Origin of the sequence: Psychrosphaera ytuae, from assembly GCF_017638545.1 — a bacterium.
Taxonomy (GTDB): domain Bacteria; phylum Pseudomonadota; class Gammaproteobacteria; order Enterobacterales; family Alteromonadaceae; genus Psychrosphaera; species Psychrosphaera ytuae.
This window is the reverse complement of record NZ_CP072110.1, coordinates 2536429-2594099: the sequence shown is the minus strand read 5'-3', so window position 1 is coordinate 2594099 and position 57671 is coordinate 2536429. Positions and strand designations below refer to the sequence as shown.

The 57671-nt window shown below is 39.9% G+C and carries 44 protein-coding genes (2 of these 44 only partly in view); 28 read left to right on the top strand and 16 right to left on the bottom strand.

What is annotated here, in order from left to right; translation table 11 throughout:
- From J1N51_RS11535 to J1N51_RS11515, 5 genes are all read left to right on the top strand, one after another.
- A protein-coding gene (locus tag J1N51_RS11535; RefSeq protein WP_208831415.1) for a tyrosine-type recombinase/integrase crosses the window boundary here: on the top strand, window positions 1-764 show its 3' portion. The gene continues 457 nt to the left of window position 1, outside the view; 764 of the gene's 1221 nt are visible here — the last part of the coding sequence; its start codon lies beyond the left edge, outside the window; the stop codon is at window positions 762-764.
- Window positions 765-998: 234 nt separating this feature from the next.
- Window positions 999-2504 (top strand): GIY-YIG nuclease family protein, encoded by a 1506-nt coding sequence (locus tag J1N51_RS11530; protein WP_208831414.1) that lies wholly within the window; start codon window positions 999-1001, stop codon window positions 2502-2504.
- Window positions 2505-2854: 350 nt separating this feature from the next.
- Window positions 2855-3352 carry a superinfection exclusion B family protein gene (locus tag J1N51_RS11525; protein WP_208831413.1) on the top strand — a complete coding sequence of 166 codons (498 nt, stop codon included), beginning with the start codon at window positions 2855-2857 and terminating at the stop codon, window positions 3350-3352.
- Between the two features lie 32 nt (window positions 3353-3384).
- Entirely contained in the window at window positions 3385-4188 is an 804-nt protein-coding gene (locus tag J1N51_RS11520; RefSeq protein WP_208831412.1) for a hypothetical protein, read from the top strand.
- Between the two features lie 87 nt (window positions 4189-4275).
- A complete protein-coding gene (locus J1N51_RS11515; protein WP_208831411.1) occupies window positions 4276-5088 on the top strand; it encodes a hypothetical protein in 813 nt (270 codons plus the stop codon).
- Between the two features lie 272 nt (window positions 5089-5360).
- On the opposite strand, the gene J1N51_RS11510 is transcribed toward J1N51_RS11515, so the two are convergent.
- Complete coding sequence (locus tag J1N51_RS11510) at window positions 5361-5834, bottom strand: hypothetical protein (RefSeq protein WP_208831410.1); 474 nt, start codon at window positions 5832-5834, stop codon at window positions 5361-5363.
- Between the two features lie 378 nt (window positions 5835-6212).
- On the opposite strand from J1N51_RS11510, the gene J1N51_RS11505 reads away from it, so the two are divergent.
- The 16 genes from J1N51_RS11505 (at window position 6213) to J1N51_RS11430 (ending at window position 23960) form a co-directional block, all read left to right on the top strand.
- Window positions 6213-7028, top strand: a complete 816-nt coding sequence (locus J1N51_RS11505; RefSeq protein ID WP_208831409.1) for a hypothetical protein — start codon at window positions 6213-6215, stop codon at window positions 7026-7028.
- Between the two features lie 89 nt (window positions 7029-7117).
- Window positions 7118-7351, top strand: a complete 234-nt coding sequence (locus J1N51_RS11500) for a helix-turn-helix transcriptional regulator (RefSeq protein ID WP_208831408.1) — start codon at window positions 7118-7120, stop codon at window positions 7349-7351.
- Window positions 7344-7556 carry a helix-turn-helix transcriptional regulator gene (locus tag J1N51_RS14875; RefSeq protein WP_208831407.1) on the top strand — a complete coding sequence of 71 codons (213 nt, stop codon included), beginning with the start codon at window positions 7344-7346 and terminating at the stop codon, window positions 7554-7556. Before J1N51_RS11500 ends, J1N51_RS14875 begins: the two co-directional genes overlap by 8 nt.
- A gap of 80 nt (window positions 7557-7636) precedes the next feature.
- On the top strand, window positions 7637-8458 hold the full coding sequence (locus J1N51_RS11490; RefSeq protein ID WP_208831406.1) for a YagK/YfjJ domain-containing protein: 822 nt from the start codon (window positions 7637-7639) through the stop codon (window positions 8456-8458).
- Window positions 8455-9153 carry a hypothetical protein gene (locus J1N51_RS11485; protein ID WP_208831405.1) on the top strand — a complete coding sequence of 233 codons (699 nt, stop codon included), beginning with the start codon at window positions 8455-8457 and terminating at the stop codon, window positions 9151-9153. The genes J1N51_RS11490 and J1N51_RS11485 overlap by 4 nt, the downstream gene beginning before the upstream one ends.
- Before the next feature lie 22 nt (window positions 9154-9175).
- Entirely contained in the window at window positions 9176-10657 is a 1482-nt protein-coding gene (locus J1N51_RS11480) for a terminase (RefSeq protein ID WP_208831404.1), read from the top strand.
- Between the two features lie 50 nt (window positions 10658-10707).
- The gene (locus tag J1N51_RS11475; protein ID WP_208831403.1) at window positions 10708-11127 is read left to right on the top strand and encodes a hypothetical protein; all 420 of its coding nucleotides are present in this window, start codon (window positions 10708-10710) and stop codon (window positions 11125-11127) included.
- 161 nt (window positions 11128-11288) lie between these two features.
- On the top strand, window positions 11289-11762 hold the full coding sequence (locus J1N51_RS11470; RefSeq protein WP_208831402.1) for a hypothetical protein: 474 nt from the start codon (window positions 11289-11291) through the stop codon (window positions 11760-11762).
- Window positions 11763-11780: 18 nt separating this feature from the next.
- Window positions 11781-12080 carry a hypothetical protein gene (locus tag J1N51_RS11465; protein WP_208831401.1) on the top strand — a complete coding sequence of 100 codons (300 nt, stop codon included), beginning with the start codon at window positions 11781-11783 and terminating at the stop codon, window positions 12078-12080.
- 323 nt (window positions 12081-12403) lie between these two features.
- Complete coding sequence (locus J1N51_RS11460) at window positions 12404-13882, top strand: type I restriction-modification system subunit M (RefSeq protein WP_208831400.1); 1479 nt, start codon at window positions 12404-12406, stop codon at window positions 13880-13882.
- Window positions 13883-15670 (top strand): GmrSD restriction endonuclease domain-containing protein, encoded by a 1788-nt coding sequence (locus J1N51_RS11455; RefSeq protein ID WP_208831399.1) that lies wholly within the window; start codon window positions 13883-13885, stop codon window positions 15668-15670. It begins immediately after the preceding gene.
- Window positions 15667-17133, top strand: a complete 1467-nt coding sequence (locus J1N51_RS11450; protein WP_208831398.1) for a type I restriction-modification system subunit M — start codon at window positions 15667-15669, stop codon at window positions 17131-17133. Before J1N51_RS11455 ends, J1N51_RS11450 begins: the two co-directional genes overlap by 4 nt.
- Entirely contained in the window at window positions 17133-18299 is a 1167-nt protein-coding gene (locus J1N51_RS11445) for a restriction endonuclease subunit S (RefSeq protein ID WP_208831397.1), read from the top strand. Before J1N51_RS11450 ends, J1N51_RS11445 begins: the two co-directional genes overlap by 1 nt.
- Window positions 18300-18301: 2 nt before the next feature.
- A complete protein-coding gene (locus J1N51_RS11440; RefSeq protein WP_208831396.1) occupies window positions 18302-21268 on the top strand; it encodes a type I restriction endonuclease subunit R in 2967 nt (988 codons plus the stop codon).
- A gap of 3 nt (window positions 21269-21271) precedes the next feature.
- Window positions 21272-22222: a hypothetical protein gene (locus J1N51_RS11435; RefSeq protein WP_208831395.1), complete on the top strand. Its 951-nt coding sequence runs from the start codon at window positions 21272-21274 to the stop codon at window positions 22220-22222.
- Window positions 22223-22226: 4 nt separating this feature from the next.
- A complete protein-coding gene (locus J1N51_RS11430) occupies window positions 22227-23960 on the top strand; it encodes an RNA-directed DNA polymerase (protein ID WP_208831394.1) in 1734 nt (577 codons plus the stop codon).
- A gap of 615 nt (window positions 23961-24575) precedes the next feature.
- On the opposite strand, the gene J1N51_RS11425 is transcribed toward J1N51_RS11430, so the two are convergent.
- The 4 genes from J1N51_RS11425 to J1N51_RS11410 all read right to left on the bottom strand — a co-directional run bounded on the left by J1N51_RS11425 (window position 24576) and on the right by J1N51_RS11410 (window position 28418).
- Entirely contained in the window at window positions 24576-25427 is an 852-nt protein-coding gene (locus J1N51_RS11425; RefSeq protein ID WP_208831393.1) for a hypothetical protein, read from the bottom strand.
- Between the two features lie 126 nt (window positions 25428-25553).
- Window positions 25554-26102: a hypothetical protein gene (locus J1N51_RS11420; RefSeq protein ID WP_208831392.1), complete on the bottom strand. Its 549-nt coding sequence runs from the start codon at window positions 26100-26102 to the stop codon at window positions 25554-25556.
- Entirely contained in the window at window positions 26089-28068 is a 1980-nt protein-coding gene (locus J1N51_RS11415) for a DUF2779 domain-containing protein (protein ID WP_208831391.1), read from the bottom strand. Before J1N51_RS11415 ends, J1N51_RS11420 begins: the two co-directional genes overlap by 14 nt.
- A 116-nt stretch (window positions 28069-28184) precedes the next feature.
- Window positions 28185-28418, bottom strand: a complete 234-nt coding sequence (locus J1N51_RS11410; protein WP_208831390.1) for a hypothetical protein — start codon at window positions 28416-28418, stop codon at window positions 28185-28187.
- Between the two features lie 101 nt (window positions 28419-28519).
- Here J1N51_RS11410 and J1N51_RS11405 point away from each other — a divergent pair, with 101 nt between their 5' ends.
- Together J1N51_RS11405 and J1N51_RS11400 are read left to right on the top strand one after the other, a co-directional pair.
- Window positions 28520-28876 (top strand): hypothetical protein, encoded by a 357-nt coding sequence (locus J1N51_RS11405; protein WP_208831389.1) that lies wholly within the window; start codon window positions 28520-28522, stop codon window positions 28874-28876.
- Window positions 28869-29306, top strand: coding sequence for a hypothetical protein (locus J1N51_RS11400; RefSeq protein ID WP_208831388.1), 438 nt, complete (start codon window positions 28869-28871; stop codon window positions 29304-29306). Before J1N51_RS11405 ends, J1N51_RS11400 begins: the two co-directional genes overlap by 8 nt.
- Here the strand turns inward: J1N51_RS11400 and J1N51_RS11395 are convergent.
- Together J1N51_RS11395 and J1N51_RS11390 are read right to left on the bottom strand one after the other, a co-directional pair.
- On the bottom strand, window positions 29301-29534 hold the full coding sequence (locus J1N51_RS11395; RefSeq protein ID WP_208831387.1) for a hypothetical protein: 234 nt from the start codon (window positions 29532-29534) through the stop codon (window positions 29301-29303). The genes J1N51_RS11400 and J1N51_RS11395 overlap by 6 nt on opposite strands.
- A gap of 50 nt (window positions 29535-29584) precedes the next feature.
- Window positions 29585-30004: a hypothetical protein gene (locus J1N51_RS11390; RefSeq protein ID WP_208831386.1), complete on the bottom strand. Its 420-nt coding sequence runs from the start codon at window positions 30002-30004 to the stop codon at window positions 29585-29587.
- Between the two features lie 517 nt (window positions 30005-30521).
- On the opposite strand from J1N51_RS11390, the gene J1N51_RS11385 reads away from it, so the two are divergent.
- Entirely contained in the window at window positions 30522-31595 is a 1074-nt protein-coding gene (locus tag J1N51_RS11385) for a WYL domain-containing protein (protein WP_208831385.1), read from the top strand.
- A 136-nt stretch (window positions 31596-31731) separates the two neighbouring features.
- Here the strand turns inward: J1N51_RS11385 and J1N51_RS11380 are convergent, their stop codons facing one another.
- The 4 genes from J1N51_RS11380 to J1N51_RS11365 all read right to left on the bottom strand — a co-directional run bounded on the left by J1N51_RS11380 (window position 31732) and on the right by J1N51_RS11365 (window position 35983).
- Window positions 31732-32010 carry a helix-turn-helix transcriptional regulator gene (locus J1N51_RS11380; RefSeq protein WP_208831384.1) on the bottom strand — a complete coding sequence of 93 codons (279 nt, stop codon included), beginning with the start codon at window positions 32008-32010 and terminating at the stop codon, window positions 31732-31734.
- A gap of 118 nt (window positions 32011-32128) precedes the next feature.
- A complete protein-coding gene (locus J1N51_RS11375) occupies window positions 32129-32347 on the bottom strand; it encodes a hypothetical protein (RefSeq protein WP_208833465.1) in 219 nt (72 codons plus the stop codon).
- Between the two features lie 380 nt (window positions 32348-32727).
- Entirely contained in the window at window positions 32728-34011 is a 1284-nt protein-coding gene (locus J1N51_RS11370; protein WP_208831383.1) for an O-acetylhomoserine aminocarboxypropyltransferase/cysteine synthase family protein, read from the bottom strand.
- 103 nt (window positions 34012-34114) lie between these two features.
- Window positions 34115-35983: a CocE/NonD family hydrolase gene (locus tag J1N51_RS11365; protein ID WP_208831382.1), complete on the bottom strand. Its 1869-nt coding sequence runs from the start codon at window positions 35981-35983 to the stop codon at window positions 34115-34117.
- Window positions 35984-36215: 232 nt separating this feature from the next.
- On the opposite strand from J1N51_RS11365, the gene J1N51_RS11360 reads away from it, so the two are divergent.
- Together J1N51_RS11360 and J1N51_RS11355 are read left to right on the top strand one after the other, a co-directional pair.
- Complete coding sequence (locus tag J1N51_RS11360; protein ID WP_208831381.1) at window positions 36216-37388, top strand: iron-containing alcohol dehydrogenase; 1173 nt, start codon at window positions 36216-36218, stop codon at window positions 37386-37388.
- A gap of 123 nt (window positions 37389-37511) precedes the next feature.
- The gene (locus J1N51_RS11355; RefSeq protein ID WP_232842795.1) at window positions 37512-38303 is read left to right on the top strand and encodes a hypothetical protein; all 792 of its coding nucleotides are present in this window, start codon (window positions 37512-37514) and stop codon (window positions 38301-38303) included.
- 69 nt (window positions 38304-38372) lie between these two features.
- Here the strand turns inward: J1N51_RS11355 and J1N51_RS11350 are convergent, their stop codons facing one another.
- From J1N51_RS11350 to J1N51_RS11330, 5 genes are all read right to left on the bottom strand, one after another.
- Window positions 38373-41291: a TonB-dependent receptor gene (locus J1N51_RS11350; protein ID WP_208831380.1), complete on the bottom strand. Its 2919-nt coding sequence runs from the start codon at window positions 41289-41291 to the stop codon at window positions 38373-38375.
- A gap of 459 nt (window positions 41292-41750) precedes the next feature.
- Window positions 41751-47333 (bottom strand): cadherin-like domain-containing protein, encoded by a 5583-nt coding sequence (locus J1N51_RS11345; protein WP_208831379.1) that lies wholly within the window; start codon window positions 47331-47333, stop codon window positions 41751-41753.
- Between the two features lie 398 nt (window positions 47334-47731).
- Window positions 47732-50095: an MHYT domain-containing protein gene (locus tag J1N51_RS11340; RefSeq protein ID WP_208831378.1), complete on the bottom strand. Its 2364-nt coding sequence runs from the start codon at window positions 50093-50095 to the stop codon at window positions 47732-47734.
- A gap of 138 nt (window positions 50096-50233) precedes the next feature.
- Window positions 50234-51133, bottom strand: coding sequence for a cytidine deaminase (gene cdd / locus J1N51_RS11335; RefSeq protein ID WP_208831377.1), 900 nt, complete (start codon window positions 51131-51133; stop codon window positions 50234-50236).
- Window positions 51134-51204: 71 nt separating this feature from the next.
- Window positions 51205-53601, bottom strand: coding sequence for a winged helix-turn-helix domain-containing protein (locus J1N51_RS11330; protein WP_208831376.1), 2397 nt, complete (start codon window positions 53599-53601; stop codon window positions 51205-51207).
- A 97-nt stretch (window positions 53602-53698) separates the two neighbouring features.
- On the opposite strand from J1N51_RS11330, the gene J1N51_RS11325 reads away from it, so the two are divergent.
- On the top strand, window positions 53699-54856 hold the full coding sequence (locus J1N51_RS11325) for an NHL repeat-containing protein (protein WP_208831375.1): 1158 nt from the start codon (window positions 53699-53701) through the stop codon (window positions 54854-54856).
- A 110-nt stretch (window positions 54857-54966) separates the two neighbouring features.
- Window positions 54967-57671: the 5' portion of a S41 family peptidase gene (locus J1N51_RS11320; RefSeq protein ID WP_208831374.1), read on the top strand. The gene runs 763 nt beyond the window's last position; only the first 2705 of its 3468 coding nucleotides appear in the window; its start codon is at window positions 54967-54969; the stop codon falls past the right edge of the window.

The following is a 57671-nucleotide window of genomic DNA, read 5'->3' as shown; positions in this document are numbered from 1 at the left end:
ATCGACCGTCAATAGCAAATAAAACTCTTCGTTTATTAAAGAAGTTATTTAATCACGCAATTAAGCTTGATTTAAAAGGTGGTAACCCCGCTGCAGCTTTCGAATTATCAGACGCTGGTGGTACTGAAAAAAGTAGGACGAGAGCCCTATCATTAGATGAGCTTAAAGTGACATTTGAAGTATTCCGTCAACAATCACAGATATTTACCCGCGATAATTATATTGCTATGGCTCTCTTACTTTGTCTGGGCGTCAGAAAAACAGAGCTTACAGCAGCAAAATGGGAAGAATTTGATCTTGAGAATAAAGTTTGGAGTTTGGATGAGAACAGAAATAAAACAAGTTCAGCAATTCAAATTCCACTTTCAGACTTAGCAATCAAATTTTTGATTGAATTGAAAGTGAGAGCTGCCGGTTCCGATTACTTACTTCCAGCACGAAGAGCTAGCAAACGAAGAGCATACATTTCTGATGACACCTTAAACCATGCATTGTCTAAATTATTTGGAGAGAAAGTAGATAGTAAAAAACAACCTTATCCCAACTACTTAATACGGGCTGGCATTGAAAAGTTTACCATTCACGATATTAGGCGAACATTTAGAAGTCTACTTTCTGAACTAGGCACGCCTAGCGATATTGCAGAACGGTGTCTCAACCACAAAATCACGGGTGTTGAAGGTGTTTATAACAGACACGACTATTTTGATGACAGAAAAAAAGCGTTACAAAAACTATCTGAAGTCATAGAGCCTTTTCTTTAAATTGGTCTTACAGTCCCCTTAGATTATTGGCATCAATTCAATAGATAAGCTAAAAAGCGCGTTACAAATTGAATTAATGCCAATTCAAATTTATTTAAAACAAATAGCCGAGATCAACGGTCCATAAAGCTAAGATTAATAGTTTGGCTTTTATTTGCTAAAAGATTAATTAAAATGATGTTTTTTTGTTAGGATCGTCAATTTGCTTCCAATGGGGGAGTATGTTTAGCATGAATGGAGTTCAACCTGCCTAAATCATTCTTAATTAACGGCACGACATGGTGTAAACAGGTCCAGGATCTTACAGAGTCAGAGTTTAATAATTTATATACTAAAAAAACTCGTTGCTATATCACCCCTAACAATAAAAATCAGAAGAAAGCTAACGTGTATGTTTGGGGTAGTAGAACACTACTCGGTTTCATAGACGAAGCAGAGTACGAACTATATCAAGAGTATATTGATCAGTTTGATTCCATCTATTGTGAAATTGAGCCAAAAACGTCACTAACCTACGTGGTAGGAAAGGCGTTTATTAATGTTTTTGAATATCTGGGAACAGAAGAGTCTCAGCCACCTTTGAAACCAACCAAATCCCCCAACAAAACTACCAACAAAAAAAAGCCTATCTCTGCACCATTATCACCGAGAGCGAAACACCCTATTACTAATAAATCTTTCGCCCCAAAGCGAAACCTCGAGTCCTTCTGCAATAAATTAAATGGCAAAATTGGCATTTATTGCATTTACGGCAAAGATTTTAAAACGTATATAGGACAATCGAAAAATGTTGGAAAGCGTTTAAAAGCACATATAAGGGACCTTAAAAAAGGAATTCATCATAATCCAGCAATGCAAACATTATGGCTGTCAAAACAACCATACTCTAACAACCTAACATTTGAGCTGGTTGAAGAGACGACTATTGATTTATTAGATTCAAAAGAGCTTGAATACATAGACACATTTGAAACCTACAAATATGGATTCAATCAAACCAAAGATGGCCAGGGTGACTCAAACAAAAACGGATACAACCCCGAGCGAAATTGGCTCAACAAATTCACCTTAACGAATGAAAAAAAACTGACAAATAAAACTGTAGACATAGGGGTTATAGACTCGGACTTAATCGATGCTAAAAGCCAACAAGAAGTTTCTAGTAGTCCCGAGCCAAATATTAATGAAGTAAATGCTTTGATTGCAGAAATTCAGCTACAGAATGAGGAAGAATTAGCACTATACAGACAACACGAATTGACTTTACTGTCAGGAGAATCTTTACAAACATCTCCATCAACTTCAACAGAAACCACTGAAACTAACATTGTTCTACAAAGATTGTCTAAAAGAGCCAAAAGTGAAGTGCTTTCCCAAGAAGAAACAAAAACTGAAATTAAAAAATCAAATGATTTAATTGAGCCCCCGACAAAAACTAAAAGCAATAAAATTAACTCGTTTACACAACTATCACCTATTCGCACTAAATCAGATAAAGCCGCAAAAAAAAGTTTCAACGACGCTCTCAATAAAACTGAGTTAATTTCAAAGTCACTTGGGTTTCAAATAAGCAAATCAGCTTTTAAGTTCGGTAAGCTGAAAAGTAAATCCTTTATAGAGTTTGAAAGCGCTATAGCAAAACTGACAGAAAGGTTAGACCGTTCAGGAAGTCAATTCAAAGATGAAGATATTAATATGTACAAGTCAAAGATCGCAGAGCTACGAAAATTAATACAATAAATGTATTAGTATAATTTTGACGTAATATTTTCAATTACCCGGATGTGTGAAATTAGGCAGCTACAGCGAGCATTTCACTTAATTTTTTCGATAGAGTCGTTAGCTTTTAGTTTGTGGAATACATATGTGTATGGTTTATGCAAAGATAATGCTGATTAGATTAATGAAAACGGTGTGAGGTTCTTTATAAGGAAGTCTCTGTTTCTTCACCGACAAAGGTTTTAACTAATAGAATTAATTCAGCTAAAGTGTTAAAACATCTTATATTTTTTATGAATGGGCAAAGTTTTTTTAACGTACGACTTAAAATGAGTCCCGGTTAATACAATGTCATGCATTAAGGAGAGATCATGATGGACGTTAAGCAAATATTCGAATGGTTAAAGTTGTCTGGAAAACAAGCTTTCATCCTTTGTGTTATTACCTCAACAATACTCTTTTCAGGGGATGAATTCCTTTATAAATTAGCTTTAATTGAAGCGAAAAATAGTCTTCAAATATGGATTTCTCTAATTTGGCTGATTTCAATATCAGTACTTTTGTCTGAGAGCATTTTCCCAGCTTTTAAATGGATTTCACAAAAAATAAAATGGCACTTCAAATTAAAAAGTTATCAACAACGCTTGCATGCTCTTACGGTAGAAGAAAAAAAACTATTATCTGAATATATAGACAGGAACACGCGAACAACCTCAATCAAATACTCTAATGGTGTAGCAAAAGAGTTAGAGGCAGCAATGGTTATTCGAAGAGCTTCAAACCTGGCTCATTACCACGATGTGTTTCCATACAACATTCAGCCATGGGCATGGGATTATTTAAATAAGAACCCTGAACTGATTAAGTAAAAGCAAAACAACCTGTTTAAATTGGGCAAAATATGACTATATCTTTAGCATGGATAAGAAAAGTAGAATCGATCGAAGAGCTTATTGTCGCTACCGATAGCCGCCTGAGCTTTGGCTGTCGTTGGGACTGTTGCCCTAAAATCAGAATCCTCCCGAGAAATGACGTGGTAGTTTGTTTTGCAGGCGATACAATGTATGCCTACCCAATAATGCTCCAAATGCAATCAGCTGTAGCACAACATCCTAAATTACTGAACCGAGCAATGGATATTACAGATCTTAAAGGTCACCTACTGCGCATACTAAATAACATGGTTACACTCGTTCACGATTTGCCAGTAGGACTTAAGAACGAACCGGACACGACTTTTTTAGTAGCTGGTTGGTCTTGGAAATTAGGAGCTTTCCGGTCATGGTTATTACATTACGACGCAAGTATTAAACGATTCACCTTCAGGCCCTCTCGAAGCTGGACCGGGCCAAATCAAGATAAACTTCTCGCCATTACAGGCGATTACGAAGACGCGTTTAAGGAAAACCTGGTTAGGTTGCTGAAAGAAAGAGGCAAAATAAAGGAGGGTGGATTTGATATGGAGCCATTAGAGGTGCTTCGAGATATGTTGCGCGAGAATACCTACGATAAAATTGGTGGGGCACCACAGGTAACCAAAATATATAAGTACTCCAATGCCAAGCCTTTTGCAATTTTCTGGCCCAATAAAGATTTTGGAAATATAAATCTTAGTGGCAGGCCGCTGCTTGACTACGAACAGTCTGAATACGGTGTTTTAGATCCAGACACCATGAAAATAGTCAAACACACCAATATTTCCTAACAAGTGACTCAAACTGTCCGGTGTACAGACTGGAACGGGCTTAAGCCCCCTTTTAACCAAACATTATTGAGGTTAAGCATGGAGCCAATGAATACTATCGACATCGATTTTGATAAAAAACTAGAAGTTAAGATTAATAATGAAAGGCCAGTTAATTTGACTGATTTAACTGTTTCATTGTTGGACCTTAGTTCTCAATTTCAACGGTTTGTTGAGCATGAGTCTTCAGAAGACTGTGACATATCAAGTGAGCTTCTAATTAAAGAAGTGCGATCTGGGTCAATAGTAGTAGAATTGGTCACTAAAGCTGCGCCTCTTGTTCCTCTTCTTTGGCAAGGAGGTTCACTTTATCAATGGGTTGCAACTGCTTCTAATATTATTGATTGGTTTCTAGGTAAGGCTAAAAACCCACCTCAGGATTTAACTAAGAAAGATCTTTTGCAATGGAAAAATATTATTGAGCCGGTTGCAAAAGACGCAGGTTCTCAATTAGTTATTTCCGCTAGTGACAACGCCACCGTTATTAATCAATTGATCTTAAGTTCTGAACAAGCAAATGCAGCTCAAAACTTTATTAATCGAAAAATTGCCAACATAGACGAGCCAGCCGATCACATTCATAAAAAGAAAGTTCTTGTATGGTATCAAACGAAGTTTGATTCCAACTCAGAAACAGGTGACAAAGCAATTGTTGAAGCTATTAGAAAGAATCCTACTAAAGTAATTTTTGAAAATAATGCAGTAAAAGAAGCAATGTTACATGGACATAACAGTTTTAATAAGCAATGGCATGAATTAGCCTACGTAGTAGATATTGAAGTTCAGACTATAAGCGGGGTTCCCAAGCTTTATAAAATCTTAAGGTATTATGAAGATTACACATTTGATCCCGGGGAGTAATTCCCTAACAAACGCATTAAGCACGGGACTTATTAAAGTTCGCTCCGCTTCACCTTACATTTTAGTAAACAATTATAAGCCGCTGATAGCTTAGTTCTGAGGTAGAGCATGATCAATGACAAAAAGCTATGTCTCAAATAGCTAAAAATGGCACAAGTAAGCCTTACAATAATATGTGCTAACTCAGACTTGTTCTACCTGTCAGTTTAAGCCTAGGCTCGCGGCCCGAATATCAGTTCAGGTTCGAGCCAGTACACTTTAACTTTATATAACTACCGTAATTTGCACCAAGCTCGTTTCGTTGTCACGTTTGAAATAACTCCACCTGTTTGATTAAATGACGTTAAATTGAATAGAGCTCGTTTTGATTCAGGTGAAATATCAACCTGCGTACTAACAAATCGTGTGCCGTGGCCATTCTCCCACTTGTCAAAAGATGGATTAGATTTAAAAGTGAAATAAATCCTGGGATAGGAATCCATGTTCTCCTGACGAACAAAAATATCATTGTAGTTACCGTTTAACTCGCCATGAAATTCATTTAACTCTTCACTTTTGATAGATAAAGACTTCTTTTTTTTATCCCATTTAATGTAAGAGCTAGAAACTCGTGACTCATCAAATGACCTACCAATCACGTCTATCTTGTCACAAATTAACTCAAAACTGTCTGGGGTCGCCGACGCCAATGCAACAGGCGACCAAAAACCAGCTATTAACAAGATGTTCATCAAAAATTTATTCACTACTAATAATCCTTACGTCAGTTTAAAAAGCTAAACGGTCTCAAAATTCCTAAGTCCATTTCATTGAGTTTTCAAATTGATAACAGAAATAGCATGCGCCCCCCACTGACAAAGCATTGCTACTTATCAAAACTGTCGACTTTAAAGCAACAGAGCAGCTTTATAAAAGCGCAACTTCAAACAGCTTTAGGAACTTAAATGTTCTGTATATCAATGCCACTCTATCACTTAATTTCATTAGAAAGTATTAAGGCTGTAATAGATAAGCTCGTAAATACTTTCTTAAACGGAAGAAACTTTAATTCCCCTAGAGAATCCCTAGAACAAAATTAGCACCTCTTTTAATGTGACACACTTTGAACCACTAAAGGAACAAACATGATCACAGCAAAAGAAAAACAGGCCCAACTATTAGAACTGGAACAAATGCTATTCGTTGAGTTATACACCAACAAGTTGGAGGCCCTTGGACAAACCCACATAGCAGATCAAAGCCAACTCTCAAAAATGCTAGATTCACCGTACCCAGCTGACGCGTTGCTTATGTTGCTGGCTGCTCGAGCTAGAAACGCAGTCAAAAAAGGAGCAAAACTAGAAGAGTCTATAGGTAATGTGACAATAGACACGTCATTAAAATATGTGTTTCAAAACCTAAACGAGTATACGAAATTAAAAAATAGCCTGGAGTTACAAGGACTTTGTGGCGAGCAAAATACGAAGAATTTAAACAGGGTAATTGCCAAAGCTTTAATGCTAGGGTACTCAGCAGGGGCACATGATACAGAAGTTTGTATGGGCCGTCATTGTTTGACAGGCTACAAAGTAAAGGTTTCGAAGCCTATTAAAAATGGCCGTTTCAGCGCAAAAAAATTTGAAACGGTCAAAAATCTGGTTAATGAAATGTCCGATTTTTTTTATGATGGAACTCGATTTACTTCAAAACTAATTATTGCAGAGGCCATTTTTAAGATCATTAATAATTTCAGCTTATTGCAAGGAAACAGCAACTTGGATGCGCTTAAAGGCTACCCACAACGCTGCCCTTCAATACGCAAAATTGAACAATATATTTCTACTGCACCTCCAAGAACTCGGCCTTCCGGGCATCCAAAGTTAAGCGTTGAAGACGTTATCCCTCTAATCAAGGGGGCTTTTCCTGACCGTCTAATCCATAAAAAGCTATCTGTGAAATAATTATTTTATACACACCACACTGTGGTGTGGGTGTTTTTAAGGCTAGAACTTGTCAGTATTCTCGCAAACACAAAGTAACGAGAGAAAACATGAAAGAACAAGTTATGACATTCCAATTTGATCGATTAGTAAAAGAGCCGGAGCGTAAAAGTATAACTTCAATATCCCGCGTACAGGCATGGAAACTAGAGCAGAAAGGGCTATTTCCCAAACGGAGAAAGTTAACTCCCTCAGGTTCAAGTGTAGCATGGCTTTTATCAGAGCTTGTCGAGTGGGTGCAATCACGTGAAGTAATTAATAACTATGAGGTGAGCAATGGATAAGGTTTTAAATCACCTAGAGCTTTACATCGAAGATGAAAGACTAATGCGCAAGCCTGATATACAGAAACTGCTTAATATTAGCCGGTCAACACTGGGACGATGGGTGAAAACCGGTAAATTTCCGCAGCCTACTTTTATCCAAAATCAACGCTCTTATTGGCAGTTCAAGCATGTCAACGCTTGGCTTCAATCCAAAAATTTTTAGCACTCCAAATAATTTTTTAGCCCGATTGGCGGTATTTAAAATATATAAGCCGCCTCGTTTATTAAAAAGTAGTACTTACGATGACATTCAAAATTACAAAAAAGAATTCAACATTTTATGTCTATAAAGATCACTCTTATCAGATTTATAAGCCGCGCTCGCTAGATATAAACGAAGGCGCTCTCAAGAACGCATTTTTGTTATGTGAGTCAATGCTACTTCGCTATTCCCGTGTTTCTATGCTTCGCATAGATCTTCACCCTTACAGTTACAACACTAACAACAATTTAATTCGCTCATTCTTGGCTGAGCTCTGTACTAAATTAAAGCAGGAGTATAAATGTACTGTTAAATACTTTTGTACGCGTGAGCAAAACAAATCAAACAAAGAGCATTACCACTTAGCTGTATTTCTTAGCGGGCACAAAGTAAATCACCCTAGTTCCCTACAAAAGCATATAAATAAACTATGGATTTCTAGATCCAAAGGCTCAACAAAATATGTAAAACATCCACTTTACACAATCAAAAGAGGGATGAAGAACACTATCAACGAGGCAATCTATCGCCTCAGTTACCTGGCTAAGAGGTTTAGTAAGCAACTCAATGGTAACAACCGCAGCTTTATTATTTCGAAACACACAATAGAAGAAAAGCGCCAAATATTAAGCAATGCTCTGCTGCTGGTGGATCCAGAGTGTACTGTGCGTAGAAAGGTACAGAACAGTGACTTGAGCGCTTATTGTTCCCTGTATTCTAAACAAGATAAATTATCCTTAACTCCTTTGCTCAATGAAAGGATAGCCCTCCATAAAAAAGCTGAGATGAAGTTCCATTTAAACAGTGCCGAACTACGTAAAGCAAAACCACAATGTTCACTGTGCTCAGGGGCTAATGTATGACTCAAAGAAGAAAAACTAAAACAAATAAAGGCACGGAAGATTACTCAATCGACCCAATTACAAGACGTGCTCGATTTCTCAAAAACAACAAAGCTGCTTTAGTTCATGGTGGCTACTCACAAAATGTTGATGAATCATTATTAAACTCGGCATTGGAAAACGATCTAGCTTTTGAAACTGGTATATTGAAAGGGCAACTGTTCAACATAACAACAATAGGAACAACAGCAGTTCACCAATTAATGGAAAGCGGTGACGAAGTCAGTGCGCTTCACTTAGCCCTTGCATGCGCTGACCGAGTAGCCAAGCTCGCTCCTCAAGTTCAAAAACTCCTAGAATCAGAGTTATCTCACCACCAGCTACCTAATTTAAAAAAAGAACAAACTAAAAAGAGAATCTTAAAAAAGTTTCAAAGCCAGCAAATTACTGCGTCAGAAGTAGCATTTAATTATGAACTACATGAGTTAGGGTCAGTTCCACAATTCATAATGTATGCACTGATAGCTGAATTAAAGAATCAAACTACGGACGTAGAAGATGAAATTTTTACACGAGAAGAATTAGAACAAAAAGCTAAAAGTTATTGGGAAGACGTCGCAAAAGAAGAAGATCAGAAAATAGCTAGAGAGGAGTCCATAGCGATAGCGAAACGAAGACTCCGAAACAATAAAAACTTAATTAGCTCAGAAAATTAGTTTAAAAGGCTACAGACTGTTTATGGCACGTTTGAAAACAATCTTAAGTGAACCAAGGTATTTGGATTTAGTGCTCAAATATCAATCTGACTGGACCACTTTTGCAGCGGTTTTGATAGACAAAAAGCCTACTTGGCAACAACGACAAATCATTGCAGAAACGCAACAGCGTGGAGCTAGGGTTTCTGTTTCTAGTGGTCACGGGACAGGAAAGAGTGACATGACAAGTATCATGATCCTCGCTTTTATTATTCTAAACCCCGAAAGTCGTGTAGTGGTAGTTGCCAACAATGCTGCACAAGTTCGGAACGTTATTTGGAAATATATTAAAACTAACTTTAAAACGTTATGTAGAAACCTGCCGTGGATAGAAAGCTACTTCGCACTAAATGAACGAGAGTTTTATGCGGTCGGGTACAAAGGCGTATGGAGTTGTATAGCGAAATCAGCTCGAAGAGGTAACGAAGAAGCATTAGCAGGTGAGCACTGTCATACTTATCTAGTTGTTGTTGATGAAGCTAGTGGAATACCTGATAAAGCGCTACAGGTCTTAAGCTCGGCACTTACAGAGTCCAATAACAATATGTGTATGCTTAGCCAGCCAACTCGTAACTCAGGCTTTTTCTATGATAGTCATCACCGCTTAGCAAAAACTCATAAAAACCCTAACGGTATTTGGACCGCTATTAGACTTAACTCTGAAGAATCACCACTTGTTTCTCCCTCGTTCATATCAGAAAAGCTAGTTTCATATGGGGGAGAAGATTCACCAGAATACCAAATAAAGGTAATGGGTTGTTTTCCGTCTAGTTTGGAGGGGTATCTACTTTCCCGAAAAGACTGTGAACTGGCCGCAAACTCAAAACCTAATTTGGATAAACACGAATGGGGATGGGTGGCGGCTTGTGACGTTGGAAATGGAAGAGATAAGTCCGTCATCAATATTTGCAAAGTTTCTTTAGGACCTGCTGAGCAACGAGTTGTAATCAATGTGGATATCATCGAAATGAAAAGTAACATCGATCCAATCGACTTTGGACATGAAATAAAAAAACATGTCGAACCTTACATATTACAAAACATAACGGTCTTGATTGATGGAGATGGAGTTGGCTTTGCAACTGTGAAAGTAACAAAAGAATTAGGGCTAAACGTTCAGGAAGTTCGATGGGGCAAGCCCCTATTTAACAATAAGCTCAGAAGCCGTTTTATAAACCAACGAGCATATGCTCACATAATGATGAGGGATGCAATTAAGACAGGTCGCTTAAAAATAGATCAAGACGAAAATACAAAGTCACAAATAAGCAAAATACCAGTCCAACTGAATGAGTCAGGTAAGTGGGTTATTTGTAGTAAAAAAGAAATGAGAGAAGTCCACAACCTTAAATCGCCAGACAGGTCAGACACTTACTGTTTCATGTTTTTGGCGAATCCAAGTAATGCAGAATGCATAGATTTAAACAACGTAGTCGAAGAAGAATTCTTAGACTTTTTAAATTAATTAAACTCCGCGCGTAATTGAAGTGCGGATATTTTTCAACAGGAGTCTTTATGACAATACAAGATACACAATACGTAGGTTTTTCAAACGTGATGATCGAATTTTCTAAGGAGTACCCTCTTCATTATACAAATAAGAGGCTTCATGCAAGTGCCAGTGACTGTGCATTAATTTGCCAGAACGTGTGCCAGAGAGTATTTGATTTAATTGAGCCTCAGCTTCCTAATGGAAGAACTTTAGCAAAAGAGGCATTAATAAATGCCGTAGGCGTATTTATTAATAATAAAGCCAACAAAATAAAAGAACATTACGTAGATTTCACTAATCTACAAACTGAAATGATCATAAAAAGCATTAAAATTGTTGGGGAACAATTCGAAAGTCCAAACAAGAAACAAAGAGAGCACCTTATAGAAACACTCTGTTCCAGAGTTCGCGAGCTCAAAATTGAATTTGGCCCAGGTGCTTAGATTAAAATTGCTCTTATGAGCCAATCACTGGCGCGTTAGTTTTATGCTCGCGCCAGTCCTCATTTTAAATAAACTCAATTAAATTTAAATTCAAAATTTACTATTGAGTTGACAGGTTTTCTGGTTGAATGGTTAAAAAATAGCAATATATCAAGGCCATCATGTATCAACTAGAAGTGAAATTTCATTTGGTAAACAACTTGTTTTCACCAAAACAAGGTTGGCAAGTTGTGGTAGATATTGACTCAATGGAGAGAGCAAAGGGTCCACAGCATAAGCCTGACAAAAAAGAAAAAGTACTTAAGGCAGAAAGACTACTCGATGGGCTAGGAGTAACTTTTGGAGCACATAAAGAATATGGAAGAGTCGATATATGTGCAACTCATCCCAAATATGGCACTTACCTAATTGAAGTAGAAGGGCAATCTAGTAAACAGAAAGAACAAGCTATGTATTCCGCATTAGGCCAAGCAATCATATTGATGAATAGATCCTGTAAAAGCATAAAATATGCTATCGCAGTGCCGGACCTACCTGAATGGAATCGCCAAATTACTAAAATCCCTGAACGAGTAAAAGAAAAGTTAAACCTGCAATGTTTTTTAGTATCTTCCAATTATGTAAGACAAGCATAGAAATATAAGGAAACAGAAATGGCCTATAGAAACAACTCAGCTTGGAACGAACTAAATGAGATTAGGTGCTTATTGATTTTTAAAATACTGCGTGCTGAAAACTTCCCAAAACAAAAACAAAACAAACTTTGTCAAGAAATGGCATCAATTACTGACCTTAAAGCTACAAGTATTAACGCTAAAGTTTCAAACTATAAATCAGTAGCTGGTATTAATAATCCTTCAAACGCATCATCAAACACAATAGAGATATATAAAAAATACAGTAACCTATCTATTGCTGAACTTGAGTTATTAATCAAACAACGAGAGCGCTGAGTACTAGGCCTAAAATGACTTATGCAAGGTAATGCGCTACCTAATTTATTTATCCATTCATGGCTAAAAGATTTGGTTACTAATCCGGTTACCAATTAACAATTCCATAATTTTCAATTTGTTGTACCTACTATTAATATTGACTTAGTTTGTAGTACTCTATGAGCTAGCATAGAACATTGACTAATCAAAAACGTACAGCCTTAGAACAGCCGAATTTATTGGTCCGCACTATATACAAAAGCCATTGAGGACAGTTATCAGACAATGAGAAGATAGCCACCTACTTTAAATTTACGGCTTAATTAAAAAGTAAAAAATTAATGACGACAAAAATAACCCTTTCCCAACTAGAGCAATACTTATCGAAAGCTGCCTGGATATTAAAAGGTCCAGTTGATGCCTCTGACTTCAAAGTATACATATTCCCATTACTTTTCTTTAAGCGTATTTCCGATGTATACGATGAAGAGTTTCGTATTGCTCTAGAAGAATCAGATGGTGATGAAGAGTACGCAGCATTACCAGAATTTCACCGCTTTGAAATACCTGACGGTTGCCATTGGAAAGATGTACGTGAGATCACAACCAATGTAGGTTCTGCAATTGAAAATGCTCTGCGAGGTATAGAACAAGCTAACCAAGAATTTTTATACGGAATTTTTGGTGATGCACAGTGGAGCAACAAAAATAAGCTATCGGATGAATTGCTGATAAACCTAATTGAACACTTTTCTCAGTACACCCTAGGAAATCAAAATGTTGACCCAGACATGTTGGGTAACGCCTACGAATACTTGATTAAACACTTCGCTGACTTAACCAATAAAAAAGCTGGGGAGTTCTACACGCCTCGCTCTGTGGTACATCTTCTTGGCTTAATCCTAGATCCGCACGAAGGTGAAACTATCTACGATCCGGCGTGTGGTACAGGCGGTATGTTGCTTGAGTGTGTTGATCACCTTAAAGACAATAAAGAAGATTATCGAACGCTAAAACTCTTTGGGCAAGAAAAGAACCTAACTTCAAGTTCAATTGCTCGTATGAATATGTTCTTACATGGCATAGAAGACTTTGAAATATTGCGTGGCGATACATTGCGTCATCCGGGGTTCTTTGAGGCGGATGGCCTTAAAACCTTTGACTGTGTCATTGCCAACCCACCATTCTCGTTAAAAGATTGGGGCGCTGATACTTGGGCTAATGATCCTTATGGGCGTAACATTGCTGGGGTACCACCAAAAGGCAATGGTGATATGGCGTGGGTGCAACACATGGTTAAGTCAATGAACAGCACCGGCCGTATGACTGTTGTATTACCGCACGGTGCGTTATTTAGAAAAGCTGCCGAAGGGAAAATCCGAAAACAACTGCTAGAAAGCGATTTATTAGAAGCGGTAATCGGTTTAGGACCAAATGTATTCTACGGAACTCAACTCGCCGCTTGTGTCATGGTTTTTAAAAAAAATAAACCGGCTGATAAGAAAGGTAAAGTGTTGTTTATTGATGCCTCTGATCAAATTCGAGTTGGCCGAGCTCAAAACTTCTTAGAGCCAAATCACGTTCAACAAATTTACGATTGGTATCACGACTATCAAGATGTCGAGAACTACGTGAAAGTCGCTTCAATGGAAGAGTTAAAAGAAAACGACTTTAACCTTAATATTCCACTTTATGTAGAAAAGATCATTGAAGACAACTTACCGTCTGTTGAAGAAGCTATGGCTGATTTAAAACAAGCATGGCAAGCAAGCCTTGAAGCTGAAGAAAAATTTAAGCAAGTTTTAAAAGGATTTTTATAAATGGCGTATCAGATACCAATTACCATAAAAGACGCAATAAACAATATCAGAAAACGTCATTATGTTTTGCCGGCAATACAGCGAGAGTTTGTCTGGGATACGGGTCAAATAGAGACGTTGTTTGATTCTTTAATGCGAGACTATCCAATTAGTACCTTTTTGTTCTGGAAAGTTGATAAGAATAAAGTAAAGGATTTTCAGTTCTATGAATTTCTAAAGAACTACCATGAAAAAGATAGTCGCCATAATTTAAAAGCTGATCTGTCTGATGAAGAAGACATAATTGCTTTACTTGATGGTCAACAACGTATGACTTCAATGTATGTGGCGCTAACAGGCTCTTATTCTAAAAAGATGCCTTATTACAGAAAAAGTAGTTCACATGCTTACCCTAAGAAAAAGTTGTACTTAAACCTGCTTAAAAGTTCTGATGACATTGAAGTTGAATATGATTTTAAGTTTCTTACAGAGAGTGATGCCAAGCCAAAAGAGGGCTATTACTGGTTTGAATGTGGAAAAATTTTAGAGTTTAGTGATGTTAGTAAAGTCATGGAATACATGATGTTAGAGGGCTTAACTGATACATCTAAATATTCTCAAGAAAGTACTACATTTGCGTTGCGCACATTAAATGAGTTTTTTAACGTAGTGCACCAAAAAGGCACGATAAGCTATTACGAAGAAAAAGGTGAAGAGCTTGATAAAGTGCTACAGATATTTATACGAATAAACAGTGGCGGAACAAAGTTAAGTTATTCTGATTTATTGCTTTCAATTGCGACAGCTCAATGGCAAGAAAAAGATGCTAGAGAAGTTATTCATGATTTTGTTGATGATATCAACCAGATAGGTGATGGCTTCTCGTTCAATAAAGACCTGGTGCTAAAGGCCTGCTTAGTTTTAGCCGATTTTAAAGATGTTAAATTTAAAGTTGATAACTTCAACAAAGCTAACATGGCTAAAATTGAGGAAAACTGGGATGAAGCGTCAGGTGCATTAAAGCTAGCGATAGAGCTAGTGTCAAAAATTGGATACAGCAGAGATAATTTACTTGCTACGAACACCATAATCCCCATTGCTTATTTCATTTACAAAAATCGTTTAGATAGCAAAATATTGCATAGTGCTGAACGAGAAAAAGATAGAAAGGCTATTAGGGAGTGGTTAGCACGAGTGCTTCTTAAGGGGACATTTGGTGGGCAACCGGATAATATTTATCCAGCAATGAGAGAACTTATCAACGATAATTTAGGAAAATTCCCTCTCGCAGAAACAATTGCTTACTACCGTGGACGACGAAAAACTATCAGCTTCACTGAAGACGATATAGAAAGTTTATTAGACCTCCAATACGGCAAAGCTAAAACATATTGCGCACTCACTTTGCTATACCCAGGGCTGAATTACACTTTCAAATATCACCAAGATCATATACATCCAAAATCTCTGTTCAAAAAACGTAATATGAGAAAACTTGGTTTCAGTGAAGATCAAATTGAAAGATACAACGACAGTGTTAATGAATTAGCAAATTTGCAGCTATTGCATGCCACTACAAATATAGAAAAGAGCAACAAACCATTTAAAGAATGGCTAAAAGCCGAGTATGAAAGTGAATCTGATCAGCAAAGCTTTTTAAGACAGCATTATATAGATTCGGAAGAATCATTAGAGTTTGAAGACTATTTAATATTTAACGAAAACAGACGAAAGAAATTGAAATCAACGTTAATAAAAATGCTAGATGTTACTGTCCATCATGACGCTGAAGAGGTAGCTGAGGCATGATGACTCAACAAGAATTAGAAAAATACCTTTGGGGTGCTGCAACTACTTTACGTGGCACTATCGATGCGGGTGATTACAAGCAGTACATATTCCCGTTAATGTTCTTTAAACGCATCTCAGATGTATATGATGAAGAGTTTGACAACGCCTTAGCGGAAAGTGATGGTGATTTAGAATATGCTGCTTTTGCAGAAAACCACCATTTCCAAATCCCGGTTGGTGCTCACTGGCAAGATGTTCGTGAGGTGACAACCAACGTAGGCTTAGCACTGCAAAATGCTATGCGTGCTATTGAAAAAGCTAACCCGGATACCTTAGATGGTATTTTTGGTGATGCCAGTTGGACCAATAAAGACCGACTTTCTGATGCCATGCTCACTAACCTTATTGAGCATTACTCGCAGCATAAACTGAATCTTAAAAATGTGCCTGACGATAAATTAGGTAACGCTTACGAGTACTTAATTAAAGAGTTTGCTGATGACAGCGGCCATACCGCAGCGGAGTTTTATACCAACCGTACAGTAGTTAAGCTGATGACTATGATTATGGACCCACAACCAGGTGAGTCGGTATATGACCCAACCTGTGGTTCTGGTGGTTTATTGCTTAACTGCGCCTTGCATTTAAAAGACGAAGGCAAAGAATACCGAACACTGAAGTTATATGGTCAAGAAATTAACCTGTTAACTTCCGCTATTGCTCGTATGAACATGTTTATGCATGGCATCGAGGAGTTCGATATTGTGCGAGGCAATACTTTGTCTAATCCAGGCTTGCTAGAGAACGATGAGCTTAAAAAGTTTAACGTCATCCTAGCTAACCCGCCATACTCAATTAAATCATGGGATCGTGGCGCATTCGAAAATGATCCGTATGGGCGTAATTTGTGGGGCACACCACCGCAAGGTTGTGCCGATTATGCATTCCAGCAACATATTCAAAAAAGCTTAGATTTAGGCAATGGCCGCTCAATATCACTTTGGCCACACGGCATTTTGTTCCGCGATGCTGAAACAGAAATGCGCAAGAAAATGATTGAGCAAGACTTAGTTGAGTGTGTAATCGGCTTGGGGCCAAACCTCTTTTATAACTCGCCAATGGAAGCATGTTTGTTGATTACTAAAACAAACAAGGAAGATCATAAGAAGGGAAAAATCTTGTTTATAAATGCGGTAAAAGAAGTTAGACAGGATAAAAACATTGGCTACCTAGACCAAGTGCATATAGACAAAATATTTAATGCGTATAGCAATTTTGAAAGTGAAGAGAACTTTGCTTTGTTAGTCGATAAACAAGAGGTTCTAGATAGAAAAGCTAATATGGCGATTAACCTTTATGTTCGACCAGACTCTTTAGTTAGCAGCGAGGAAGCCTGTTTTACGGCAGCTTATCAAGAATGGCAACAGTCATCAGATAACCTAAAACAATCAATGGAAAAGTTATTTAAGGAGCTAGTGTAATGTTCGACATGGAAGCTATTAAAAACTTTTCTATCGATAAATCAGACTGGAAAAAAGTAAAGTTTGGCGATGTGGTGTTTGAGCCAAAAGAGTCAGTTAAAGACCCAGTTACTGAAGGTATAGAGCATGTTGTAGGTTTAGAGCATATTGATAGTGGCGATATGAATTTACGCCGATCTGCTAGTATTGAAGGTAGTACAACGTTTACCAAAAAGTTTTGTAAAGGTGACGTTTTATTTGGTCGCCGCCGAGCTTATTTGAAGAAGGCTGCCAAAGCCGGGTTTGAAGGTATTTGTTCGGGCGATATCACGGTTATGCGAGCTAGAGAAGCATTGCTTCTTCCTGAACTATTACCTTTCGTTGTAAACAATGAAAAGTTTTTTGATCATGCAGTGACTCATTCAGCAGGAGGTCTGTCTCCGAGAGTGAAGTTTAAAGATTTATCGAATTTTGAGTTTCTACTTCCAAACATAGAGAAACAACAATACTTGTTAAAATTGCTTAGAGAAGTAAGTCAGTTACTTGAAGTTGAACGCAATTTACTTTCGAACTTACAAATCCTTTTTAATAGTTCTGAGAAAGAGCTATTTAATGGTAAGGGGTTTAATAAGGAAGGAATTTTGGAAGTCGCCTCAGTTCAAAGAGGAAAATTTGCACACCGCCCTAGGAATGCTCCTCAATTTTATGGAGGGAAAATTCCATTCATTCAAACAAGTGAAGTAGTTAATTCTGATAAATATATAACGTCTTATTCGCAAACATTGAATGAGCTTGGCTTATCTATTAGTAAAATGTTTCCGAAAGGAACAATTGTTATGACAATAGCTGCCAATATCGGGTATGTGGGGTTATTGAGTTTTGATAGTGCCTTTACTGATAGCTTAGTCGGTATACAAGCTAAGCCAGAAAAAATAAGCCAAGAATACTTATATTATTATCTGAATTACAAACAAAAAATAGTAGATGGCTTGGCAACAGAAAGCGCTCAGAAAAATCTTAGCATTGATACGTTTAAAGCTTTTAAGGTTCGATACCCTGAGTCTAAAGAGAAGCAATTAGCTACTGTGAATCAACTAGACAAAATAAAGAAAAATATTAATGCGCAAAAAACAAAAATAGAGTCTGTTTTCAAATTACAATCTATATTGATTAGCAAGGTGTTTTAGGTATGGGATTTACCGAATTAAATAGTGTGGAACACTACATCATCCATCAACTAAGTGGCATTAATTTAAATGCCAATCAAGTATCAGAGCCACAACCAACTTTGGGTGTTAAGTGGCAATTCCAACCGCCAGAAAAGCTAGGGCGTGGTGTAAATGAAGTATTAGTTGAATCGCAGCTGATTAAGGCGTTAATTCGTCTTAACCCTGAGATTGAGGCTAACCCAAACTTGGCGGATGAAGTAATACATAAACTCCGAGCTATTTTAATTTCGGTAAATCAGGTTGGACTGGTTAAAGCCAACGAAGAATTTTTCGCTTGGATGACTGGCGAAAAAACCATGCCGTTTGGTGAAAACAATCGTCATGTATCCGTTAAGCTAATTGATTTTGAAGACTTAACTCGAAACGATTATATATTAACTAACCAGTTTCGTATTCACCACAGAGAAACCAAAATACCTGATGTGGTATTAATGATTAACGGTATACCTGTGGTGGTTGGTGAAGCCAAAACACCGATTAGACCCTCAGTAAGTTGGTTAGATGGTGCCCATGACATCCATCAAATTTACGAAAATGCCGTACCGCAATTGTTTGTGCCAAACATTTTGTCTTTTGCCACAGAAGGCAAAGAGCTGTTTTATGGTGCGATTCGCTGTCCGTTAGAGTTTTGGGCTCCATGGCGTATAGAAGAAAATGACAGTCAAATATCTAAAGCACTAGGTTTAGCTGAAATTGGTAAAGAGCTCACAGACTTGCTTAGCCCGGCTCGATTACTCGATATTATGCGTAACTTCTCTTTGTTTACCACTAACAAGAAAAAACAACGCATTAAGGTGATTCCTCGCTTTCAGCAGTATGAAGGGGCGAATAAAATCGTCCAGCGTGTTATTGAAGGCAAAATTAAGAAAGGCCTGATATGGCACTTCCAAGGCTCAGGTAAATCATTACTCATGGTGTTTGCTGCACAAAAGCTAAGACGAGCACCAGAGCTTAAAAGCCCAACCGTAATTGTTCTTGTTGATAGAACCGACCTTGATACACAAATAAGCGGAACCTTTAATGCGGCAGATGTGGCCAATGTTGAAAGCACAGAAAGCATTAAAGAACTTCAACAAATGTTGGAGCGTGATACTCGTAAGATCATTATTTCAATGATCCATAAATTCAGAGACGCTAAACCTAATATGAATGATAGAGAAAACATCATTCTATTGGTGGATGAGGCTCACCGAACTCAAGAAGGTGATTTAGGACGACAAATGCGAGCGGCATTACCCAATGCATTTTTGTTTGGTTTAACCGGTACGCCAGTTAACAAGGCAGATAAAAATACCTTTTGGGCGTTTGGCTCAGAGGAAGATAGAGGTGGCTATATGTCACGTTATACCTTCCATGATTCAATTCGAGATGAAGCAACACTACCTCTGCACTTTGAACCACGACTGGTTGACGTCCATGTTGATAAAGACGCATTAGATAAAGCGTTTGAAGAGTTTAAAGAAAGTGCTGCGCTAACTGACGAAGAAGCCGATGAGCTAAACAAGAAGTCAGCAAAAATGTCAGCGTTTTTGAAATCACCTGAACGTGTTGAAAAAATCGTAAAAGACATCGCTGAACACTTTAATGCAAAAGTAGCGCCTCATGGTTTTAAAGGCATGATAGTCACACCAGATCGTCATGCTTGTGTGCAATACAAAGAAGAATTAGATAAGTACTTCCCAGAAGAGGCCAGTAAAGTTGTAATCTCGACTACTGCCAACGATGATTTTGAGTTTAAGCAAAAGTGGGCGGTAGATAAAAGCCAGCAAGAAAAGATTGTTGATGAGTACAATGACGCAACATCAGAGCTTAAATTCATCATTGTGACAGCAAAGCTGTTAACCGGTTTTGATGCCCCGATTTGTCAAACCATGTACTTAGACAAGTCATTAAAAGACCATACGTTACTACAGGCAATTTGTCGCACAAACCGTTTATATCCGCAAAAAACATTTGGTTGTATTGTTGATTACTTTGGTGTGTTTGATGATGCCGCTAAAGCGCTAGAGTTTGACGAGCAAAGTGTTAAACAGGTTATTACTAATCTTGGCGATTTACGTTCTCGACTGCCACAAGCAATGGCTGATGCGTTAAGACACTTTGAAGGGGTAGATAGAACTCTTGATGGGTTTGAAGGCTTAGAAGCGGCACAGAACGCTATTAATACCGATGAAAAGAAAGATGCCTTTGCCAAAGACTTTAAGTACCTTGCTAAGTTATGGGAGTCTTTATCACCTGATAATATCTTGGATGTTTATAACCAAGACTACAAATGGCTTGCTCAGGTATTTGAATCGGTAAAACCGGCATCGGATAACGTAGGTAAAATACTGTGGTTGGCACTGGGTGCGCAAACCACACAATTAATCCACGAGAACATTCATGTAGGTGAAGTGCATACGCTAGAAGAGTTTGTTTTAGATGCAGATGTTATCGAAAACATCTTTAACAACCCTGATCCCAAGAAAATTAAACAGCTCGAAAAAGACCTAATTAAACGCTTTGTTAAGCACGGCGGAAACGCCAATTTTAAAAAGTTAAGTGAGCGTTTAGAAGAGCTACGTGACAAAGCGGAGAAAGGCTTAATCACTTCAATTGAATTCGTAAAAGAGCTCTGCGCTATAGCCAAAGACACGGTTAAAGCTGAAAAAGAGTTAGAACAAGAACTTCAAGAGAAATCACCAAAAGCTGCACTTACAGAACTGTTCCTTGAACTTAAAACTGATGAAACCCCTACGGTTGTAGAACGCATAGTTACTGACATTGATGCAATCGTAAGGGTAGTCAACTTCCCAGGCTGGCAAAACACGGTAGGTGGTGAACGAGAAGTACAAAAATCACTACGCAAAGCTTTGCTTAAATACAAATTACATAAAGACCAAGTGCTGTTTGATAGAGCATATGGTTACATCAAGGAATATTATTAATAAATGGAACGGTTTATTAAAAAGGAAGATTTACCTAACTCCTTATGGTGTAAAGATAGGAAAATAATAAAGCTACCGAACTTGCTAGTTGAGAAATGGAAGCTGTTGCTTGAAGATAATAACTTATCAGAATTAGCTACAAAAAAGGCAGATAAAGGCTTTATTGGTGGCATAAGCAAGGAAGAAACTGATAAGCACTTAGCTTGGAGGTATAATGGTTCTTGTGGGAGAGTAATTCTCTCATTACTCGATCCCAAAAACCAATTGTCAAAAGTTTCTGACGCTTATGCTGAGATTTTTGCAGGTCAAAGAGTCTTTTTAGCTGATTTGCCTAGTGGCTCTGGTGCCGCTGTCATTAGTATCTTAACGACATTAGCTGAATTGAGAACTCAAAGTGTATTACCTCGTATTCCTCTAGATATATCAATTGTCGCAGGGGAAATATCTGAATCAGCTAGAAGCTATCTTAAGAAACAACTTGATGAATTAATAGAGCCGTTAAAAGAACAAGCAATAAGTTTCGAATATACAATTTTACATTGGGATGTATTGGATCGAATAAACAATGCAGATTTAATTCGTCAAATTACAATAAGAAGCCAAAATTGCGACTCAAGGCTTCTTGTCGTAAGTAATTTTTCAGGGCTTTTGGAAGGTAACAGTAAATGGAAAGAAGCTGAAAAACAGATTTCTGAAATATTCATTCACAGTAGAGATCAGCTGAGCGCTGCTATCTGGATCGAACCGCAAAAAAATAACGTCCTGGATCACTTTTTTCCAAGAATGAGTACTTGGTTTAAGCAACTATTTAAACCTATTTTAACTTTTGTAGGCGGTGAGAGCGAAGAAAATGAACCATATGGGTTAGCGGATATCAAGTGTGAACAACCTATTAAAGATGGAACATTTCCTATTCGTTTAACTATTGCTCGTTTTGATTTACCTTTGGATTAATAATATGCCAAACTCCTCATTATTAGCAGTAAAAACTCTTAATCAATATCGTAAACGAGACGTTCTATCTTATTTAGGTCTCAGGTATTACCTCAAAAACGTCTCGGCTAAAAAATGTCGGTGGATTCGTGATGTATCTACACGATTGTCAAGTTGTCAAGGTGAAGCTTCTTATCTAAAAACGTTCCATTTTAAGGAATTATCAGAAAGCGGTGCTATTACCCATAGAGAAATATACTTGCCTGCTCCTAATGAGGCTTTATCTGAGACCGCCTTGTTAGTGGAGCTTTCTAAACATTCTATATTTCATCCGAAACCATATGTTTATAGCTATCGATTTACAGAGGAATCAGATAAATCAGGCGTTTTTAACCCTTATTTTATCGGGTACAAAGAGCGGCAAGCTGATATTGCCAACGCCTGTTGGTCTGTAGAAAATGGTATGGTGCTTATTACAGATATTAAGAAATTTTACCCCAGTATACATACTGATTTGGCTATCCAAGTCTGGCAAAAATTTTGCCAGAAGTCGGATTTGGAAAGTAAGTTTGAATTATTAGGACATAATTTACTTAATAGACAACAGCACTCAAACGCTTCTCTTAAGTGTGAACCTAGTTTACTGACAGGGCCGGCATTTAGTCATGTAATTGCTAATTTATTGCTAGACTCTTTGGATGAGAAGATGCATAACATAACAGAAGGCAAGTACTTTAGGTATGTTGATGATATAGCATTTGTTGGTAATCCACATGAATGCAAAAAGTGGCGGGAAATATTAGTTGAAGAGCTAAGTGAATTTAACTTAGAGCTGCACATTGGTGACAAGGATTTTGAAGTAACATGTGAAGAGTGGCTTGAGGGAGAAAATGACTTTGAGTCTAGTCTCGGGCTTTCATGGGTGGCGTTTATCGCAGATGTTAAACGTTATTTAATCGCAAAGCCTCACCGACAAAAGCTATTGTCTAAAGAGTTTTTAAAACAGAATATTAGGCTCCCTATTTTAGATTATTCAAACGTTGTTAATGAATCTAATAATTTAGAGAGGTTCCAAGATTGGCTGAATAAATATAATTGGTCTTTCAGGGCCGTAAATAAAATTGACGTAGACCATTTATTAAAACAAGCCAAGCTTTGTGAAACAGCTTTATTGGAGCAGTTTAATACACTTCTAGAACAGTCAGATGACCTAACTATTTACCAGAGAAAACGACTTATTCCTAAATTGAGATATGTTAGCGGAAGGGTATTGATTTTTGCTGATGATAATTTGCTGTTAGAGCTTGCAAAAAAATTGCAAAAGTTTCCTGAGTTGCAGTTAATTACGGCAACAATGAAAGCGATATCAACTAAGGACGTTACAGAAATCATCGCAATGGGTGTAAATGCCACGCAAGCTGTATCACAAATATTAAGAGCAAAGGATGAAGAAGTGACTTTCAATATTGATAAAATAAGGGCGTTAGATAATAAACTTATCGAGCAATGTTTAGCGATACTAACTTTAAATGAAATAAGGTTTCCTAATTATGACGTTGATTCTGAGATAATTACTCTGGCTAAAGGTCCTGTGAATATAGATATTATGAATAGTTCAGACTTGTTCATTAAAGAGGTGGCGTCATTGCATGGGGTAGGTGATTCTCTCAATAGCTATTTGATGAATACGGCTTTTGATCGAGATGAAGATTTTGCGCTAGATATTATCAATCAATTACAACAATCAAGTCATGCTTAACAATTTAACCATAAAACTAGAAACGTAATTATGGGTATCTACGCTTAAAAAGCAAAAAGTTGTTAGAAGCAATCAAAGGAAAGCGCCTAGTAGGCTAGCTAAGTGAACAAGTATAAAAATACTGAAACAGGTTGGTAACATGGTTACTAAACCGGTTACTAAAAACAAAAAAATCACAATTAAATAAACTAAAACATTGTTTTAAATAGATTTTAAAGACAAACACAATATTCAGATCCAGAATATTGAATAGAGATACTATCTGCGCAATTTGGAAGGGAATTTAGCCAAATACCATGTAATTTAAGGCGTTAGAGCAGAAATATTTAAGAAAACTTTTAAAACTTTATGTTTTATATAGCGCTTTTTAGGCCAATGTGGTGATTCAACTGGTGCTTTGTCACCCTCATTCACCTCATTCACCTCATTTACTCCACTTTAAAAACGAGTAAATGAGGTATTCCATGTCTGTAATAAAAAAAACAATCGAGTGGCCGAATTGGTTGAACAAGGTCAGCCTGCATTCGAAAGTATTTATCAAGATCTTTATATCGACGTTAAATCCAGAGACACAGCTAGTTGGGTATTTCAATATCAGCTTTTTGGCTGATACATTTAGCCTATTGACTCAATAGTTGTAATGTCATATCCAATCATGAAAAGTGCGGCCTCTAAAATTCTCATCCTTTCGGAGATAGACGAACTATCGAGATTAGTGGAGCTGTTAAAAGCGACCATAAACTCTTCTGACTGCGCCAATTCTCCTAGAATCCAATTGGTCTTTAAGTTAGATAGCGCGTGCAACTCTCCTGACTTTTTATTTCTAAATTTGTAAATTTTGTCAGAGGGGTTTCTTTTTCCACTTCCTCTCATAAAATTTAGAGTCTCCGGAACTTTATGGGCATTGGATTTCGAGAGAAAAGCTCGCGCTATTGCTGCCATTGCAGCTCCTACACGATCATCATAGATTACAGATCTGTTGCTAATTAATGAGAATAACTTGGTCGTGGCTGAATCTGATCTAAGTTCAATATTTCCGTCAAATAACTCGAAGCCTTCGTCACTATCTGAGTCCAACAGTGATCGGCACTGAATAAGCTTTCTACACAACAGTTTATTTTCATGGGCATTAACCAGCCAACGAACAGGGTGCCTGACAACAACACCTCCCCAATCTAATACTCTGAGGCTATTGATTAAGGCTTCTGTCTGATTATTTGAATCTATCGCCTCTCTAAGTTTTTTGGCTAGTTCATTGAGAGTATTTTGACTATGGATGTAATCCTTACCTTCCCAAAAGTAGTTTTCAAAAGCTTCTTTGAAACTAAGGATATTAAAGGGTTTTGATTTGTTTTTTTCTGGGACATAATTTTGGATAAAACTTCCCTGTTGACCGCTTAGTAACTGCTTAAAAAAGAAGATGAATTCAGTAATCTCTGGTGCCGCTAAATATTGTTGTTTATTCATTATTACTTCCTGCCAACTTCCGTTGGCTAATCAATCTATTTGCCTGCATAGTACATAATTAATAGGACATTTTATGTCCTATACTTCACACCTCTGAATCGATTCTGGCTTGTTGAAAGCACCTTCTTAAAGCAAATCGTCACTTGTTTGCGGCCGCAACCAAAACTTTATGCGCTGATAAGTCCTAATCCACAACCAATAAAGCTTTAAGAATACAGGTGAATTTAGAACTATTTGGTTATCAAAATGTATTTCGATACCTCGGCTAGACAACTCCCGAAGAGCGGCTAAATCAGTATCCAACGTAACCGATTTATTTAAGCCACCATTGTTGTCGACATCAAATTCTGAAATACAAACCGGAAAACGGGAAGAAACTGTAATATAGGAGTAATGTGCCCAATTGAATTCCAAATCTTGCTCTACTAAAAATTCAGAAGCTTTTTGAATGCACCAGTCGACTTCTGAGATTGGGGCATAATTAGGCTCATTGATGTCATTAAAAACATCCAATACTAGAATTTCACCGTATTTCATGTTGCTACCCGAAGGAGGCATTATACAAGTATGGGTATTTGAGAGCTTTTTTATAATGCCTTCGAGTTTTTTAACAGCATCTTTGTCTTTGCCATACACAGCAACAAAAAGCTTAATGCTAACTCTATTTGCTTTCATTAATCATATCCCTCCAAGCTTCTTGGATCATCACCATTGCTAATGTATCTAGCTCACAGTACATCAATAGTCCGCGCTCTAGCTCTTTCCTTTCATAGTCCGACATCTCGGTGAACTGAAGTCGAGCATAGCCAGTCAAGGCGAGACCACCATTATTCAGTTCATCGGATTCTGATAGCAGTTCAATGTCATGCTCAGATGCTTCTGTGAACATTTTTGGCAATGACTTATAAGGGTCTTTTACTTTTCCATTGTCATCAAATTCAATCCAAGCTTTGTTCTTAAAATTTAAGCTAGGTAATTCCTTAGTCCCATAAATAGGTTGTTCGTATTTTTCTTGTAAAAATTGAGAGCTATTTAATATGGCAGGTAGCACTGCCTTAATAGAGTTTGAGCCACCTGTGGCAGGGTCGTAATAATACTTTTTAACTAGCTCCCATTGGTCAACCATATTTCTATCACCGAGCCAATTGTCTTTGCTGTTGTTGGAAGACTTAGTTATTGACTTTATAAAGCCACAAAGCTCGCCTTTATCCACCTCACCCGACAGTTTCAATTGCTGATAAACCATATTGAGATAAGAGTTCTCATGGTTGGAATATCTGAAAATAGTACCGTTGTCTTTTTCTAATTGTGCTTTTAATTCCCTTACGAAATTAAAGTTGGGGAACTCACCAACCTGTGAGCTAAGAAACTCACCTGCATGCTCCACACGCCCATCTTCGTGCAACATATGATGTGAAAATTGGAAGGCTATGCCTTCGTATGGCGACATTCCTTTATAAAATGGTATCGCCACTGCACAGGTTTCAAAGTCGATAAAATGAAGAGGGTAAGTCCAAGATGCCATTTCGTTTCGCATGCTATCAACATCAAAATACACACTTGAATCGCTATCTTTTACTTTCTCTACTTGAAGCCACTGCCTTTCTTTTAATGTAAGTGCTGGCGTTGAAGATTCTTCATAATTGATATCCTCTGGCGAGAGGTCTTTTAGCTTTACTTTGCCATTTTCGATGCAGCGATTTGAACCTCTAAAGTTAGAGATGCTTAATACTGTTGGCTCATTAAAATCTTCGTCCTTCCAATGAAGTTGTTCTTTCCAGCATTCCTTAAAGCCACTTTTAAAACCATTCGCCTCATCTTCTTCCGAGCATTTGAACTCACAACTTTTGCACTTTGAGCCAATGACAGGTATCACCTTTTCATCATTAGCATATTGCTCTGCGAGCACTTCGATATTGGGGATGAAGCCTTCTACTGGCATACCCGTTTGCAATTCGGTTTCATAAGCAATTTGAACCGCTTTGTCGGTATTTATCTTTTTGAGAATTTTTACTGATAAGTCTGATGCAGATAACGAATTAGAAACAGACACTCCTCGTCTATTCCTGTCATCACGAGTTAATTTAAACTTCTGATTTAAGCCATCTACCGGGCAAGGTGTATCTTTATCAACCACCATCAAATAGCTGCTGACAATCGCACTGGGTATGATTTGTTTTAATACGTATTTTTGAAACGCCACATCAAAAATATATGGCTTCCACTTTGAGTCTAACTTTCCAGACTTGTTTAAAAAGTCTTTATCATTTTTAGCCGAATATGACTTGGCTTTAACTTCAATGAGCTGATATTCATTGCCTTGTTTAACTAAAATATCAACACGAACAAATAAGTTGCCAAAGCGAATGGCAGGCTCAAAAATAACGACGTTGTCCTGCTTTAACAATTCATTGGTTTTCTGAACTGATTCTTCATAATCTAAAGAAGTAATGTCATGACCTTCAGGATAATAGCACTTCGCTAATTCACCCACCTGGAAACCGCCATCAGCTAATGAGGCAAGAAACGGGTCATCAAGCTTGTTATCCAAGTATTCTTTTTTACCCGTATAAAACAATTTTGTTGGGCACTCAGTGGCTAACTTAAATCGTGATTTAGTCAAATAGCGTGGATGGCTCACTTCAATACTTCCTGTAATCTAGTCTTTCCATAACTCTACTTTTAACTTGGGACATGAAACGTCCCAATAAATTTATATTCAATCATTAAAAGCAAAACTGCAATTGATTCATCAAATTATGAGCAATTACATAACCACGTATTTGTATAAACTTCATCTACTTTTGAAGGCAAGTTATTTTTGATTTCATATGCTTCACAAGCCGCAGTCCAAAACATAAAGCCATATTCACTATCTGCTGGCTTATTTAAAAGAGAACGTCTGATTTGCTCCAAATGAAATTCGTATTCAACTTTACTGTGAATAACATGATCTCCTGCCCAAATTAAACAAAATTCTAAATTAGTCATAGCAACCTCCCAAACAAAAGATTAACTTTTTGTTGGGACAAAAAACGTCCTAACTTTTTCGTAGGCTTACTTAAATAGATAAATTATAAATTGGTGAATCAATGAATCGCGAAACAGTTAATGAAGAGCACTTTTTAATTAGCATAGAGCCGAGCACGGTTGCTTCAGCTTATCTCTTAATAGCCCAAACGGGAGTCTTATTCTCTGAAGATTTAAGTTATAGATTAACTATTTCAAGTATTCAAATTGATAAGATTCAAAGTCAAAAGTCCTATCTTTTCTTAGAAGCACAGGCAGAAATACATGACATTACAGGAAACGAAACAAACTTCGTTGAATCAATAGCTGCTGTTGGTAGTTTTTCTCAAATTTATCACCATTTAGTTGCTCAGTTTGAACAGTTTTTGATTCAGAAAGGGTTAAACATATTAGTATTTCAGGAGGAAAAGGATGCATAAACGCCTCAATGTAATACTTGCTCTAAACCTTTCTGGCTGTGCAATTATCAACGCTAATTGCGGCTTACCCACCGATTTATATAGCAAGGTTAAACAATATAACAGAGGCCCAATAAATGGCGCCATTGATGACAATAACGATGGCAAAATAGACCAATATGAAGCTTTTGGGCATTGGGATTTTGAACAACTCTCAAGAGTTTTCCAGTCAGGCGAACCAAACCAAGAATATATTTGGACGAACATAGACACTTGCTACGTATTTAACGTGAATGTAGAAGATTACTTTGAAGATTATAAACGAGGTATTTTATACCAAACATGCAGAAAATTTACTTATTCAGTGACTAACCCAACTGGCCAAAAACTAGGTTCGGGAGCAGGCCAAGCCTGCCGAAATTTTGCTACCCAAAAGTGGGAAATCTTATGATTTTAATTTAGGTGAACCTGTATGTTCAAGCTTCACAAAGACTTCACCTATAGACTTACCTGTAATTTCAGCCTCATAACCGTAATGTGCAGGTCCAATATCAATTTCTAGCTTAACACCAGATGGCTCCATATCCATTTCAACTTCGGTTTCAGATTTTCGACTTACTAGTCTTAAGTAATTTTCAGTTGCTTCTTCACTAAACTCAATAATTAATCGATTCGCCATAATTTACCCTATCGTTATTTGAATATTTTCTCAGCTAAAGAGAAATGCTACTAGCCTATAGTTCCCCAAGCATTTAGAAGCCACCAACAAAAGCCTGATAAAGCCATGTGAGGAGTAAAGAAAAGCAAATAGCTCCACCATACTCTCGATGCCCTATTCGTTATAGCTGTGATGGCTTGTTGTTTTTTGTATTTAGGCGCAGTTTCGTCACTTAATCTTTCGATATAGTTAATATCGATACACTTGATTCTAAGCTCTCGATCCAGCCATTTATCATACCAGCGCTTAGCTCTCAGCAGTGTAACGGTTCCGATAAAAGCACTAACCCAAAATAGAATATCTCCTCTCATCACTACAATAGAAAACATAACGCCAAGTTTACCCGCACCTATTAAGAAAAAGCCGTTTTGAACACATTCATAAACAGGGTTAAAACCCCCGATATAGACTTCTTTTGGTTGATACTGCATAAAAGCACTCCTAAATATCTAAATGTTGATCATTGTCAATCTGGGTGTGTCCACATCGTTTAATGTGAAATACTCTAATAAGATCTTGATTGGAGGTTTTCATTAGTGCATCACCCTTTCTTCAGAGAGTAATGTTGATTGAAATTGTTTAAGTTCATCGATCAGTTTCGTCAGTTCAGACATGACCACCGAGTCACTAGTTCTTTGTATACTTGATTCAAAGGATTCTTGTACCGAGTGAATAAGACATGAAACAACATACTTTTCTCTATTTGTGTTTAACTGTCCTAATGAGAGTTGATTAATCACGTTTATAATTTCTGTACTCGTTGAAAAGTCTTTATAAAGCGATGGCTCACAAAACATTTTCATGACATTCAATAGTTGTTCAGACAGCATAAAAGTTACTCCTCAATTGACATAAATGGCATTTTAAAAGAGTATCGAGACAACACTTGTCCTATAAAGTTTGCTCAATTGTATGAAGTCATCAAATTCAGAATTTAGAAACGCGATCGTGCGAAGCATTGATGTCGGTGAAGATAAAGCGATTAAAATAAAAGATTTAATTGAAAACCGACTGTCTAGCTTCAGAAAAGAAAGCCAAGACTCATTTGATTCTTTCAAGAAAAACGCATCTCGAATTATCACTTCTATGCTAGATGATGAAGGAGAAGGACTCTGTAGAGTAAAAAAGGGAAATGCATATTGGTATTACTGGACCTCACAAAAAGACAAAGATGATGCTGTTGAACAGTTTCAAATGTCAGAAGAAAGAGCCTTTGCATTTGCGTTTATTAAAGAATATCTACCTGAACTAATTCCTCCTCATATTTTTTTAGCGTTACAAACTGAATTTAAAAAAGCTGAAAAAGTATTAGATTACTCAGAGCTAACAAAATATTTGTCTAAAATAGATTTCAATCCGATGGGTTATGATATGCATAGCGCGTTAGATCACGAATCAGCCACAATTGAAGAACGAAAAGCTTGGCAGTTTGTTTTTGACTGTACCTTCAATGAAGAATGCTTTTCAGCAAAGTACCGTTCGATTCACGATAATTATGACTATACTCCGTTAATTTTATCGCCACAAAGAGTCGTACTTTTAAATCAGCAATTAAAAGTATTAGCGTATGAGCATAAAACTAAAACTACTAGGTACTTTGAAATAAGAAAATTATGCGAAGTAAAAAAATCGAATGAGTTATTTGTTGCGGTGAAAAAAGTCGAGTATGAATCAAGAGAAAAATTTTCTGCCATTTGTCATACATGGGTAAAAAGCCACTTTGAGTCAACGTCCTTAAATGAAAAAGCGACTTTTACGAAGTTAGAGACTGATAACTGTTGGCTCGTTGAAATGGAATTAAGCTTTCCAATTCACTTTAATAGAAAAGAGCCGGATCCTTTTTTTATTGCGAATTATTTAAGTGGATTTTCAGATTCAATCGTTGTGTTGGAACCCAAGTTTTTAAAAAATGAAATGCTACGTAGAACGATAAATTTAGCAAATGCTTATAATGAAAAGTGTGATGTCGAAGCGTTAGTAAACGAAAGCCCACATTTAATGGCTAGAAGTAAAGAGAATTAGTTCAGACTAAAACTGACATTTCTACTTGCACTCGGCTTGACTACTGAGTTAGTACTTACTAGAAATGTAAAAACACTTCCATTATTCACTGAATAGTTTCAAAATTCAGAGTAAGCTCCCTTCGACCTAAGCTAATTTATATATCGCGGCGAACCGACCTAACGGATAGTTGAAAGCCACCAGGCGCTAAAACTTTATTTAGGACCGAGACGCGAGGATCAGTATTCCCTTTCTCGATATCGCGCAGTGTTTTATCAGATATCTTTATAAATTTCGCGTACTGTGTTTGGGTCATACCATAAAGTTGGGTACGAACCTGCTTAACTAGATCGCCGATGCCGATAACATTGTTCGCAAGATCATTTTCAAGCTGCGCTAAGATTTCTTTTCGTTGTTCGCCAGACAATCTAACCATCACAGACTCCCATTGCCACTAACTTAGTTTTAATGTTACTAAAACCAATCGCCGGAAAATTTAATATCTCGTTTGGGCAATGTAATCTTTTCAATCGCTCAGGCAAGTCGATTAATTTTTATGCCAGTTGCCGCAAAAATAAAATCATTTCATTAGGCTCACAAAAATCTGAAAGCTCCTCTGCAATGGTTGCAAAATTAACGTGCCTACCTACTTCGCAATTTCGTCCCCACTTAAATAAACGGGTTATCCCTTCTTCATCGGCTTTCATAGGGGCAAAATCATAGATGGGGGCAAAACAAATATCGCCGTCAAATTTTAATAATGAAATATTCACCCAGTAGTTTGTTACCGTTTAGATTTCAATATTTGCAATATTTCGGTAGAAATCTACCGTTCAATTACAAAACAACCATCATTTACGGTAACAAGCTACCGAATTATACGAAAGTGCGGCGCATTACAATACGCATCGTTACGATAACGATATCCATACACGACAGCCATTATCAACAAAATCTAAAAAGTGTTTACCCAATGATGGTGAAGACTGGAACCACGGTTTGCCAAAAGTACGTCTTGATAAAGACGCGGTTATTACTGTCCTTTAAAAAAGCACTAAAATCAAAAGGCCAAAATTAGAAGACTCGAATTAAAAGACCGACGCAGTGGATGAAATGTACTGGCGTCGGTCTTTTTATTTTTTAAGATTTTTTATTACGCTTGGCTCGCCACCAACGCCTGATCTATGTCTGCCAAGATGTCATCAATGTGTTCGATACCGACAGAGATCCTAACCATATCTTCGCTAACACCAGCTGCTGCCAGCTCTTCTGGGTTAAGTTGTCGGTGTGTCGTACTAGCCGGGTGACACGCTAATGATTTAGCATCGCCAATATTCACCAATCGCAAAACAAGTTGCAACGCATCAATAAACTTGCCACCCGCTTCTCTTGAGTTTTCCGCTTTCAAACCAAAACTGATGATACCAGAGGCTTTACCGCCAGTGATTTTTTGGCAAGTTTCATAATATTGATTGTCTGGCAGCGCCGCATAATTAACCCAAGATACCGCTGGATGAGCCTGCAAGTGCGCGGCAACTTTTTCAGCATTTTCGCAGTGACGTTCGATACGAAGCGCTAAGGTTTCGAGGCCTTGTAACAGGTTAAATGCACTTTGTGCGGATAATGCGGCACCGGTATTTCGAAGTGGTACCACTCGGCAGCGTCCGATAAACGCAGCAGGTCCCAAGGCTTCGGTATAGACTACTCCGTGATAGCTAGGATCTGGAGTGGTTAACATAGGAAAACGTTCGGCGTTGCCAGCCCAATCAAACTTACCTGAGTCGACAATGATCCCGCCTACGGTTGTGCCATGACCACCAATGTATTTGGTTAACGAGTGAATGGCTATATCCGCACCGTGGTCAAAGACTTTACACAAAATTGGTGTAGCGACTGTGTTATCCACAATCAAAGGCACCCCTGCGGCGTGCGCAATGTCGGCCCACTTTTGAATATCAACCACATTACCCGCTGGATTGCCTATCGACTCACAAAATACCGCTTTAGTATTCGCATCGATAGCATTGGCTAAACCTTCATAGTCTGTAGCTTGGACAAATTTGGTTTGGATCCCTTGGCGTGGAAACGTATGCGCAAATAAGTTGTAGGTACCACCATAAACTTGACCAACACTAACGATATTACTGCCAACATCAGCAATTGCCTCAATCGCGTAACGAATGGCCGCCATCCCTGAAGCCACGGCTAACGCTCCAACACCACCTTCTAACTCGGTCAATCGCTGCTCTAGCACCGCATTGGTCGGATTCATAATTCGGCTGTAGATATTACCTGCGACTTTAAGATCAAACAGATCAGCGCCGTGCTGAGTGTCATCAAAGGTAAAAGACGTGGTCTGATAAATTGGAGTGGTAGCTGCTTTGGTCGTGGCTTCACTTTCATAGCCGCTGTGTAATGCGATAGTTTCTGGTTTCATACTTGCCTCAAATCGAATTGGATGTTTAGCCGTCTAAACATCCAATTTAGTCAATTTTAAAAATGAGTCAAGTAAATGTGCTCAAATAATCACAACTCCATGCTTAGTCAATTGTTTTGAATTTAATTGAACTTGGGTGTTTTTGGCTGTGATGTATTTTGTGGAAAGCCTTAACAAAGTCCTCTTCTTTGGCTTCAAAAATATTCTCCACATACTTTTGTGGATTGATATCTATGAATGGGAACATGCTGCTCTGAACCTGAATTTGCAGTCTGTGACCGCGTTTAAAGGTATGAAGCACATCGTACAGTTCAAATTTAACCTGGTCTGGTGTATTTGGTTTAAACGGTTTTGGCTCGCTCATGCTGTCACGAAAACGACCACGAATGACACTCCAACGCACCAACTCATGACGGTTACCTGTTTTACTGTCGACTTTATCGTTGTTTACGTCTTTTCCTGGAAATACGTCGACCAGTTTAACGACGATGTCGGCGGCACTTTGTGTCGTCGAAAACCATAAGTCCAAATCAATCGGGCCAGCAATGGTTAAGTCTTCTTCTAAAGGTTCGGTCTCAAACACCAAAACGTCTGGACGACGAGCAGCAAAGCGCTGATCTTCGACCATATAAGGACGATCCCAACCACGACTTACCTTGGCAGAGTGTGGTACTGGTTTGTTCGGATCGCTGATGTATTCGCTTGCGCCACTGTTGACCTTTTTGACACTAAGAGACTCATTTTCGGCCAAATATAAAGTTTGTGACTTGGCCTTTTTAGGTGGCCACACATCAAACTTACGCCAGCGATTTGCGCCAGTTTCAAAAATTGTTGCCGTCGCTAATTTAGCGTCTCCGCCGTCTTTTAAGTGTTGCTTAAAGAAAGGTAGTTGAACTTCTTCTTGAAACCACTTACTAGTATCAAAACCAAAGTGGGCTTCACCTAGCTTAGTGCCACCACCTGAACTATTCCATTGGCCGTGATACCAAGGACCCATAACCAGTTTGACGTGGTCCTTTTTATTCTTGTTCGACATTGTTTGATAGGTATACAAAGGACCGTACAAATCTTCGGTATCATACCAACCGCCCACAACTAACGTCGCTGGTTTGGTATTTCCTAGATGCTGCAGTACATCTCGCGCTTGCCAATACTCATCATAATTTGGGTGAGCAATCACTTCATTCCAAAACGGTCGAGTACCTTTAAAATAGTTTTTGTTAACGTTAGTTAAAGGGCCAAGTTCTTTAAAAAATTGATAACCATCCGGAGTTACCGAATCCATACCCTTTGGCCAAGCCGCATGCGTATCATCTCGTTGTTTGTCGAAGGTATCAAAAAAGATAAACGCCATTGGGATCACAAATGCGCCATTGCGATGAAAATCATCAAAAAACCAGTCAGCAATAGGCGCTTGTGGTGAAATCGCCTTCAGTGCAGGGTGAGCATTGATAGAGCCGACCGACGTGTAATAACCAGGATATGAAGTGCCCCACATACCCACTTTACCATTGTTGTTTGGAATATTTTTTACTAACCAATCAATAGTGTCGTAGGTATCCGTCGCGTCATCGGTTGCCTTTTTGCCTCGTTTGTACGCATCCTGTGGACGCATATTTACAAACTCACCTTCCGACATAAACTTGCCGCGGACATCCTGAAAAACAAAAATAAAACCATCTTTTTCAAATGACTCACTTGGCCCTAAAGCTCGTTTGTAGTTGCTCGCACCATAAGGTGCAACACGGTATGGCGTACGCTGAAACATCATTGGATACGACTTAGAGTCGTCATTTGGAATATAAACCGAGGTAAATAGCTTAACGCCATCTCGCATTGGAATTTGGTATTCGTATTTAGTGTAATTAGCACGGATGTAATCCGCTCTTGGATTAGCTTTTTCTGTTGCATTGGCCAACGTACTGACCACCAGCAAAATAACCAGCATGGTATTCGAAAACAAGGTTCGCATTGTTCGCTCCCTGAAAGGCTGTACAAAAATTTAACATAGGTTGTGTGATTTAAAATCAATCAGAATTTAGACATTTTTTGTACAACCGTTCAACAGCGATAAGATGAATCAACTTACCAGCGCGCTCATTCATCGACGAATATCGATCGCATCATTGAAATTAAACTCTGTGTCCCCATTGATTTAGCTCATTCGAGATTTCTACTCTCCACAACAAACACAAGGCGACGTTATGCTCAATTTCACATTCAAAAATCAAACCGAAATTCTTTTTGGTAAAGGTCAAATCAAGAAGGTCTCTGACAGGCTGCCGGACGATGCTAGAGTTTTGTTGTTGTACGGTGGTGGTTCAATCAAAAAAAATGGCATTTACGATCAAGTTTTAACCGCTCTTAATGGTAATGAAGTTACTGAATTTAGTGGTGTAGAGCCTAACCCCTCTTACGAAACACTGATCGAAGCCGTCGAGTTGGCAAGAGAAAAAAGCGTTAATTTTATTCTGGCAGTAGGCGGCGGAAGTGTTATTGATGGTGCAAAGTTTGTCGCAGCCGCGGTCAATTTCGATGGCGAGCCGTGGGATATTCTGGCCAAGGGTGCGTCATTTTATGATCCTTTGCCAATTGGTGCTGTGTTAACACTGCCAGCGACGGGCTCGGAAAGTAATGGTAATTCGGTTGTCACCAAAAAAGCGACTTCTCAAAAGTTAGGCTTCTCATCTGAGACTGTCCAGCCTCAGTTTGCGGTCTTAGATCCTGAATATACTTTTTCATTACCGAAAAAACAGATCAGCAACGGCGTTGTTGATGCCTTTGTACATGTCATCGAGCAATATTTAACTTACCCTGTGAATGCTCCGATACAGGACCGTTTTGCTGAAGGTATTTTACAGACTTTAATCGAAGAGGGTCCTAAAGGCTTAGCCAACCCAGAAGATTACGACGTCCGTGCTAACATCATGTGGTCTGCGACGATGGCGCTTAATGGTCTAATCGGTCGTGGTGTACCACAAGACTGGGCAACCCATATGATTGGTCACGAACTTACTGCACTTTATAACCTAGATCACGCTCAGACCTTAGCCATTGTTTTACCGGCGTTAATGCAAGTTCAACAAGAACAGAAAAAAGAAAAAATCCTCCAACTAGGTCGCCGCGTGTTTGGCTTAACTTTCACCGGAGCCACTGAGCAGCAAGCGATACGTGAAACGATTTTCGCTGTAACTCAGTTTTTTGAAGGTATGGGGGTTAAAACTAAGATGTCTGATTACGATTTACAGGGCGATACGCTTGACCAAGCGATCGACCGTATTATTGATAATTTAGACAAAAATGGCATGACGAAACTTGGTGAGCATGGCGACATCGATCTGGCCAAAACCAGAGATATTTTATCGCTTGCTAAGTAATTGATAGCTAGTGTTTAAAAGACAGCGCAATCGTAATTGAACCATTGCGCTGTTTTGTATTTTTTCAAATTTATCAATCCCCTGCTAAGCTTTACTCACTTAAATTGTTTGGATAAAGCTCCTATGAAACCTGCCTATATCAAAAGCGCAGCAGCGCTTGTAGTTATGTTCGCCACTCTTATATCAATGTCTAGTCACGCTGCAAATTGGAGCACCACTGAGCTTCATGTCCAGTACGGCAAACTAGATCAGCCATTCGATTCGGTGCCGAATTCAAGTGCAGATACCACGATTTTGACTTTTCAACATTCAAGTGGCTGGGACTTCGGCACTAATTTCTTTTTCGTCGACTACAGTAGTGTTAATAATAGTGATTCATTGTATTTAGAGTGGTATCCAACCCTCAGTACCAAGCAGGTATTCGACGTCAGCTACAATGGTTTATTGTCCGATATTCGATTGGTTATGGGTATAAACGCGGCACCAGAGTCTGACATTCTCAAATACCTGCCTGGAGTCCAGCTTGGCCTTAATGTTGAAGGGTTTAACTTTTTAAACGTTTTAATAGCCGGCTACATAGATGACAACGAAGGTATTGCAAACGGTGGCGCGCCAAAAGAAGAAAACTCTTGGATAGTCGATGTGTCGTGGAGCTATCCAGTTGCCATTCAGCAACAACAATTTTATATAGATGGCCACGCCGAATACATCAACCGTCGAAAAACAGAAATCACCAACCGCGAAACCAAAAGCTGGGTTTTAGCTCAAGTTCAAGTTCGTTGGGATGTGGGTAAGGCTCTATCTCAAGCCCCCAATCGCCTTTTTGCGGGCATAGAATACCAATACTGGAACAATAAACTCGGTACTGATGTTGACGAGAACGCTGTGCAATTATTGGGCGTTTGGCGGTTTTAATTGTTCTGTTGAGTAAAAAAAAAGCGGCCATTACGGCCGCCTTACTTTCAGGGAGAATCGCTTTTTTGATTAGAACAGGACCTTCGCGCCTAGGTATAGACGACGTGGTGCAACCCAATCTTTTGCTTCGCCAAACTCGTAAGTACCGCTACCTGCAACCAATTGCTCTTCTTCAACAACCGCTTGGTCATCTAAGACGTTAAATACGTCTAGGAAGAATTCAGCTTGGTAGCCACCAAAGTCATGCTTGTACTTAACTCGAATGTCTAATGTACCGTATGCTGGTGTTTCTTGACTCGCAGTATTGCCAGGTGCAATCCAACGACCTTCAAACCCACCAAAGTCATAAGTAGACTCTTCACGTAATGGCAACAAACGGCCATACACGTTAGTCGCACGGTTATAAGCTGTACCTGAGTTCCAGTTGTACACCGCACCTAATTCAAAACCATTGTCGAAGTAATATGTACCTAAGATTTTGAATTGGTGATCAACGTTACCCGGTTGCTTCGCGTACATGTTTGGTGCACGAGGATCTAGGTAATAGAAGTCACCTTGAAGGTCAGCATTACCGTCAGAGTTGGTGTTACCTTCTGCATCATTGTAGGTATAAGATGCCAACATATTCCAGTTGTCTGTACGTAGTTTCTTAAAGGTAACTTCTACGCCTTGGTAATCACGTTTACCACCTTCTAACGTCGCAAGTACGTAGTTAGAACCAGGGTTTTCTGTATAACCAAAGTAAGATAATGGTAACGCTAAAGACGAACCGTCTAATTGACCACCCTCTGCATATACACCTAAATCGTAATCTTCAAGAATGTCACGCGTTTTACGGTTGGTATAAGTTACAGAGATGTTGGTGTCATCGGTTAAGTTTTGCGAGTAACCAACAAGGAACTCATCTGTGTATGGCGTTTTTGTTGTTGGTGCAAAGAACGCATCCTGTGTAGCAACACCACCACGAGTACGGAACGTATTCCATTGACCGTTGTAGAAGATTTGCTCTTCACGTACAGAGCCCGTCAAGTTACCCGCAAACGAGGTCATGTCAGTACGAATCGGATCGTAGTAACGGCCGTGGAATACCCAAACCTTCGAATCACCATCACCATTTACGTCGTATACCGCACTTAAGCGATGAGCGATATCCCAGTCAAAGGTAAAGATCTTTTCGCCCGTAGAAGCAAAGTGCTCCCACTGTTCAGCACGAAGACCTAGGTTTAACGTCAAATCATCAAGGTTGATACTGTCTTGAATATAAATCGACTTACCTTTAGTTTCTAACTTAGATTCCGCTTGTTGTGTTTGGATAATACGATAAACGTTTACGTCGCCCGTTGGGTTACCTGTCGAGCTGTCAAACACTATGTTAGACACGTCTTCTGGAGCAATGCCGATAGCACTTGCGATACGATCTTTGTCATCATCAGAAAAGTCAATGTTACCTACCCAAGTGCCGTTTGCGTACATATCAAATGTCGCGCCAGCATCTGCTGCACCAATTGAGGTGTATTGAGCAGAATCACCGTTGTAAATAGAGTTGGTGATGTTCTCATTTGTTTCGCCCGAGAAACCCACTTCAATTGTGTGATAACCAAAGTCTTGAGTATCTAGGTAATATTCAGCGTTGATGTAGTAGCTGCTCTTGTTACGGTTACGCAATGTATCTGCACCAAAACCACCCTTGTCTGTATCTGATTGTGTTACAGAACCAGCATTCGTTTGGTAAGCCACGTCATTACGCGTTGATTTGTCTTTTGACAAAGTTGATAACTCAGACTCGTGGCTCATGTAACCTACATTGATGACTAGGTCGTCAAATGAGTGAGAGTAATCAATTTTGTAGTTGTCACCACCTTGTTTCGTACTACGGTCACGGTTAGAAACCGTCGCAAGGTTAGCACTACCTGAAATCTCAGTCGGATCGTTAAAGAAGGTCAAAACCAAACGATCATTATCCGTAGCCTGCCATGTTAGCTTACCAAAACCTAAGTCACTCTCGCGCTCAACGACACGTGATACTTGACCCGTTTCTGGATCAACTACATCGTCTTCACGGTTTTTAAGTTGGTAAGAAGCAAAGAACCAAAGTTCATCTTTGATAATTGGACCGCCTAATGTCACCGCAGTATCGAAGGTAGAAAACGCACTGTTTTCTTTCTTTTCACTCTCGTAATCACTAACAAGGCTGTCATTTTGTAGGTAATAGTTCACAGAGCCATGAAACTCGTTACCACCAGATTTAGTTACAACACGTGAAACAAGGCCAGAACCACCAGCGTATTTAGCAGGAATTGCACCCGTGATAACTTGCTGTTCTTGGATGATTTCTGAGTTGATGTTACCACCAAATGTACCGGTTACGTTGTCCGTTACGTTAACGCCATCGATGTAATACACATTATCCGTTGACGAACCTACTGAGCCGCCTGCATCCGAATAGTTAACACCTGATTTTGAAGAAGGGTTACCACTTGTACTTGGTTTAACACCCGGAGTTAATTGTAAATAACTCTGGTATGAACGACCTGTCGGTAGTGACTCAGTCATATCAAGTGTAATGTCCATACCTGTTGTTGCAGAGGTAGTATCAATTGCAGAAATTGAACTACCAGAAACAACGATACGCTCCATGTCACTTGCCGCACGGCTAATTGAATAAGAAAGGTTTAAGCTTTTACCGGTAATAACACGAACGTCCGTAGCTTCGAACGACTGCAAATTATCACCAGAAATGCTGACTGTATATTGGTTTGATGCGTCAAGACCACGTAAAGTAACATAACCATCGGCATCAGAAACCGCAGTTTTGCTGCCCAATGTGTCAGGCGCGTCGACCATTACAGCAGCCCCTGCAACAGGGTTACCGCTTTTATCTAATACACGGATTTTTAAACCACCCGTTTCAGCAGCCATAGCTGCGCTTGAAATACCTAAAGCAGCTGCAACCGCCAGGGCTGCAATGCTATTTTTAAAGTTTGTCATTTCAACTTCCCTAGAAAGTGTTTGTTTTTATATCCTGAATTGACTGCTGAGCTAGCCAATACAATTACCGCTTTTCATCGGCTCATAGATAAAACGGCTTGGATATCAATTCGCAATCCTTCAACTACACCGTATTTACCTATCAATATACGAACACACGACTTTTACCTTGAGTACTCCAGTTTTTACTGGAGGTTAAATTAGGAAAGCTGTTCCACAATTCTGGAAAAAGAATGACTATTTTTTCGTCAAACCCTCTAGTGGAATAAAAATTAATGCTCAAATTCACAAAGGTTCGCGCTGGCCGGTTTTGTTACAGGAGGAAGAATTGTTCTATTGAAGAGGGAGTCTGGAGGAAATTACGCCACGGTTAGTGGGTGACTTTTATACATGTAAACAGATGAGACAATAAAAAAGGCCATATCAAAGACATGGCCTTTTAGTAAGTATATTAATCCGTTACTTACGAGTAAGTCGACGAACTGCCGCTGCAAACAACCCTAATAAAACCAACGCTGGCGTTGAACTACCGCCACCAGAGTCATTATTTTCAGTTGGTTGCTGTGGTGGTGTTACCGGCTCAGGTTTGTTTTTGATAGAAACACTGATGTCTTTGGACACCGATAGTTCATTATCTGCCACCGTTACTGTAAAGGTCACCGTTTGATCAGAATCAACTGATGGAGCTGTAAATGATAGTCCTGTTGACGATGAGGTAACATCACTCACAGTTGGACCACTTGTTTGCTGCCAAGAAACAGTAAGCTCAGTATCATCGATATCCTCTGCCACTGACGTGATTGATACAGCGTCACCTTCTTCAACCTCAGCTGGACCAGACACAGTCACAGTAGGAGAAGCATTATCATTCAAGATAACTACAGTTAATTCAGACGTAGACACAAGTTCACCATCAGAAACACTAAGCTCAAAGGTCAAGGTTGATTCAGACTCTACATATGGCGCCGTGAATTCTAGATCTTCAGCATTTTCATCTGTGATTTCGACTGCAACGCCTGAGGTTTGCACCCAAGTCATTGACAACTCTGTGTTATCAACATCAGAAACACTAGATTCGACTTTCAGTGCATCGCCTTCAGACACCTGTGCGTCAGCCATATCAACAATGATTGGGGCATCATTAACTGGCGTCAGCTCAATATCAACCATGACTTCTTCTGAGGTTAATTCACCATCCGACAAGGTATAGGTAAACTCGTCTGTTCCGTAATAATGTAAATCTGGCGTATAGCGAAGTAATCCTTCCTCAATGGTAACTTTACCAAATCGAGGCTGTGTCACAGACTCAATAGATATCTCATCACCATTTCTGTCCTTGTCATTGGCCATTACATCAATGTCTACAACAACGTCTTCAGGTGATAATACCGTATCGCTTTCACCTTCAGGTGCGACATTTTTAGCATAAGGGTTAACAACGACAGCACCATTATTAGTTAACGACGCATCTGGTAGCTGGATATCGACCAACTTCAAATAGATTTCAGAACCAACTACATCGTATTCACTTTGATCGATGTTACACGTTAAATCTACAGACATATCAGGATCGATATTTCCTAAAAGCTGACTGCTTACCAACGTGTTACTGCTGATAGTACCTATGTAACAGTTAAACCTAGCGGAATACGCTGGGAAGGCTCCAGAGTTGGTCACGGTAGCCGCAACTTGAATTGGCTCGCCACGCATTTCCGTTTCAGACGAGAGTAAAACGCTTTCTAAAGCAAAACCAAGATCAGGCGAACCAGAGGTCCACATACCTACTGGACTTCCTGATACTCCTTCATTAAACCCGCTCGACACTCCCGTGTCTAACATAGACGCAATACTGACTTCGTATAGGTCCCCATTGCTCAGGTTTTGGATCATGAACTCCTCAAGAGTCGCACTAACCGTATAGAACTGTGTTGTTTGTCTCGATAGGTTTTCTACTCTAATCAAGTATGACTCGACTTGAGTATTTTGGTCCGCTGTCCAATACACCATTGCGTGGCTATTGTTGAATACAACACTGACATCGGTAGGGCCGGTAGGAGCCGCTGAGTTTTCGATGCTAATAGTTGTCTCGCTGGTTACGTCAGCTGACATACCTTCGTATTTAACCACCGACACAAGTGTGAACTCACCTGGGTTTAACGTGCTTGGTAGAGTCACAGATAAACTATTTGCGCCTTGATTAACTTCGTATTCACCTAACGACAGAATCAAATCAGATTGACTGTCTTTCAGCATTACTTCTACGGTTGCAGAGCTATCTAAATTGACCACTTCTAAATCAAAATCAAGCGCTTCAGACAACTCAACGCTTTGCGGTACGTTAGAGAGTGTAGCGCGTGGCGGCACTACAGGTAGTGTCATAGCAACATCAATGCCCGCTACATCAGCGTCATTTAAAACTCGTACTGTGTAGTCGCCTTCTTCAGGAAGAACAAAACCAATAACCGTTTGGTTATCACCGTTATCGTAAGCAAATTGTGTCACTCCACTTGGTGCAGGAGCATCAAAGTCTAAAGTGATATCACTTGCTTTAATAACGCTACCTGATGGTGTGACAATTTCTAACTCAGGTAAACCTGCAGTAGTTTGCACAGAGAATAACACCGAATCTTCATCAGCACCGACGGATAGTTCATATTCTGCAGCAGAAACGAGGCTCGTTTGTGCTTTAGGCTTCACATTAGAAACACTGCCCGGCTTTTTGATGATGTCAAAATTGATATCCGACGGATCAGAAAAATCAACCTTAACACCGACATCTACAGCGATAACGCGAGTGATAACTTGGAAATAAGCGGTTAGTGCATCATTGTTGGTATGATCACTCTTGATTAAAAGCTCGCTGCTCGTACCCGCTAAGCGTTTGCCACCAACTAATTTGACCTTTTTAGGTACTTGGATAGCAAGTTCTGAAAGTGAGTGGAATTGGGTAAAGCTCGCACCAGATTGACCATTGAGTAATGCATTACCAACAATAACGTCACCAATGTTAATTTGACCGCTTAGATTAAAGCCATATTGAGCAGAGCCCAGTAAACCTGCAGTTAACTCTGCAGACGCTAGCTCAAACTGCTCAAGTAACTCTAAATTACCCGAACCAACCCAAGTTTTAGCGCCATTTTTAACTGTCAGTGCTAACGAACCACTCAAAATATCTGCATCGATGGCACTACCGATATTTGCTAGTCCACCCGCTGCATCTGAGAAGTAACCAGTAATACTACCCGAAACCTGAGCGTCAGGAACACGTTGCCACTCTAATGCTGTGTTACTGTGAGCAATAACAAAGCCTGTAGTGCCGATAGGGATCTTTTTCTTACTGATAAAGCTTTTACGGCTAAGGTCTTCCCACTCAAACCCAAAGCGATTAATTTGAACCGGATTTAAGCCGACTTCGGTTTCTAATTCGTACTCTGACTGATTCCATTTAACTTCACCTTCAAAGCCCATCGCAGGTTTAAGAAGATCAATCTCTAAAGAATCCAGTTCGACACGCATACCACTGCCGCCAAACTTACCAATGCGCTTGCTATTGTTACCGGCAAGTGCAGTATCCATATCAATCGTAAAGGCTAGGCTCGACTCATTTTCATTTTGTGACAGAACAAGATCACCTAAAGTAATTAACTCATCATCCATCGAATTTACATCGGCGTAATCTAAGTACAATGGCAAGGTCAATTCTGAAGGAATCGAGATATTAGTATCAGCAATTGCTATGGTTTCACCTGACAGTGATGCAGAATTAATTCTGAAACCGAAACTACCAGTCGGAATAAGTTCAGGATTAGCGTCACCACCATCGATTTCAAAAGACATCTCGCCAAGTGGAATATCTTGAGCGGCTAAATTACCTAGTACAATATCAACTGCTTTCACTCGGCCACTTGAAAGAGTTCTAATTTCGTTAGTACCTGAATCAATAACTAACGTACCAGAGAAGCCAAGCAAGCTATTACCCGTCGTCAGACCCAATTGAACGTTACCACTTGCCCATACATTGGTAGAGTCGGTAATTTCTGTAAAATCATTGGCGCAAACTTTAATGCTGCCAAATTCATTACACGCAGCCGGTAAGACTTCATCATCAACATTGACAAACAATGGCTGTTCGGGACTTCCAATAAAGGTTTCGCTGCCAAAGTCATCTACTGCAACTAGGAAATATTCAACGCCAAGAGACGTAACCGCCGAAGCCGGTATGATCTCTTCAAAAGATGCAGTAGGAGCATCAAATTGCGTGTTTACTGCGGTGTAAAGTGGTGCGCCTGATTCTCTGTAGTACATAGAAACAGTCGCTACAGCGTTGGTCGCATCTTCTGCCATTGCTGTTACGATAATGTCAGAATTAGCCGGAGCACTCTCAATCGGTGTGTGGTTGAATTCTGGCGGCACATTTGGGAAGACTGTAATAGTCATCGGCTTAGTTTGAGGATCGGTAGCAGGTAGAGTTTTTGTACCAGCGTCTGTTACCGCACTAATGTAAAACTGAACTGAGCCATCCTGTACTGCGCTTTGTGGAATATCAGCATACCAAGAGCCATCCGTCTCTTGTGACATATCAGCAAAAGTATAAGCCGTTTCTGTTGAATGACGATAACCTAGGCGCATGCCAGAGATAACGGCTTCCGAGCCAGCGGCGACACGAATTGGTAAAGCTTGACCAGGTAATTGACCTTTGCCCAACAAAGCCAATGTATCCGGTGTCAACTCTAATGTTACAGGCACGATTGGCGTGTACTTGATAGAAAACTCACCAACCACAGGGTTGCTGTTAAAATCTAACGTATCAACTTTAAAATCAATAACTCGCTCAACACCGTCTAATTGGGTATTGTCGCTTTCGTATTGGGTTTGATAACGAGATGTTAAATCCGCACCAATTTCGTTAAGAATGATTGAGAAATCAGATCTTACATCAAACGTTCGACCAGAAACGGCTGTCGCAATGCGCTCAAAGTCCGAGTGACCAGCGGTTAAACCATAAAACAGTACATTATTGTCCAAAAACGTATCAATGACAGTTTGTTCATTGATCTGGCCCCAGTCATTATCTTCATCCGTCACTAACACTACGACTTTTTGTGTCGCTGGTCGCCACAGTGTACCTGTAATCGCTAGATGCATTGCATCAAATGCCTTTTCTCGGCTTCCGTCAAAGCGCATCTGGTCAATGTAAGATTGAAACTCAACTGGGTCATCCGTCAAGCTACCATTGTTTAACAATGTTCCTTCAGGTCGGCTAAAGTTATAACCACCATAAGGTACTAAGCCAATTCGGTAATCAAAGTTTTCATCGCTTAACGTTTGAACAAAGTTAAGAATGTTTTCTCTGACTTGTTGCGCTTCATCACCCAAACTACCAGAGTCATCGTGAACAAAGACAATATCAACGATCTTCTTAGATGAATTAGGATCAGGTTGAACAATTCGAGTTACATCTTCATATCGGCCATCTTCCCTGAGGCTAATATCACTACTCGTTAACAAAGGTAGATTTTCAGCAGAGCCATCAAATGATTTGTCTTGATACTTAAGGTCTGACGTTATGATGACTCTAGGAAAAGCGTCAAAATCGATTGTAAAATTGGTCGCCCAATCTTCAGATTGAGCATTAGTCGTATTGTTTTGACTTACAATGCTGTATTCCGCAACTCGATGTTTGTTGCTTGACTTAAATTGCTTTAAATTAGCGAGTGAAACCCCATCTTCTTCGACTTGGACAATTTCGCCTGTCGCTTGGTTTTGAGCTTCAACGGTAACTTTATAGACTTTGCCGTATTGAGCAGGTATAGAAAATGAGCGTTTTGATTGCCACTTAGTAAACGTAGCTTGTTGACTACCAGCTGCTTGAAACTTAAGCCTGTATTGATAAGAAGCGGTTTTGCCATAATTATGAGCTTCAACGACAAGCGTATTCTTTAAAGACTCGACAGAGATATCAATATTCTGGGCTAAAGCAGGTTGTAAAAGGGTAGTAGTAGATAATGCCGAGAGAACGGCAAGAGTAAGTTTGTTTTTCATTTTGATTTCCATTTCATTGCTAGTTAGATGGGCACAACTAGAGGAAGTCAAAATATTAATTCTTAACATCCATATTAACCGCGCTTCCCTAAACCCCGTAAAGATAGACTTTATTGAGAAAATGTCAAGATCGGTACAAAAACCAGCATGTTGTTGTAAAATAAAAACAATTCAATTAATTAACAAATGAGATAACGTTATGAAAAACCCAAACACACCCGATGAGCAACAGCTTCAGGCGTTTTTTGAACGTGAATTTCCGCATGCCAGCTATTAAAAGTAGGTAAAAGCTTGGCTATTGGTGAGGTTCGATTTTACTCTCAAGGTGAGCCGCAACTCATCGCTCACGCAAACGGAACTTACGCATTACCCAATGAATAAGTCTTAGTGAGTTAACTTTAACGCCCTGCCCCACTGCGCTTTTTCTCCTCAAACATGCGCTCATCTGCGACGTTGAGTAGGTCATCAACTGTTTCTCCATCTTTGGGGTATTGAGCACTACCAATACTTACACCAACAACAAGCTCGCCAGCTTCTGTCTTAATGGGTTTTACAATGGCAGAATGATAACGCTCACTTATGTTATCTAAAGCTTGTAAATTTGCCATATCAGCCAGAGCAACGACAAACTCGTCACCACCAACTCGAGCAACACAGTCAACCTCACGGGCGACATCGCCCATCCTTTTTGAAATTTCAATCAGTACCTCATCTCCGACCTTATGCCCATGCGTATCGTTGATAGGCTTAAATTTGTTTAAATCCAAATACAAGACGACAACACTATTACCGGTTCGCTTTGAACGTGCTTTTTCACGTCTCAAAAATTTAATTAACGCAGTTCGGTTAGCAAGACCCGTTAACGCATCGCTCTCTGCCATCTTTCTGATCTTTTGTTCGGCCAAAACCCGCTCGGTGACATCATAATTAATACCGATCATTTTATTACCATAAAAGCGCCCATCACCTTTAATATAACGAATCTGGCCATCGGGACGGTTAATCCTAAACTCTTGATGAAAGTCTTTTCGGTTAGCAACACATTCCTGTAACGCTTCTACGACAATGTCGTAATCATCTTTGTATAACAACTTTGCCCAGTCACCGTATTCGCCGTTAAATTGAGTCGGGGACAGACCAAAAATAACAAACATGACATCGTCCCAAATCAGCGTATTGTCCTCCATATTCCATTCCCAAACGCCTATTTTGGCAGCTCCAGTTGCGAAGGAAATACGCTGATTGATATGTTCAATTTCTCTGTGTGCTTCAACTAAGTCGGTAATATCTTCACTGACACCCAACACGTATTTTATTTTCCCAGAAGAGTCATAAATGGGTGTTTTTTTGGTCCGTAAATAACGATTTTCTTCGCCTATGACTAATGGTTTTTCATCAATTACAATTTGCTTTCCATCCAGAATCGCTTTTCTATCTAACGACTCAAAAAAATCTGCGGTACCTGCATCAAAGAGCTGTTGATCTGAATAACCTATAATTTCTTCTTTAGGTCGTCCCATCAACTCAACCCCAACATTGTTGATATGGGAGAAGGTTAAATCCTTCGCGTCTTTTACTGCTATCATCATAGGAACAGAATCAAACACCGTCTGCATAAACGCTTCTTGATTGCGTAAGTCAGACATATCGCGAATGGTACCGACAAAGCCGCCGGTTTTTTCATTACTTAGAGCTGCGATGGTTAGAGTGATAGGAAAAATATCACCATTCTTCTTTTTACCTTTGAGCAACCTACTGCTACCAAATACTTTGTTTTGAGTATCGTGGTTGCTATTTGCAACGTATTGGTCGTGTTTTTTTGCGTAACTATCGGGCATCAATATTTTGACGTTCTGGCCGATTAACTCTCTGGGCTCATAGCCAAACATTGCGGTTGTTGAAGTATTAACAAACTCAATATGGCCACTACAATCTATGCTCACAACCGCTTCTTGAACGGCCTCCAAAACAGTATTAAGCCTGACTGCAACGATTGCCCGAGTCCTTAGCTCCAAGCCTATTAACAGAAATATGCTTAAAAGTACGACTGCAATTACTATTAGCTCAGCAATAAAATGATTTGCTTGCACATCAACTGGAGTCGTAGGCGGCCCTCCCCAAACTCGCATGGCAGCCATTCCGGTGTAGTGCATCCCTGAAATTGCCAGCCCCATGAAGGTTGCGGACAAACTATTTATTGCCACAAACCCCAAACTAGAGGTTTGGCGCATATCATTGAGTTTTAGAGAAAAGCCTGACAGGGTGACAGCGACAATAACTGAAAAAGCGAAAATATAAGGATCATATGCCATTTGGGCAGGGATGCGCATCGCCATCATCCCCACATAGTGCATACTGCCTATGCCAAGACCCATCATTATACTTTTGATGACTAGGTTGCGATATCGACTCAATTGCGGAGATAGCACTATGTAACTGGCTAAAATCGCGGGCACGACAGACAAAACGGTGATTTCGATGTTGTAATCAACGACAAAGGGCAATTGATACGCCAACATACCAACAAAGTGCATCGCCCAGATACCAACGCCCAAAAAACACGAAGCCAGCCAAGTCCAAATATCCGACTCTTTTTTCAACTGTGATCGTTTGATTCGTGCTGCCAAGACAAATGCGACATAAGACGCAAAAATAGCGATCAACACCGAGCCAACGACCATAGGGATATCATAACTAGGTTTGATGAGTTGCTGTGGCAAATCCTGATCTAACAAAAAATGAAATTGAATGGAGTTAATCAAACTCTTCTCTCTAGACGCTATTGAGCTTTGTTGTGTCTTTAAAGAATAGTCAAAAATCCACTTTTTGTTATGTTAAGAGCAAATTAAACCCTTAATAATTAGGGATCTTAGTCGCCAAATTCTGTGACGAACTCGCGTTTAAACAACTCGACCTAATACGTGGGTAAACTCAATGTCACTCGACAAACTTTGTAAAACACATTGAGAGACACCAAGCTGATTTGCTTTGCCTTCCACTTCCGCCAACGTAATACGTTTAATCGGGTGCTTGTATGGATTTAGTCCGTGCATCATCATTTGACTTAAGGCGCTTTGTAAAGGAGACAAACTTGGACTGTATGCACAGTTTTCTGCATAGCGACCTACAAAGCGTTGATTATCAACAGTTTCGATCAGGCACGCGCTGTTGTTTTTGGTGTAGGGTGCATACGATGTTTCCATCGCATCTTGTAATACCCTATCGACTTTCTGTTCAAACTCAATGGTTTGACGTAAGTCATCAAACAACATTTCATTGACCCCTAGTGACGCAGGGTTAAATGGTTCAGGTAGCAAAGTGTCCAAATCCGTGTTGCGTCCTGATACCTGCATCGGCATTTCTCGAGCGCCTCGAACTTCGTTCATAAACTGGCGACAATAACCACAAGGCGCGGCATTGATTGTCATCCCAGTTATTTTAGGTTCACCGTGATGCCAGGCATTATTAATCGCCGTTTGTTCAGCGTGAACAACAAGACTTAGGGCCTGGTACTCAAATTCTAAATTAGCCCCAAAATACAAGTTTGCGACGGCTTCCTCGCCCTCTAATACACCATCCGTAACATACTCACCTTGGGCAATAGCCGCAGCTTTAAATTGCGAGATCGGCGCGACCGCAAACATCTCACAAATAGGAAGTAACTGCTCTTTAAGCTCAGAAAAAGAAAGGGAAAATTGATTACAAAGAGCAAGAACTTGCTCTGCTTTTAAGACGCCACCTTGAAGGGCGATTTGCTCATGAAGGTCTTGTAGCGTACAGCTACTTAGTTTAGAACTCATATCAAAAACGATGTTGCTTAAGGCACGGCACTATATATAAAAGCCATTCCAAAAGCAATTAAAACCCCGCCCTAGCGGCCGTCATAAAGAAATATATTACCGGATTCATCACCTTTGAGACTCACCACCAGTGAGGATTCATCTGCTGATACAGCCATTACTCGACCTATTGCGTAATTCAGGCTTTTAGTGACTTGTTCGCCCGAACTATGGGAGGTGAAGTCCTTTCGCCATATCTGTTTGTCTTGTTGTCCGTTTACAAAGTACAACTGTTTGCCAACAATATCCCAACTGTGACCAAACCTTGGCGGCAAGTTTTCCAATATGGTTCGGGAACTGCCAAACTCCAGCTTGTCATTTGGGTTATCCGGACTTTCTTGTCTATCTTTACGCATGACCTGTGTAGCAAATAGGCCAGGTTGCTGACGTTTAGTAAAAACAACTTCTTGAGTCGTATTAGCAGCAGCAAAGTACTCTACAGGGCCAGCCATTATTTTAACTTTGGTCGCGTCCGTTCGATTAATGGCCACCAGCGCCATGTTGCTATCTGGCGCCTTATCGACGGCCCAAACAGCAAGTGTTTTACCACTTATATCTAAACCATAACTACACAAACTGACTTGCTCAGCGGGCAATCGAACCAACGAGCGACTGGCCACCTCAAACTCATAACAATAAAAGTCATATGCGGTGATTGCACTTATCAGTACTCGCTTGCCATCTGGCGAAAACACTGGCGCAATTAAATGTGTATCAGGGACTCTCAGCAGCTCCTGTGATTCTTGTGTCGTCATGTCTAATTGATAAATCGCTGCAAATCCCGAGCGATTAGAAACATACAATAACTGTGAATTATCAACCGGTGAAAATGCAGGGAAATTGTCATATTTTAACGAACTCACAATTGGTTCTGATTTTGTTTTATCGCCAGCCAAATCAAACTTCCACAGATTTGCCTGATAACGAGCCTCTTGATAGGCGGCGACGGTTCCACTGTTGTTAATCATTGGAAACTGACCGTCTTTGCCACCGATGTTTGTAATGGCAGAGCTAGTTGATACTTGGCCTTCCGTTTGTGAAGCCACATCAACCATGAGTATTTGTTTGTCACCCAAAATATTACTATCAAAAACCAACGCTTGCCCCGATGGCATCCAATCAAAACTGACCTTGACCGAGTTACTGCGTGTTATTGCGGTTGCCTTATTTAACGACTGAACATAAAGGTTTCGGACTGAGGAAGTACCTCGTAAAAAAGCAATGGACTCACCATCCGGCGAATAACGAGGGCGAGAGTCATAAATCAATGGGTCAACTTCATTAGACAGGTCCGTCCGTTGAGTTTGCCTTTGAGAAAGTAAGTCGTACTCCCAAATGACGATGTGTTTTGAGTTGCCCGATTGACGAACAAACAAAAAGCGCTCACCACTGGGGTGCCACTCAAGAATTGCAGAGCGGTCAGGTAAGTCACATTCGGTGAGCGATTGTGAAACTCTGGTCACCACATCAAACTTCACGACAGAACAGCTGTGGTCACTTCCAGTTATATTTGGCGTTAACGATACAGCCAGAAGGTCTTTCCCATTCGGCCCAATCATCGCAGATACCAAGTGCGAATTGGACTTAGTGATCACACTTTGTTGTTCGGTGCGGGTATCCTGAATTGTGACACCATAAAAGGCTTTGCCTTGTTTTTCTTGGTTAAGCGTCGAGTAAGTCAAATAGTCGCCGTTTAGAGACAACTCAGGGTGTACCTCTATTTCAGCGTCTGTAGTGACTCGTTTGGCATTGACCAACTTAGCCATAAGTGCTTGGGATTCATCAAAACGACTAGGTGTCGTTTCTTTATGTTGTTGCTGTTGCTGTTGCTGATAAACACCTTGCTTTTGATCTTCGGTAACGCCTTGATCTTTGCTTGGTTTTTTAAAGCCAAAAATACCATCTTGAGGTGACCAAGTTCCCGTCACGACCAACAGACTTGAAGTAAGTACTAACACTAACATTAAGCCACCAGCTGCAAACAGTCTTTTGCCTAACCAGCGTCGTTGTTTTTGTTCGTTTTGCTGTTGTTTTTCTGATATCGATGATGACGATTCAGTACCGTCCCCCTCTGGTGCTGACTCGGGTGCGTCGTCAATGAGTGAACCACCGTGATGCACGACACAAATAAATCGATATCCACGGCGAGGAATCGTTTCGATAAACGTTGGAGACTTACTGCTGTCGCCCAATAAATTACGAAGTTCAGCAATAGCTCTAGCTAAAGCATCCTCGTTGACGACTTTGTCTCCCCACATACGGTCAATAATGACCTCGCGCGGAACCACTTGACCAGCCGACTCAAGTAACAAACTCAACAATATATTTAATCGAGGCGGTAACCGATGCTGTTCAGTATCACTGCTCAGATTGCCATCGCTTTTGGTAAAGCGCCAAGGACCAAAAAACACCGTCGATTCCGCTGTCATACTCGTTGAATTCCATTATTATTTTTTGCATCAGTATAAATATAAATCACTCAAAAAAAACCGCCATGGACGAATTCAGGAGGTAAATGGGGGAAATATGGAGGTAAAAAAAGAAGTTTTATCAATAACAAAGCTCAACTCATCCGCTAACGTGCCCATTACTTTATCCATCAATAACAAAAAGAGCACTCCAGTGAAAAACAACGTCCATTATCCAATTAAAAACAAAAACTACATTCGTTCAATTTTGTCCTGCTTAGTATTTTCGATGAGTCTATTGGTGCACGACGTAAACAGCGTACAGAGCCTTCAGAGTGTAAAGGGAGAGCCAAATGAGTGTCAGAACGTTTTACTCGTCAGCAGTTGGTTTGATAATTCCATTCAAGTTTACGACGGTTGCGACCAGGCATTTTTAGGCTTGTTAGACACCAACGGATTAGTCAAAGGTCCTCAAAGTATTGTGTTAACACCTAAGGGTGATTTACTTATTGTTAGCGAAGGCACCAATCAACTGGTTTTGTTTAAACGTCAAAGTAGCTCTAAACAAGACTCTGAGTTGATCCGTTTTTCAAAACCAGTCCTTTCAAAACCAATAGCTGTCATGGATCACGCCGATGGATCGTTCCTAGACAAACCCGTAGGTGCAACCTTCGACAATCAAGGTAACCTGTATGTGGCAAGTTACTCACAAAACACCATAGTCAAAATTAATCCAGACACATGGCAAATCACTGACATAGTGTTATCTCCAACGACGACATCGGCCAAGATAAAAGGCGTTGATGCAGGTTTTGTGATAGATAGTCAGCGCTTACTCATTCCCGGTTACGACAGCGACAACGTCATTCAAGTTGATGTAAATACAAAAGCCAGCAGTGACATTCTTCACACCAATCAATACGGCTTAGATGCGGCTCGCAGCGTTTTTGTTTATGGCGATGATTTGTTAATCAGTGCCGAGCGCAGCAATAAAATAATTAGGATCAACAAACACACGTTTAAACAACAGGCCGACTTTGCTGAAATTATTCGACCTGCCAGTATTGTCGCCGATGGTCCTCAACATATTTTGGTCACAACCCGACGGGGCTTAGTGCGTTTTGACTTAACAACTGGTGAGCACCAACAATTGATTAGCCAAGCTACTGGTCATATTAAAGGTGGTACGTTTGCGGTTCGCATCGACGCTTCACTTGTTAAGCCTCTGATTATCTCGCCATTACCAATGGTAGATTCGGGTACAGATTTAGAGTAACAAACAACTGCCTCGACAAAACGGTTTCTTATCGTGCCTTACTGGACTATTTCTTTTAGTTTGGACACACTGAGAATAATTTTTCTTATTACGTGAAAAGGACTACGTTTATGTTTTTCCGTTTGTTGAGTGCCGTTGCAGTATTGGCCTCATTGGGTCATCCGACTGCGAGTTACGCAAGTAATTCTGAGGGTGACGCCGTCCAGGCTCAAGCTAACAATCCAATCGAGACAATACAGCCAGGCTATTTTCGTCAACCAAGTTTGTTTCAAGATACCTTAGTGTTTACCGCAGAAGGTGATATCTGGAAAACCCAATTAGGCGCTGACACTGCAACTCGACTTACCACCAATGAAGTAGAAGAGCACAGCGCAATAATTTCACCTGATGGCCAATCCATTGCCTTTGCAGCCAATTACGATGGCGCAACCGAAATTTATACGATGCCAATCAATGGCGGCCTTGCTAAGCGAGTGACCTTCGAAAACAGCGCAATTAAACTCCATCAGTGGCACCAAAACGGCATTGTTTATTCAACCAATAGTCGAGTGGGACCAACGGCAAGTTGGGTTCTTAAAACGGTTGAGCCAACAACACTCTCTACCAAGATCATGCCATTATCTGACGCAGTTGAAGGACGACTAAGCCAAGACGGTTCGACCTTGTATTTCACTCAATTTGGTTTGCAAATGTCTAATGACAATGCCAACCAATACAAAGGTGGCGCGCAAGGAGAGTTATGGCGTTATACCCTAGGTAGCCAACAAGAAGCGAGCTTGTTAACAGAAGACATTAACGCGTCTGTACGCGAACCAATGATCAAAGGCGACACCCTTTATTTTGTTAGTAACGAAAGCGGCCTAGATAACGTATGGGCAATGGACTTAGATGGCGACAATCGCCGTCAAATCACTAAATTTACAGATTGGGCGGTTAGAGATGCCATGTTGCATGGCAACTTAATTGTGTTTCAGCATGGCGCCGATATCAAAGTCCTCAACATTCAAAATCAACAAGTAAACACAGTCGATATTCGTTTGACTTCTGATTACCCTAACCTACGTGAAAAATGGGTAAACCAACCGCTTCGTTATCTCAATTCTGCGCGTTTTACTGAACAAGCCAACAAGGTCACTCTAACGGCTCGTGGTCGTGTCGCGGTTGCAAACACAGGCACGCAGCGCCTTGTTGAAATAGCCACAGACCCAACGTCCCGTACTCGCAATGCGATATTGAGCAATGACGGTGAGTGGGTTTATGCACTCAACGATACCTCTGGCGAAATGGAAATCTGGCAATACGCCGCTGATGGTTCAGCCGAGGCAAAACAATTGACCAGCAACAGCAAGGGCTTCCGCTGGAACTTGTATCCATCACCGGATGGCAAATACCTTGCGCACGATAACAAACAAGGTGAGGTTTGGTTACTCAATTTAGAAACCGGCGAAGATCAACTCATATACGATAATGTCTCCGACTGGTCGCCAACCCAAGGGCTGGTTTGGTCCCAGGACAGCTCAATGTTGGCGTTTGCACATTCGGCCCTTAACGAAGAGCGAAGCCGTGTATTACTTTATTCTTTAACTGACCAACAACATCAAATCGTCACCACCGAAAAATATCGCTCGTTTGCTCCGGCATTTAGTCATGACGGCAAATGGCTGTACTTTTTGTCTGACCGTCATTTTGTTGCCACCCCATCGTCACCTTGGGGCGACCGCAACATGGGCGCACAATTTGATCGCCGCACCCAGATTTTCGCCCTTGATTTAACTGGCGAAGGAGACTTTCCGTTCCAGCCAAAAACAGAGTTGAGCGAATCAGCGAGCAAGAAAAAGTCAAAGTCAAAACAAGACGACAAAGAGAACAAAGACAAAGCTGCTGAGAATGACGCTGAGAGTGCCGCTAAGAATGACACTGTGAGTAATACTGAAAGCGCCAAACAAGCCGACGCTACAGACGTTGCTGAGGCTGTCACTAACCAGGAAGAAAATAAGTCGTCAAACATCAAGTGGCAGGGCTTAGCACAACGCTTGTGGCAAGTTCCGGTTGAGTCGGGTAACTACGCAAAATTAACCGCAAATCGAAGCTTTTTATATGTGTTAGACCGCGTCAACGAGCCAAAGCAACAGCCAGCTCTTAAAGCAATCCAAATCAAACCCAAAACGAACCCTGCGATCTTTACAACCAATGTCGCAGACTATCAACTTGGTACCAAGGGTAAGTCTTTATTTGTCCGCAAGCGTGGCAATGGCAACACAGCGCAATTTATTGTCATGGCGGGAGCGCGTTTTCCAGCCAATGCGAATAACTCTAGAGTCCAAACCAACAAGTGGAAATTGGCCATTCAACCACAACAAGAGTGGCAGCAAATTTTCCGTGATGCTTGGTTGATGCACCGCGATTCCTTGTTTGATGCCAATATGCGTGGATTAGATTGGAATGCCACCAAACAAAAATACTTACCTCTTTTGCACCGTGTTACAGACCGTCACGAACTTAACGATATATTCAAACAAATGATGGGCGAACTTAACACCTTGCACTCACAAGTTGGCGGAGGCGATATACCAAGAGACACAGATGCGCCAAGAGCTGCAAGTTTAGGAGCCACCTACGAAGATACGGTCGACGGCGTTAAAATAAGTCACATTTACCGTCATGATGTTGAAATTCCATCAATGGCAGCACCATTGAGTCAGCCGGGTGTCGATGCAAAAGTGGGAGATGTGATCACACATGTGAATCGCCAAGCGATAACGACGCGAGCCGATCTGATCACCGCACTTCGCAATCAGTCAGGTAACCAAGTGCT

Excerpts from the sequence above, each read along its gene's own strand:
- J1N51_RS11430 (WP_208831394.1), top strand. The coding sequence starts at position 22,227 with ATGCCAAACTCCTCATTATTAGCAGTAAAAACTCTTAATCAATATCGT.
- J1N51_RS11425 (WP_208831393.1), bottom strand. The coding sequence starts at position 25,427 with ATGAATAAACAACAATATTTAGCGGCACCAGAGATTACTGAATTCATC.
- J1N51_RS11515 (WP_208831411.1), top strand. The coding sequence starts at position 4,276 with ATGAATACTATCGACATCGATTTTGATAAAAAACTAGAAGTTAAGATT.
- J1N51_RS11410 (WP_208831390.1), bottom strand. The coding sequence starts at position 28,418 with ATGACTAATTTAGAATTTTGTTTAATTTGGGCAGGAGATCATGTTATT.
- J1N51_RS11485 (WP_208831405.1), top strand. The coding sequence starts at position 8,455 with ATGACTCAAAGAAGAAAAACTAAAACAAATAAAGGCACGGAAGATTAC.
- J1N51_RS11480 (WP_208831404.1), top strand. The coding sequence starts at position 9,176 with ATGGCACGTTTGAAAACAATCTTAAGTGAACCAAGGTATTTGGATTTA.
- J1N51_RS11465 (WP_208831401.1), top strand. The coding sequence starts at position 11,781 with ATGGCCTATAGAAACAACTCAGCTTGGAACGAACTAAATGAGATTAGG.
- J1N51_RS11350 (WP_208831380.1), bottom strand. The coding sequence starts at position 41,291 with ATGACAAACTTTAAAAATAGCATTGCAGCCCTGGCGGTTGCAGCTGCT.
- J1N51_RS11450 (WP_208831398.1), top strand. The coding sequence starts at position 15,667 with ATGATGACTCAACAAGAATTAGAAAAATACCTTTGGGGTGCTGCAACT.
- J1N51_RS11440 (WP_208831396.1), top strand. The coding sequence starts at position 18,302 with ATGGGATTTACCGAATTAAATAGTGTGGAACACTACATCATCCATCAA.
- J1N51_RS11505 (WP_208831409.1), top strand. The coding sequence starts at position 6,213 with ATGATCACAGCAAAAGAAAAACAGGCCCAACTATTAGAACTGGAACAA.
- J1N51_RS11405 (WP_208831389.1), top strand. The coding sequence starts at position 28,520 with ATGAATCGCGAAACAGTTAATGAAGAGCACTTTTTAATTAGCATAGAG.
- J1N51_RS11355 (WP_232842795.1), top strand. The coding sequence starts at position 37,512 with ATGAAACCTGCCTATATCAAAAGCGCAGCAGCGCTTGTAGTTATGTTC.
- J1N51_RS11390 (WP_208831386.1), bottom strand. The coding sequence starts at position 30,004 with ATGCAGTATCAACCAAAAGAAGTCTATATCGGGGGTTTTAACCCTGTT.
- J1N51_RS11520 (WP_208831412.1), top strand. The coding sequence starts at position 3,385 with ATGACTATATCTTTAGCATGGATAAGAAAAGTAGAATCGATCGAAGAG.
- cdd (WP_208831377.1), bottom strand. The coding sequence starts at position 51,133 with ATGAGTTCTAAACTAAGTAGCTGTACGCTACAAGACCTTCATGAGCAA.
- J1N51_RS11370 (WP_208831383.1), bottom strand. The coding sequence starts at position 34,011 with ATGAAACCAGAAACTATCGCATTACACAGCGGCTATGAAAGTGAAGCC.
- J1N51_RS11345 (WP_208831379.1), bottom strand. The coding sequence starts at position 47,333 with ATGAAAAACAAACTTACTCTTGCCGTTCTCTCGGCATTATCTACTACT.
- J1N51_RS11365 (WP_208831382.1), bottom strand. The coding sequence starts at position 35,983 with ATGCGAACCTTGTTTTCGAATACCATGCTGGTTATTTTGCTGGTGGTC.
- J1N51_RS11400 (WP_208831388.1), top strand. The coding sequence starts at position 28,869 with ATGCATAAACGCCTCAATGTAATACTTGCTCTAAACCTTTCTGGCTGT.
- J1N51_RS11380 (WP_208831384.1), bottom strand. The coding sequence starts at position 32,010 with ATGGTTAGATTGTCTGGCGAACAACGAAAAGAAATCTTAGCGCAGCTT.
- J1N51_RS11325 (WP_208831375.1), top strand. The coding sequence starts at position 53,699 with ATGGAGGTAAAAAAAGAAGTTTTATCAATAACAAAGCTCAACTCATCC.
- J1N51_RS11525 (WP_208831413.1), top strand. The coding sequence starts at position 2,855 with ATGATGGACGTTAAGCAAATATTCGAATGGTTAAAGTTGTCTGGAAAA.
- J1N51_RS11420 (WP_208831392.1), bottom strand. The coding sequence starts at position 26,102 with ATGAAAGCAAATAGAGTTAGCATTAAGCTTTTTGTTGCTGTGTATGGC.
- J1N51_RS11475 (WP_208831403.1), top strand. The coding sequence starts at position 10,708 with ATGACAATACAAGATACACAATACGTAGGTTTTTCAAACGTGATGATC.
- J1N51_RS11435 (WP_208831395.1), top strand. The coding sequence starts at position 21,272 with ATGGAACGGTTTATTAAAAAGGAAGATTTACCTAACTCCTTATGGTGT.
- J1N51_RS11500 (WP_208831408.1), top strand. The coding sequence starts at position 7,118 with ATGAAAGAACAAGTTATGACATTCCAATTTGATCGATTAGTAAAAGAG.
- J1N51_RS11445 (WP_208831397.1), top strand. The coding sequence starts at position 17,133 with ATGTTCGACATGGAAGCTATTAAAAACTTTTCTATCGATAAATCAGAC.
- J1N51_RS11455 (WP_208831399.1), top strand. The coding sequence starts at position 13,883 with ATGGCGTATCAGATACCAATTACCATAAAAGACGCAATAAACAATATC.
- J1N51_RS11530 (WP_208831414.1), top strand. The coding sequence starts at position 999 with ATGGAGTTCAACCTGCCTAAATCATTCTTAATTAACGGCACGACATGG.
- J1N51_RS11360 (WP_208831381.1), top strand. The coding sequence starts at position 36,216 with ATGCTCAATTTCACATTCAAAAATCAAACCGAAATTCTTTTTGGTAAA.
- J1N51_RS11470 (WP_208831402.1), top strand. The coding sequence starts at position 11,289 with ATGTATCAACTAGAAGTGAAATTTCATTTGGTAAACAACTTGTTTTCA.
- J1N51_RS14875 (WP_208831407.1), top strand. The coding sequence starts at position 7,344 with ATGGATAAGGTTTTAAATCACCTAGAGCTTTACATCGAAGATGAAAGA.
- J1N51_RS11395 (WP_208831387.1), bottom strand. The coding sequence starts at position 29,534 with ATGGCGAATCGATTAATTATTGAGTTTAGTGAAGAAGCAACTGAAAAT.
- J1N51_RS11460 (WP_208831400.1), top strand. The coding sequence starts at position 12,404 with ATGACGACAAAAATAACCCTTTCCCAACTAGAGCAATACTTATCGAAA.
- J1N51_RS11490 (WP_208831406.1), top strand. The coding sequence starts at position 7,637 with ATGACATTCAAAATTACAAAAAAGAATTCAACATTTTATGTCTATAAA.
- J1N51_RS11330 (WP_208831376.1), bottom strand. The coding sequence starts at position 53,601 with ATGACAGCGGAATCGACGGTGTTTTTTGGTCCTTGGCGCTTTACCAAA.